Source organism: Photobacterium pectinilyticum (assembly GCF_024357955.1).
GTDB lineage: Bacteria > Pseudomonadota > Gammaproteobacteria > Enterobacterales > Vibrionaceae > Photobacterium > Photobacterium pectinilyticum.
Genome location: NZ_JANEYT010000039.1, coordinates 1 through 46,920, shown reverse-complemented (window position 1 = coordinate 46,920; position 46,920 = coordinate 1). Strand labels below are relative to the sequence as shown.

General features: G+C 45.8%; 34 protein-coding genes, 1 tRNA gene and 2 pseudogenes. 15 read left to right on the top strand and 22 right to left on the bottom strand.

Annotated elements, in window-relative coordinates; genetic code table 11:
• Positions 1-429, bottom strand: a pseudogene (locus NHN17_RS16100) (IS30 family transposase); the annotation flags it as partial.
• 63 nt (positions 430-492) lie between these two features.
• On the opposite strand from NHN17_RS16100, the gene NHN17_RS16095 reads away from it, so the two are divergent.
• Positions 493-1,137 carry a hypothetical protein gene (locus NHN17_RS16095; RefSeq protein WP_255043629.1) on the top strand — a complete coding sequence of 215 codons (645 nt, stop codon included), beginning with the start codon at positions 493-495 and terminating at the stop codon, positions 1,135-1,137.
• 166 nt (positions 1,138-1,303) lie between these two features.
• Here NHN17_RS16095 and NHN17_RS16090 read toward each other — a convergent pair.
• The 3 genes and pseudogenes from NHN17_RS16090 to NHN17_RS16080 form a co-directional block, all read right to left on the bottom strand.
• A pseudogene (locus NHN17_RS16090) lies at positions 1,304-2,036 on the bottom strand (glutathione peroxidase).
• Between the two features lie 430 nt (positions 2,037-2,466).
• On the bottom strand, positions 2,467-2,589 hold the full coding sequence (locus NHN17_RS16085) for a hypothetical protein (protein WP_255043628.1): 123 nt from the start codon (positions 2,587-2,589) through the stop codon (positions 2,467-2,469).
• 61 nt (positions 2,590-2,650) lie between these two features.
• The gene (locus NHN17_RS16080) at positions 2,651-2,854 is read right to left on the bottom strand and encodes an MbcA/ParS/Xre antitoxin family protein (protein ID WP_255043627.1); all 204 of its coding nucleotides are present in this window, start codon (positions 2,852-2,854) and stop codon (positions 2,651-2,653) included.
• An 847-nt stretch (positions 2,855-3,701) separates the two neighbouring features.
• Between NHN17_RS16080 and NHN17_RS16075 the strand changes: the two genes are divergently transcribed.
• Positions 3,702-5,375: a DUF262 domain-containing protein gene (locus NHN17_RS16075; protein ID WP_255043626.1), complete on the top strand. Its 1,674-nt coding sequence runs from the start codon at positions 3,702-3,704 to the stop codon at positions 5,373-5,375.
• A 48-nt stretch (positions 5,376-5,423) separates the two neighbouring features.
• On the opposite strand, the gene mauJ is transcribed toward NHN17_RS16075, so the two are convergent.
• From mauJ to NHN17_RS16030, 9 genes are all read right to left on the bottom strand, one after another.
• Positions 5,424-6,122, bottom strand: a complete 699-nt coding sequence (mauJ, locus tag NHN17_RS16070; RefSeq protein ID WP_255043625.1) for a methylamine utilization protein MauJ — start codon at positions 6,120-6,122, stop codon at positions 5,424-5,426.
• Positions 6,123-6,540: 418 nt separating this feature from the next.
• On the bottom strand, positions 6,541-8,097 hold the full coding sequence (locus tag NHN17_RS16065; protein WP_255043624.1) for a hypothetical protein: 1,557 nt from the start codon (positions 8,095-8,097) through the stop codon (positions 6,541-6,543).
• Between the two features lie 231 nt (positions 8,098-8,328).
• Complete coding sequence (locus NHN17_RS16060) at positions 8,329-9,120, bottom strand: hypothetical protein (protein WP_255043623.1); 792 nt, start codon at positions 9,118-9,120, stop codon at positions 8,329-8,331.
• Complete coding sequence (locus NHN17_RS16055) at positions 9,113-10,297, bottom strand: tyrosine-type recombinase/integrase (protein ID WP_255043622.1); 1,185 nt, start codon at positions 10,295-10,297, stop codon at positions 9,113-9,115. Before NHN17_RS16055 ends, NHN17_RS16060 begins: the two co-directional genes overlap by 8 nt.
• Before the next feature lie 278 nt (positions 10,298-10,575).
• Positions 10,576-11,322, bottom strand: a complete 747-nt coding sequence (locus tag NHN17_RS16050) for a hypothetical protein (protein ID WP_255043621.1) — start codon at positions 11,320-11,322, stop codon at positions 10,576-10,578.
• Entirely contained in the window at positions 11,322-12,641 is a 1,320-nt protein-coding gene (locus NHN17_RS16045) for a site-specific integrase (RefSeq protein ID WP_255043620.1), read from the bottom strand. Before NHN17_RS16045 ends, NHN17_RS16050 begins: the two co-directional genes overlap by 1 nt.
• Positions 12,642-12,729: 88 nt before the next feature.
• Positions 12,730-12,820: transfer RNA gene (locus NHN17_RS16040), tRNA-Ser, on the bottom strand.
• A 106-nt stretch (positions 12,821-12,926) separates the two neighbouring features.
• Positions 12,927-14,120 (bottom strand): mannose-6-phosphate isomerase, class I, encoded by a 1,194-nt coding sequence (gene manA, locus NHN17_RS16035; protein ID WP_255043619.1) that lies wholly within the window; start codon positions 14,118-14,120, stop codon positions 12,927-12,929.
• 279 nt (positions 14,121-14,399) lie between these two features.
• On the bottom strand, positions 14,400-16,304 hold the full coding sequence (locus tag NHN17_RS16030) for a PTS fructose transporter subunit IIABC (RefSeq protein ID WP_255043618.1): 1,905 nt from the start codon (positions 16,302-16,304) through the stop codon (positions 14,400-14,402).
• A gap of 410 nt (positions 16,305-16,714) precedes the next feature.
• Here NHN17_RS16030 and NHN17_RS16025 point away from each other — a divergent pair, with 410 nt between their 5' ends.
• The gene (locus NHN17_RS16025; RefSeq protein ID WP_255043617.1) at positions 16,715-17,560 is read left to right on the top strand and encodes an AraC family transcriptional regulator; all 846 of its coding nucleotides are present in this window, start codon (positions 16,715-16,717) and stop codon (positions 17,558-17,560) included.
• Positions 17,561-17,612: 52 nt separating this feature from the next.
• Here the strand turns inward: NHN17_RS16025 and NHN17_RS16020 are convergent, their stop codons facing one another.
• Together NHN17_RS16020 and NHN17_RS16015 are read right to left on the bottom strand one after the other, a co-directional pair.
• Positions 17,613-18,404, bottom strand: coding sequence for a PTS sugar transporter subunit IIA (locus NHN17_RS16020; protein WP_255043616.1), 792 nt, complete (start codon positions 18,402-18,404; stop codon positions 17,613-17,615).
• A gap of 33 nt (positions 18,405-18,437) precedes the next feature.
• On the bottom strand, positions 18,438-18,740 hold the full coding sequence (locus NHN17_RS16015) for a PTS fructose transporter subunit IIB (protein ID WP_255043615.1): 303 nt from the start codon (positions 18,738-18,740) through the stop codon (positions 18,438-18,440).
• 219 nt (positions 18,741-18,959) lie between these two features.
• Here NHN17_RS16015 and NHN17_RS16010 point away from each other — a divergent pair, with 219 nt between their 5' ends.
• Entirely contained in the window at positions 18,960-19,682 is a 723-nt protein-coding gene (locus NHN17_RS16010; RefSeq protein WP_255043614.1) for a YebC/PmpR family DNA-binding transcriptional regulator, read from the top strand.
• A gap of 353 nt (positions 19,683-20,035) precedes the next feature.
• Positions 20,036-24,013, top strand: coding sequence for an AsmA family protein (locus NHN17_RS16005; RefSeq protein ID WP_255043613.1), 3,978 nt, complete (start codon positions 20,036-20,038; stop codon positions 24,011-24,013).
• A gap of 109 nt (positions 24,014-24,122) precedes the next feature.
• On the opposite strand, the gene NHN17_RS16000 is transcribed toward NHN17_RS16005, so the two are convergent.
• From NHN17_RS16000 to NHN17_RS15990, 3 genes are read right to left on the bottom strand one after another with little or no spacing between them, the layout of a single operon-like run.
• Positions 24,123-26,786 (bottom strand): M14 family zinc carboxypeptidase, encoded by a 2,664-nt coding sequence (locus tag NHN17_RS16000; RefSeq protein ID WP_255043612.1) that lies wholly within the window; start codon positions 26,784-26,786, stop codon positions 24,123-24,125.
• Positions 26,783-28,249, bottom strand: a complete 1,467-nt coding sequence (locus NHN17_RS15995; RefSeq protein WP_255043611.1) for an ATP-grasp domain-containing protein — start codon at positions 28,247-28,249, stop codon at positions 26,783-26,785. The genes NHN17_RS16000 and NHN17_RS15995 overlap by 4 nt, the downstream gene beginning before the upstream one ends.
• Entirely contained in the window at positions 28,246-29,238 is a 993-nt protein-coding gene (locus NHN17_RS15990) for an ATP-grasp domain-containing protein (RefSeq protein WP_255043610.1), read from the bottom strand. Before NHN17_RS15990 ends, NHN17_RS15995 begins: the two co-directional genes overlap by 4 nt.
• Before the next feature lie 179 nt (positions 29,239-29,417).
• Here NHN17_RS15990 and NHN17_RS15985 point away from each other — a divergent pair, with 179 nt between their 5' ends.
• Complete coding sequence (locus NHN17_RS15985) at positions 29,418-30,518, top strand: M20 family metallopeptidase (RefSeq protein ID WP_255043609.1); 1,101 nt, start codon at positions 29,418-29,420, stop codon at positions 30,516-30,518.
• Positions 30,519-31,043: 525 nt separating this feature from the next.
• Entirely contained in the window at positions 31,044-32,264 is a 1,221-nt protein-coding gene (locus tag NHN17_RS15980) for a response regulator (protein ID WP_255043608.1), read from the top strand.
• A gap of 54 nt (positions 32,265-32,318) precedes the next feature.
• Here the strand turns inward: NHN17_RS15980 and NHN17_RS15975 are convergent, their stop codons facing one another.
• Both NHN17_RS15975 and NHN17_RS15970 read right to left on the bottom strand, forming a co-directional pair.
• The gene (locus NHN17_RS15975) at positions 32,319-33,182 is read right to left on the bottom strand and encodes an SMP-30/gluconolactonase/LRE family protein (RefSeq protein ID WP_255043606.1); all 864 of its coding nucleotides are present in this window, start codon (positions 33,180-33,182) and stop codon (positions 32,319-32,321) included.
• A 111-nt stretch (positions 33,183-33,293) separates the two neighbouring features.
• On the bottom strand, positions 33,294-33,701 hold the full coding sequence (locus tag NHN17_RS15970) for a GNAT family N-acetyltransferase (RefSeq protein WP_255043604.1): 408 nt from the start codon (positions 33,699-33,701) through the stop codon (positions 33,294-33,296).
• A 276-nt stretch (positions 33,702-33,977) separates the two neighbouring features.
• Here NHN17_RS15970 and NHN17_RS15965 point away from each other — a divergent pair, with 276 nt between their 5' ends.
• The 6 genes from NHN17_RS15965 (at position 33,978) to NHN17_RS15940 (ending at position 45,266) form a co-directional block, all read left to right on the top strand.
• On the top strand, positions 33,978-35,825 hold the full coding sequence (locus tag NHN17_RS15965) for an ABC transporter ATP-binding protein (RefSeq protein ID WP_255043603.1): 1,848 nt from the start codon (positions 33,978-33,980) through the stop codon (positions 35,823-35,825).
• A 247-nt stretch (positions 35,826-36,072) separates the two neighbouring features.
• Entirely contained in the window at positions 36,073-38,274 is a 2,202-nt protein-coding gene (gene katG, locus NHN17_RS15960) for a catalase/peroxidase HPI (RefSeq protein ID WP_255043602.1), read from the top strand.
• 497 nt (positions 38,275-38,771) lie between these two features.
• Positions 38,772-41,675 (top strand): AMP-binding protein, encoded by a 2,904-nt coding sequence (locus NHN17_RS15955; protein WP_255043601.1) that lies wholly within the window; start codon positions 38,772-38,774, stop codon positions 41,673-41,675.
• A 618-nt stretch (positions 41,676-42,293) separates the two neighbouring features.
• Positions 42,294-42,524, top strand: a complete 231-nt coding sequence (locus NHN17_RS15950) for a hypothetical protein (RefSeq protein WP_255043600.1) — start codon at positions 42,294-42,296, stop codon at positions 42,522-42,524.
• Between the two features lie 157 nt (positions 42,525-42,681).
• Positions 42,682-43,653 carry a LysR substrate-binding domain-containing protein gene (locus NHN17_RS15945; protein WP_255043599.1) on the top strand — a complete coding sequence of 324 codons (972 nt, stop codon included), beginning with the start codon at positions 42,682-42,684 and terminating at the stop codon, positions 43,651-43,653.
• 341 nt (positions 43,654-43,994) lie between these two features.
• Entirely contained in the window at positions 43,995-45,266 is a 1,272-nt protein-coding gene (locus tag NHN17_RS15940; protein ID WP_255043598.1) for a dicarboxylate/amino acid:cation symporter, read from the top strand.
• A gap of 211 nt (positions 45,267-45,477) precedes the next feature.
• Here NHN17_RS15940 and NHN17_RS15935 read toward each other — a convergent pair whose 3' ends face one another.
• The gene (locus NHN17_RS15935) at positions 45,478-45,660 is read right to left on the bottom strand and encodes a hypothetical protein (protein ID WP_255043597.1); all 183 of its coding nucleotides are present in this window, start codon (positions 45,658-45,660) and stop codon (positions 45,478-45,480) included.
• Complete coding sequence (locus tag NHN17_RS15930) at positions 45,657-46,052, bottom strand: amidohydrolase family protein (RefSeq protein ID WP_255043596.1); 396 nt, start codon at positions 46,050-46,052, stop codon at positions 45,657-45,659. The genes NHN17_RS15935 and NHN17_RS15930 overlap by 4 nt, the downstream gene beginning before the upstream one ends.
• Positions 46,053-46,253: 201 nt before the next feature.
• On the opposite strand from NHN17_RS15930, the gene tnpA reads away from it, so the two are divergent.
• Together tnpA and tnpB are read left to right on the top strand one after the other, a co-directional pair.
• A complete protein-coding gene (tnpA, locus tag NHN17_RS15925) occupies positions 46,254-46,580 on the top strand; it encodes an IS66 family insertion sequence element accessory protein TnpA (RefSeq protein WP_039459411.1) in 327 nt (108 codons plus the stop codon).
• A partial coding sequence (gene tnpB / locus NHN17_RS15920) for an IS66 family insertion sequence element accessory protein TnpB (RefSeq protein WP_255043594.1) occupies positions 46,577-46,920 on the top strand: 344 nt, incomplete at its 3' end. The genes tnpA and tnpB, both read left to right, overlap by 4 nt.

Below are 46,920 nucleotides of genomic sequence, written 5' to 3'. Positions count from 1 at the left end.
AGCCAATGCCATTTCTTTAAAGACAATCGCTGGCTGCTTGAAGCCTAAACACTTTTTCGGTCGATAATTTATCCGCGATAAAGCGAATTCAATATCGCTGTCCATTACCGTTGTTAGGTCGGTTCCTTTCTTCACATATTGCCTTAAAAGACCGTTCGCATTCTCATTAGCCCCTCGCTCCCAAGAACTATAAGGGTGGGCAAAGTACACATCAGCCTCCAGCTCCTTTGCGATGGTTTCATGACCTGCAAACTCTCTCCCGTTATCTGCCGTGATGGTATGGACATGCTCCTTGTATGGCATGAGTAACTCTATGGTTGCTTTGGTGACATCATCCGCTGATTTGGATGGCACTTTCTTCACCACGTAAAATCGTGTTTTACGCTCTAAAATAGTCACCATAGCCCCTGTACCGTGCTTGCCTAATACTTCATTGTGGTAAATAACATCTACCTTTCCCTTATCAACCCAAAAGGAACGGACCGGCAACAAATGCTACTGGGCAAATGGGCAACGTTGTTAACTGGCGTTATGGCTTGTGCCGTGGCACTTTTCTTTTCCCGGCTAGAAGGTTACAGCCTGTTCGATATCATGATGCTATTCACTGCCATGATACAAATGCCGTTGTCGATGCCATCATTTCTAGCCTTGCTTAACCTTCGCACTCCGGGTTGGTCTGGTTGGGCAACAGTATTGGTTGGCCTTATTGTTTCCGTTATTGTCCATTTTAGCTTTAACGTTGAATGGTTTGCCGGTCTATTCGACTATACATTGACGGGTCGTGAACAGGTTGATTTGAAGATTGCAGCGACCTTTATCTCCCACGTTTTCTTTACTGGTGGATTCTTTATGCTGACGCCTTGGCTATCAAGAACGAAGCAAGACACACAAGAAATTCGCCAACGCCTAGCTACTCCAATGAGCAAAGAGGAGCAAAGCCCTATTGATCACACCAACGGGATCTTCATGGGCCGTGCCTTAACATTGCTTGGCGTACTAGTTAGCTTGATTGCTATTTCTACCGATACATGGCGTGATGCCGCGATTTTTATAGGGATCGGAGGAATGATCCTGGCATGTGGCTTTACACTGGCTTATAAATCAAGCCGGCTACATAGGCTCGCTACGTCGCTGTAGGAAAAGACGGTCAGTCATCAAAATACTCAGGCTGGAATGACCCACCGACAATTATCACCACTTATATTTGCGCTTTACAAGGTACGTCAACCTTTTCAGTGATTTGAATAAAAAGCCAAGTATGGTTATCCATACTTGGCTTTTAATTTAATTCAATACTTCTCGATTACTTCGCGAGGAAAATGTCTAGCTCTTCGCTGCCACCAATGTGCTTGCCGCCAATAAATACCTGAGGCACCGTACTGCGGCCAGAGATAGCACGTAAGCTTACCGTGGTTGCATCTTTGCCTAGAACCACTTCTTCATAGCCCAGCCCCTGATCGATAAGGCTCTGTTTCGCTTTGGCGCAAAATGGACAGCCTGGCTTGGTAAATACCGTGATTGATTCTTGCAGTTTGTGCTCAGGGGCAATGTAACCCAGCATGGTATCGGCATCAGACACTTTGAACGGGTCGCCCGGCTCGTCGTTTTCGATAAACATTTTCACTACAACGCCATCTTTTACCAACATGCTGTAACGCCATGAACGGTCACCAAAGCCGAGGTCATTTTTCGCAACCAGCATACCCATTCCTTTCGAGAACTCACCGTTACCGTCTGGGATGAAAGTAATGCTTTCAGCTTCTTGGTTATCTTTCCATGCGTTCATTACAAAGGTATCGTTAACAGAGACACACAGAATGTCGTCAACACCGCGCTCAGCGAATACTGAGGCTAACTCATTGTAACGTGGTAGGTGGCTAGAAGAACAAGTGGGGGGTGAATGCACCCGGTAATGAAAAGACGATAACTGTTTTATTTGCAAATAGTTCTTCCGTGGTTACGTCTACCCACTGATCACCTTGGCGAGTGTGGAATGTTACCTCTGGTACTGCCTGACCTTCTTTAGATTCGAACATAATCATTTCCCTTAAACTTTAATAAGTAACTATTGCAACTGGAGACTCATCATCATTATTGCTCCCTGTTGATGAGTTCATTATGCCACTTTAAAAAATAAGGTCACGCTGATTACATTGATTGATTCAATAGAAAAAATCTATTACGGAGAAAAACTGTCCTCAGTCTAGGTTTCTTCACCCTATCCCTTTCATTGCCAAGCGACAGATGCAAAAAAGCCAGCAATTAAGCTGGCTTCTTCTAATTTGGCGGAGAGATAGGGATTTGAACCCTATCTAGCCTGAACTCTTTTAAAAACATCCTCTAATTTTTCAGGATGTTACCCGACATTGAGAAAAATTCGGATTGAACAAATGTGATTCACATACATCAAATCACAAGCCAGATTGTTAGTCAAATACTATTTTTCTAACTGTGCGATGAGGGTGTTTATTTTTGTCGTTCTGATTTTACTTTTTTCAGTACATACAATAATGCTAAAATCATCCCGATAAAAAAACCTGTTCCTAGGCCAATAAAAATAGCAATGTTGCTTTGGATAAAGTCGATCATATATTCACTCCTGAATTAATTGTACTTAAGCTGAATTTTCCGTACTCAGTGCCTGCTATTACTAAGAGAAGTCACCGCGTTTAATTCGTTGTATCGCTTCAACGACTCTATTAGCTCCACCAGACGTAGTAAGAGCATCTAGAGGTGTCTCATTGTTGAGGAAGCATTTAGGGGTGCAGAGCCATTCCTCCGCCATATCCATATCGCCATCAAATAAATCGAGTATCATTTCACTAATATGATGATTGATGTGTTTAATATTCATAGGTAGCACCTAATTAATTGTGTTACATGCAGAGACAAAAAGTACATATAGCTTAAACTGCTAACTTTGATGAGCTTTGAAGATGACTATTAATATCTTGATTTTCGGTTTAATTCTCCCTAAGGATTGAGTACCTTCAGTCTAGACAGAAAACTCATCACCGACAAGTGCCAAGATCACCTCAAGTCATTGATTTAAATTAAATAGATACAAGTTATAATTTATTCTTGTTGCTGTAATTATTGGTTTTAAGTTAATTAAAATCTCTGTTTTTTTGCTAAACAACTAATTTAAGAGAGGAGGCAATCTCAAGGGGCATGTCACTTTTTCATTGGCTCTATATATAGCCAAAAGCAAAAAATTATTTTCTACAAGTTAAAATAAAAAACAATGATTATTTAATCATTAAGGAGTAATTTTTACTCGTGATAATAACGAGAACTAAGCATTTTATTTTTCTAAATTTGAGAAGTCAATCACAAAAATAATGACAAACTCTAATGTGTGATGGACAAGTGTGCGTTACAACTGAGATTCATGAGTCGGAGTTAGTTTTGGGTGGAGCAGCTCTACGTTGCAATGATCACATTGCAACGATCTACACCGCTAACACGAAGCTGGACATTTCTGAGTTACGAATGCCATCAATGTCTGCCTTGTTCTCATAAAAAAACATGGGAAAACTCTATATCAGTGGCCAGTTTTAGTGAACCACTACAAGCCCCAATATGGGTTCTAATGTAATGAATTAAAAAACACTGCATTATTCACTGTTTCCTTTTACTGCATCTGATATGATTAACCTATTGATATTAAACGCTTTGTAATATTTAGTGATGGGAGTGAAATGAACTTTAATCAAACCACAGTATTGGCTTTCTTTGAGCCCTCCAAGGTTAGTTACGAGATCCCTGTATACCAGCGGGCTTATGCTTGGGGAGAGAACAACTGGAATGAATTCTTGTCAGATCTTTATGAACAAGTAGATGGGGAAAACAACTATTTTTTCGGGAATATTCTTCTTGAATGCGTTGAAAAGAACAAGTTATACGAAATCATTGACGGCCAGCAAAGGGTCACTACCATTACTATATTTGTTCGCTCTCTACTCAACGTATTAAAGACACGAAATGACCTGTCAGAGCATGATTTTGACATTAATGACACTGAAGAAGCTTTCATCAGAGATAAAAATATTAAACTCCGCCCAGTTGAATATGATCGAAGTTGTTATGACTGCCTAATTGTCGAAAATCACGATCAGTTTGATGCCTATTCTCCATCACAAAAGAAACTACTTGAAGCGAAAGCATACTTCACTAAACAACTCTCTAAACTTGATACCGCACGCCTTGTCAGTATCCAAGAGAAGCTTGAAAATACCGACCTTACCATCATCGAGTTGGAGGGTAAGAAGGATGCGGCTCTGATGTTTGAACTGGAAAATAATAGAGGCAAAGAATTGACCAATATGGAAAAGGTCAAATCGTATTTCATGTATCAGATGTACGTGAATAGCCCTGCTGACGATGTTGATAACAATATCGAATTTGTATCGAACATATTTAAACGCATTTATCAGGTAATCAACAACATAGAGCGGATTAATGAAGATAGTGTGCTGATTTACCACAACAATGCGTATATCAAGGGGTATGCCTACCGCACTTTGGATGACTTGAAGGAAGCTTTCCGTAACAAAGATGACAAAGTTACCTGGATAAAAGAGTTCGTTCGAAGTTTAAACGATTCATTCGTGGCCATAGATAAGTTACAACATGAAGAGAGTCTGTATGCAAAAAGGCTGTTTAAACTTGGGATCCCCGCGTACATTTACCCATTCATTATTAAGGGCTACCGTTATAACTCTTCAGATCTCCCAACTCTTTTCCGCATTCTTGAAGTGATAACCTTTAGGGCTAAGCTCATAAACAGTCGGGCAAATATCCAAGAGCGTCTCAATGAAATTCTGCTCTCCTACGATGGCAACAATGCTGTCTTATCAGAAAAAATAACAAGTAAGCTCAACGATACATGGTATTGGAGTGATACAAATACGAAGAACTATCTACATGGCGGGATGTACGGAAATAATGTACTAACCTACCTGCTTTGGAGCTACGAGAGTTATCTTCAGAGAGCAGGATATTCAGTCGAAGGGTTCAAGATTACTAACCAACAAATTGAACATATAGCACCGCGCACGCCTACTGATGGAAGTCCTCTCGAAACAGGATATGAACTCAATGAGCAGGGCGAATATTCCGAAGAATTTAGCTCTGAATACCTCAATTGTCTTGGTAACCTCATGCTCATATCAGGGTCGCACAATGCGTCCATCGGAAACAAACCATTTGCCGATAAGTTAATGTCTTACAGAAAGACCCCCATTCTCAACCAACAGGCTGAGATTGCTTCTTTCGTTAAAGATAGCGAGAACCCAGTGTGGGATTGTGAAGCAATAGATGAACGGCATAACAAAATCGTAGACTTTGCGATCACTGAGTGGTCATTTCGGTAAAGGGTAACCAGCCACTATCCAAATTCTATTGAGACTGGATAGTGGCACCTATTCAATACCGATTAACTTGATAGCCCGTACAGCCAACTCATGCATCACCGCATTGCCCCACTTGATTTCATTCCAGTCTGAGTAACTGTTTGGATCTCTCACTGTCTGACTGCCTTGTATGGTTGCATGAGAAAGTGCATGCCTGCCATCTTCCCGCAACCAGTCCTCAAGCTTTTTTCCATTCAAGAAGTGGGGCTTTCTATCTCTCAATGTTCTAGCCTGCTCACCTTCTAAAGTTGGAATCTGCTGCTCAATCCAAGCCCCCTTACACTTCCCATTTTTAAACGGAATTTCGAGAATCTTGGCATAACATAGAAATTCGTAATAGGCACTTCCACTAGATACCCCTTCTCGGAAAAAACCCAAAGCAAGGTGCTGAGCATCACTAAACACTCTCTGCTTGAAGCAATCCATATGCAGCGCATAACTATCATCATTTGGAATAAAGTTCATAGTGGCACAATAAGAACTATTCAAACCATTGATTTCACGAACTTTAACTCTGTAATACCAAACAATTTCATTTAGAACTCTAAAAAAAATGTTCCATGGATCTTTTCGACCAAAGCCATTTTTGTTCGATATTGTAAAAGAATGAGGGTGAAGTGAGTTCTTTACACCTAATATTACTTCTTCTCCATCATATGGAAGAATCCACTTTTCATTTACTATTCCATCTTGTATTGATATTGGCATTGGCGTTCTAAATTGCTGAGTGTCCTGAAGATAAAATGAGGAAAAACACTATTTAAGTCAAACAAACTTATAAGAAATGAGTCCTGCAAGACTTCTTCTCTCAGTAGTACCAACAAGTGGTAAGCCCTCACCTTACTAAACATTGCACAGATTAGAAAAAGTAGGTCAAACCACCTCACTGTGATTTGTGAGGTTGAGCGTCGCTGGCACGGAAAGGGGCACTTCTGAGTTACGAAGTGCCAACAATGATGGTTCTGGACAGGAATGAGTTTGAACTAGGAAGGGTTCCCTCCTAGTTGCCAGTAGGCAAAGTGCAATCCGTCAGTTTAGTACCAAACATCTAATTGAACGTATGAGAAGAAAGTATTCGCCATTATCGTAAACAACAATAATTGAGAATACTTTGTGAAAACCACCGTCAAGGCTCAATAGCTAACTCATCACGAGTTAGTGCTATTCCTGCGTCTAGGATCGGCTCCAAAGGGTCAGGAAGCTTTGTGTTGACTTGCGAGGTCAGTTGCTGCGTAAATTTCTTAACAAGCCCAGAGTTGTTCTTAGCCTTCGCTAGCAGCAACATGAAGACAGACTCAATGATGCTCTCAAGTTGCTGCTTAGATTCTCGGTTGATGGCTTTCAGGTTGTGCTCTGCATTTGCTAACGCATCTTCAACACTGTTTAGCTCATCATGCTTGTTAGCAAAAGTATGCTGCAATGCGAGATAACGCATACCCATCGCATCAATCTCATTCTGTGCGTCGACTTTCTTTGCATGCAACTGCTCTAGTTGGCTTTGCTGGTTCTTTAGGTAGATATCAGCATTTTTTATTTCTTGCATCGCGGTAGCGAGCAACGGAACAATAGCTTTTTTTTGTTCATTTAGCAGAGCAGTATCGTCCTTAAGTGATTCCAGTCGCTGTTTGCATTGTGCTAGTTGCCGATTGTAAAAATTAAACTCTCGTGCCGATTTTGGCAGTTTGGCTTGGGCAACCATATGCTGGTATTGTTTGCTGGCTTTCTCCGTTTCATCCGCAAATTCAGCAACAAAACCCTTTGGTTTCAGCAGGTGTTCATTTGTGTATTCTTGAACCATACGCTGGTAATGATGACCAAAAGCCTTGCTTTGCCGATGACTTAATTTACCGCTAGCGGGGAAGGGTTCATGTGCGGAATCTTCCTTAGCGAGAAACTCATTAACAATCTCAATCTGCCTTTTACGTAAATCGTACTCACCCGTTTGGTGGTTCTTACCGCTAAGATAATAATGAGTGTGAAGCCCCGTAGACTCAGATTCATCACGCTCGTCATCATGACCGATGATGACCTCTATAGCGTGATTAGGATAGTGGAAATCTAAAAACTGCCTGGTGAATTCAACGTACTCGTGTAGGGAAATAACGTCAGAACCAACTCCCCACTGGTGAGGGATTTTGAAAATACCTTCTTGTACCGCAATGGCATTCTCAGTTTTCGGGCGCGTACAGATTTGATTATGCGCATTGAGGTAGACTTCCAACATATGTCGTCTTTGTCTCGGGCGAGTCATAGACAACTGCGCAAACCCGTCAATTTGTGAATAGCTAATACGTTCTTTCTGTTTGAGTATGTTCGAAAGAAAGTCACTCGCTTGTATGTTTCCTGCCTTGCGTTCAGAAGCTATCGTCTTTTTAATTTTTGCGCGGTATTGTCGTTGTTGCGTTTGCAGTTTTTTGTGGTCGCGCAGCCTAGGCTCTGGTGCTATATCAAATAGAATTTCTTGTCGTTCATCTTGCTCTAGTTCATCAAGAGCCTGCACACGACCACGGTAATAAATAATATTGTTGTTGGTCAGTGCAGGATTCCATTCAAGCTGTTTTACAGAGTCATGACCTGGGCTGATTCGAAGAGAATGCTGTAGTGATGATTCACATTTTTTACGCCCAGTTGGCGTCGATTTGTAGTTAAAATGACGATGAAATAATCGGATTCTATTGAGCATGATAACCTCCCACGGAGGTTATCCTTAGAGAGTCAAGAGATACATCTCTTGCCAGCAGCTTCCGTTTCATCTTTTGCGAAGCAAAAGTGTGACGGAAGCGCAGCTGGTTACTCATGCATTTCACTTTCGAGTGACGCATAATTTTGAGCGCGCGCGGTTGGCTCTTTGCTACGAACATGCAAGGGCAAATGCCCTTGACCTTCAATGTGGGAATGGCTGGTAGCTGCACCATTATTCCTCCCCATTTTGAATGCTTTCAATGAATAAATCACCAGCCGTTTTCGCTAGAGGGTTTCGTGTTGGTAGCGATGTTTTCGAAGTCGTGTTGAGCGTTTCCCTCAGCCACTGAACCTCATTTTTTAGTTCATCTATCTGCTCATTGCGCATGATTAGCTCAGTGTTAATCTCAGCGTGTTCTACCTGCAACTGATTCAGTTGCTCTCGCTGTTTTTCGTACTTTTCTAAGATAACATTCGTCTCACTTAGCTTATCCTCAAGAGCACTTATTCGCAGGCACTTCGATTCAAGAGAGCGTGACAGTTGTTCATTTTCATCACGATAGCCAATAAGAGAATTAATCGACTCTTCGAGATGTTTTTTTTCACCGCAGACTTCATCTAAGTATTTTCCTAACTCTAAATGCTCATGTTCGGCTTTACGCATTGCAGCTTCCGCACATTCAACCCTACGAGCTATCTCAATCGACATTTGCTCGTCAATTTGATGCCAAAGCGCTTCCGCATTAGAGGTGATATTTGTTACAACTTGCTGAAACCAAATCGGCTTGGGATGTTCAACACCATGATGCGGCATGCTATTCCGCTTCAATAGATTCAAAGCAGCTTTAGCAACATGATACTGACCGCCAAGTCGGTTGTAATATTCAGTGGCTTTTACTTCTTTTTCGCCATTCTGACTCATCTCTAGATAAACGGATTGATAAGCAGCCCAGTCGTTATCCAACTTGTTGACGTTGATGACGCCGAGCTTAGTGCATTCATCTCTAAACTGTTGCTCAAGCATTGTGAGCCTCCAGTTCTTGCATCATGCTCGCAATCTTGTCATTGATGATTGCTTTTAACTCATGGTCTTCAGAGTGCTTCAACGTAGTTTTAATCTGCAATAACTGCTCTAACTCCACCTTTTTTCTTATTCCAGGTACTATAATCGGGTCTACAGTGTTGCTGACTAGCTTGCTAAAATGTTGGTTGATTTTTTGAGTCTGGTCACTAGCGTCTTCAGTCATCCATCTAGCATAGACTTTATCAATCATGCCAGTGTCGGTATGCCCCATCTGACCTGCTAGCCAGTTTTTATTGACACCTGCTGTTAGTGCCTGGCTTGCAAAAGTATGACGCAACTGAGATACGCCCCGACTTTGGATGCTTTCGCCAGTACACTCTATATGTAGCTCATTCGCTTTCGTTAAAAGCTTGTACCAATAACGTTGGCTGAAATCTTTGGCGTCTTTGTAGTGGCATCCACGAACAGTATCAATGAATAAATAACGGGCTGTTTCATGAGTGACTTGTTTTCCGTTTCGGCCTATTTTCTTTATATCAACGGCATCGAACTGTTTTGCAATATCGAGCTGTTTTTCCAAGATAGGATAAAGAATGTCATTGATTTCGATGACTCGAGTGCCTGACTTGGTTTTTGTACATTTCGAAACGCCAAGGACTTGTGCTGAATTAATGTGCAGTTGACGATTTTTTAAATCGACATCAGACACTTTTAAAGCAATCATTTCACTAATCCTCGCCCCGCATGCCGTCATCGCTTCGATAAGATTTTTAGTGCAATAGCACTCACTATCAACGAGTTTAAATGTCTCTAATTCTGCGAGCGTAAACGGGTTGGGCGATGGAGCTTCATCAGCGATGGAGCGATTAGAAATTTTAGCCATTGGTGTTTCTACAATCAGCTTATCGCCTTGTGCGAGGGCAAAGACCGCTCGTAGGAGTCTAAAGTACTCATTGATCGTTTTATTTTTATAATGCTCATCAACAGAATCAACCCAGTAGAGAACGTCTGATGCTAATAGGTCTTGAACGTTCATCTCTCCAAAGCTCTCACAAAGAATGTTTAGCTTTGAACAATCAGCAACTCGAGTTGATTTTTGATGAACATTTTTTTTACTGATTTTGAATAGCTCAGCAAAATAGGCGAATGTTGTATTGCGTTTGTTTTTATGCGGCATGATTTATTTCCTTTTCGTGCTCTTTTTTTTCTAAAGTACACACAATAAAAAGGTGATGCAAATCACAAAAATGAACAAATCGGTTAACTAAGTCGTTGTAATACATATAAAAAATGCGCAGTCAACCCGCCAAATGTAGAGCTGGCAAGGCTTTAGACAAAACAGAGCAAAAAAGGAAATTATTTTCATTTTTTGAAAAATAATTGAGTCACAACACTAAATCAGCGTGGTGACTCAATAAGTTGGCTAAATAAATTAATTGAGCTGAATTAATTTATTTAGCAGTGAAGCATCAATTCAGAGAAACTGATGACTCTTCGTTTGATCAAAGTCGACTTGATGGGGCTAACGTCATCGACAACACAAACAGCATGCGGTGTTCGACGATTGAACGTTGAAGACAAGCATCGAACTTCAATTGAAAAGTCCCTGCGGGTTTTAAGACTCCTTAGTGTTAATTCGGAGGTCTCCTCGTCATAAGACAAAAACTGATGCCTGTCAGCCATCATCATTGCTGCGATCTGTGCCGCTTCACTATCGTCACTCGGAATAATAGCTTTATACCGTTCGAAGAGTGAAATATAGCCAATCTTCACCTTCGCATCTAACTCAACGTTCAGGGAGGGATGTAATATTAAATCCCTCATAAAATCCCGACGAATGTCATCTGAAAATCGCTGATAAACCCAGTACGGTATCGTTATTTGGTTCGATGAACTGTCACTGTTTTGTGCCAGCCAATCTTGGAAACAATAGTCGCAGACGCCTAATAGCTGCTTAAAGTTATCCAGCCCACCGAGAGTAAATTCAATTTGACGAGAAGAAAAACCATGGTGAATAAAATCTGACTCTTCAAGGAATGGCGCTTCTCGTAGCAAAGTCATTGCATGTGTGATGATACCGATGTCGCTAACGGTAACACCTGTTGAAAATAGCGGCGAGAAATCAGAAGAGGCAAACACTGATTCGTGGCACTTTAATGTTTCTATCACATGCTTACGCTGAGTATCATTAAGTCGAGTCATTATGCCTCCTCCGACATCAAATCAAATGCGGAGACTACCGACAAGCTTTTGGTAAGTTTTAGCTTTTTACCATACCGACCAAACGTCATATTTGGGTTTGAGTGTCCTACAATTTCGGCAACGTTATGCTCTTTGATGTCACGTAGTTTAAGTTCATCAATGAAAGTATGACGGAGGCCATAAGGCGTTGGACGGTTTTTAGGCTTCATACCGATACGCGTTTGTAGTTTTCCAAACTGTATGCGATATGTTTTCGACCAATCGTTATCCTTGCCTAGTGGTTTGAAATTGAAAATCGGAGTATTCGATGTTTGAATGCGGCTTTCTACGAATTCGATAAAGCCTTTATTAATCAGAGCAGGGTGAATCGGTACAGCTCGTAGAGCGTGTTCATTCTTGAGGTGTTGGAGTGGAGAGCTATCAGAGATTTGCAGATAGTGGATGCCAGCGTAACATTGACTATCAATCGTATACAACTGACAAGCCTCACTGGTTCTTAATCCCATATAGAGTTGAAGCCGAGTTATCCACTTGAAGTCATCACTCATATCTTGCAAAGCGTGACTTTTGAATAGTCTGTTGAGTTCAGATAGCTCCCATCTATCTCGTTGTTCACTAGCATGCTTAACAACTTTGAATTTAGCATTCACCTTGTCTGTTGGGTTTGTCTCGATATATTCCATCGCATGAAGCCACTTAAAGAATTGCTTAACCGCAGCAAAGTACTCTTTGTTCGTTTTTGCTGAACGTCCTTGCTGACGCAGGAGGTCAATGTAACGCATTAAATCTGCTGGTCTTGGGGTTGTGACTGATTTGCTATCGAAGAAATTAAGACAGTGTCCAACCCGCTGCTCAAGCTGATGAATAGTTAGATGAATGACGTTTTCGTTTTTCTTACTGCCGATGAACTTCGCTAACCATGTTCGATAATTGGCGGTGTTAGCAGTAGTCAGAGATGGGGCATCGCAACTCACTTGCTGTAAGTCAACGTCACCCATATCGATAAAGTCATTCTCATGCGCATCGACGGGAAGGTAGTGATTGATTTGCTGTACTGACGGGTAAGTTTTGCGGATAGAGGCGATATCTCGCAAGAGCGCGACTTGAAAATCAGTAAAGGAAGTCGCTGGCGCTGACTTCAGTTTCAATAGATGCTTTTTGACACAAGCCGATACATGCAAGTTACGCTCAATTGCTAAATCACGATTTTTAGTAAACAGTGAGTAACGGAGTTCATTTGGAAAGCCTGCTTGACGCAGTTTGACTGGAGTGACGATTCGCGTGTAATACACACTAGATGGCAGTTTTAACAGATACATATGTATCACCTCTTTGGAGTAGGTGATTTTTCTATGCGTCAGATATGAAAAAAGCCCTGAAAAATCAGAGCTTTATTCATTTTAAAAGTGGCGGAGGGATAGGGATTTGAACCCTAGATACGCTACAAACGTATGCCGGTTTTCAAGACCGGTGCTTTCAACCACTCAGCCATCTCTCCTTTGTGCGGCGAATAATACGGGGTCATCCGATTCGTGTAAAGGGCTTTTCTAACCCTAACTCACCAACCGAACAACAAGCCACCACCCTGCTCAAATCAACAACAACTAGTTGTATGCGCGGGCAAATTTACCTTCAGAATTCGCTAGGTAAGCGCCGGCATTCGCTGGTATGAAGACCGACTCACCTTTCGCAATGGTCAAAGTTTCACCGTCAGTGTGAGCGACGGTCAATGATGCATCTACCGCTAATAAGATTTCAGCACTGTTAGTGTGTAGCTCAACATTATTCGCCTGCTGATACACGCTAAACTTGAAGTCTGGAACCGGAATTGGGTAATGCTCTATGCCATTTTCAGTCTGCGGTGTCATCAACAAACTATCGAATGGGATTGGCACACATTGGGTACATGAAACCAGCTCAGGCACATCCATATACTTTGGCGTCAAACCTGCACGCAACACATTGTCAGAGTTGGCCATGATCTCCAAACCCGTACCTTTGAGGTAAGCATGAGGCGTACACGCATACAAGAACATCGACTCACCAGGCTGCAAGGTCAGGGTGTTCAACATTAGCGGAGCAAATAGACCGATATCGCCAGGATATTGCTCTGCCAAGTCTAGAATCAACCCAAACAATTCCTCGTCTTTATGCGCTTCAGCAAATACCAATAGCTTGGCTACACTGCTGTCTTTTACTTCACCATCCAGAGACAACATTGCTTCAAAGAAACACTCAAGGCCCAGCTCGTTCTGGTTCGCTTCCAGCGCTTCTACCAGTGAGTGGATCTCTTCGATGTCTAGCGCTCGGAAAAACGAGACAATGTCTGCAAACTCACGGAAACCATTCATTGCTTGGTAAGGCGTTAAAGCGTAAACCAGTTCTGGCTTGTGGTTCGGATCTTTATAGTTGCGGTTACCGGCGTTACGAGGTATGCCCTGCTCTTCTTCTCTGGCAAAACCGTCTTCAGCCTGTGCTTTACTCGGGTGAACTTGAATAGACAGCGCTTTTTCAGCCGCTAGCACTTTAAACAAGTAGGGCAATTCACCGAATGTCGCAGCTGTTTCCGTGCCAATAAAGGTTGCTTTATCAGCGTCAATAAACTCTGATAGCAGGATTGGCTTGCCATCGACTTCAATTTGCGAGCAACCATTCTGATGGGCACCCATCCAGATTTCCGCTTGAGGTTTACCTTCTGGGTTTTCAATGCCAAACAATTGGCCAATCGATGTTGTGCTGCCCCATGCATAATCTTGAATCACATTATGCATACGATAAAAACGAGGGGAAGAAGTCATAGCTTTCCTTATTTCTAATGCAGATTTCATTAAGGTCCCAAACTCATTTAAGGGGCGTTAATGAAATACGATTAAACGTTTATGTCATCCGACGAAGCACCTGTGCCATCAAGCGATGGCATCAACTTGTGTTATCCGTTTACCAATCACGCATACTACCAAAAACGGTCAGTAAAAAGAGATTATTCATCACTTCTCCAGCAAAAAGCTCCCTCATCAAGAGGGAGCTTTCTGGGCACGGCAATTCAGGTCTTACCGCGCTCAACCGTTGCTAGGGGGTTAAGCAACAGCAGTTTTTGGTTGCGATTTACCCTGACGCATTTTCTTCAGCGATACCGCCACCAGCGCAGTAACTACCGCACCTGCCGCCATACACGCTAGTGCAAGAATCGGCTTGTTCATCGCACCGAGTAGAGCAACAACTGGGCCACCGTGAGCAACACTGTTAGTGATACCAAATGAGAAGGCCATTACTGCAGCGACCATCGAACCCAGTACGTTCGCAGGGATAACTGACATTGGGTCTTGTGCCGCAAAAGGTATGGCACCTTCAGAGATACCGACCAAACCCATTGCACCAGATGCTTTACCTGCTTCAATTTCCGACTCTTCGAAGATGTCAAACTTACGACCAATGACTGTCGCCAGCGCCATACCCAGAGGAGCGACAGGGATAGCACACGCCATCGCACCCATAAACTGGGTTTGACCGCTAGCAATCATGCCGACTGAGAACAGGAATGCCACCTTATTGAATGGACCACCCATATCGAAGCCTGCCATACCACCCAATACGATACCCAGCAGTACAACGTTACCGGTACTCATGCTGGTAAGCATTGCATTCAAGCCATCCATCAAGCTCGCAATTGGCGCGCCGATAACAAAGATGAACAAGCTTGAGATAAACAAGCTACCGGTAATAGGTGCAATCATAATTGGCACCAGCGGCTGGATAAACTTGTGGTAGTTGCGGGTGACAATGAACTTAACGAAGTAACCAACCAATAGACCGGCAACAATCGCACCGATGAAACCCGTACCGGCCTCCGCGCCGTAGAACGAGCCGTTGTTGGCAATCCAGCCACCGATCAAACCCGGAGCCAGTGCAGGACGGTCAGCAATCGCATAAGCAATGTAGCCCGCCAGAATTGGGATCATCAGGGTGAAGGCAACGACACCGACATCCAATACCTTATTCCACATGCTGCCATCTGGAATAGCCATACCGGCTTCTGTTGGTTGACCACCAATCGCTAATGCTAGTGCAATCAACAAACCACCCGTTACAACGAACGGGATCATGTGCGACACACCGTTCATCAGATAACAATACAGATCAGAACGCGCTTGGTTCACTTTGCTTTCTTTCTCTGTTGGTGCATCGTCTGCAGAGGTTTGGTACTGAGGTGCAGCCAGTGCTTGATCAATCAGGCCCTTGGCATCTTTGATCGGCGCTTTAACGCCAGTTTTAATTAAACGCTTACCGGCAAAGCGAGCCATGTCGACTTGCTTGTCACAGCTGACAATAATGGCTTCTGCGCGTTCGATTTCTTCGGCTGTCGGACTGTTCTTCACCCCGATAGAACCATTGGTTTCTACCTTGATTTCATAGCCAAGCTCTTTTGCCCCCTTCTCAAGCGCTTCCGCTGCTAGGTAGGTGTGCGCAACACCCGCTGGACAGCCAGTAACGCCAATAAGGAAGCCATTTTCTGCCGCCGGTGCATCTTCTGTTTCTGTTTTTTCCAGCAGCAGGGCGAGAGCATCTTTTTCAGATTTAGCCGCAAGGAATGCCTCAATGAAACCATCTTCAATCAACTTGGAAGAAAGTTCAGCCAACACTTCAATATGGTGGTTCGCACCGCCGTCTGGCGAAGCAATCATGAAAAAGAGTTTAGAAGGAAGGCCGTCCTCTGCGCCGTATTCAATACCGCTACGGCTAACACCGATAGCGACGGCAGGCTCACTGACCGCAGCACTCTTGGCATGCGGTAGCGCAACGCCATCTTCAAAGCCGGTATTACCCAGCTCTTCACGGGCATGAATATCAACCAAAAACTGTTGCTTGTCGCTGACTCGACCCTGCTTGTGCAGAATGTCGATCATCTCAACAAACACCTCTTCTTTCGTCATTGCCTTAAGGTTAAGGCAAATCAACTGCTCATTAATCAAGTTCGTGATCATGAGTGTTCCCCCTTTGATTATGTATATCGGCATACTGTTTGCCGTTGGGGATATTTTCGGCTTTTTAGCACACCTCTCATAGTGTACCAGAGGAGCATTTACTGGATATTTGTAACATCCGAACTTTTATGTGATCAGGTTCTCACAATATAAACGTATGAAAACGACAAACAAAAACCATAATTTTAACATTAAAATCATACAGATAATAAAAACAAAATAACCATAAATATTGCTTATATAAAGAGGCAAATGAATAATGGCTAGACTTAAGTAACACGATTTTTAGTCTAAGAGACCGTTTTTAAGTGATCAGGTTCACGATATCTGCCCGAGAACAAGGACAATAGAGGCAATGACAAAAGATAATAGCGGCTCAATGTAGCCAGCAACCAAAGCCGATTTGTAACATGAGCCAAGTCTTCCACCAGTTACTCGAAACCCTGCTTGCCGAGCGAGAGCACTTCAACCGCATTTGGTTTGCCGGTGATCATGTCACTCCCCCCCCGTTTAGCTACCAGGTTAACTTTCCACGGCTCGAAATGGTGCTAAGTGGTGAGTACCTCAATGAACTGGAAGATCCCGATCATGGTATTACCGAGGTCAAGATCATGCCCGGCGACGCCTTATACATTCCGCCCAACAGCTGGAACAAACCTAACTGGGACACCAACTGTTCGGTACTAAGCCTGCTATTTGGTAAACGCCAACTCGGATTCAGCTTGGTCAGTAAGGCTAAAGGACAAGCCCATTTTTTTGATATTCAAAAGCACAGTATCCAAACCCGAACGGGATTTGCTATTGACCATATTCTCGCTGGGCTCAACGCCTTGGCGAAAGAGCCTTTGCAAAAGCCAATGGACGAGCACCTGTTGCAAGCCTTGATGAGTTACTGCCAACAAATGCTGGCAACACCTAGCGAAACCAACAAAAATCGCAGTGAAGATCTTTACCAGGGGATCTGTATCTATATTCAAGAAAACTTCCACCGCCCGATCACACGCGACTCGATTGCCAAGCGGTTTAACATCACCCCAAACCACCTTTCTCGCCTGTTCCGCCAACAAGGGCATATGCGAATGGCCGACTACATCACTTGGGTGAGGATTGAACGAGCCAAGTTCATGCTCAAGAAATACACCTTCCGCCTGAACGAAGTCGCTACCCGTTGCGGCTTTCAGGATGTGAATTACTTCTACCGAGTATTCAAAAATAAAACCGGGATGACCCCGTCGGACTATCGTGGGAGAAATTGAAGCGAAAGAGAAGAGTACAGAAAGGACTAACGAGGTAGTGGCATTACATTAATCATCGAAATGGCTGTAAAAGACTATCAAGCACAACCGCTTTTAACACCTCTGGTCGTGTATTTTCAGTTAGTAGCTGACAAAAACCGGGGTCTAGCAGCCGCCTAGAAAATGACGAGAAAGCCAGTAGATATTCACGCTGGGGAGGCGCAGGCAGTACCAAACCGATAACAAAGCTCACAGGTCCACGTTTGGGCCCCCACTCTAACGGCTGCTCTAAAGGTGCCAGTACGAGAGTAGGAGCCTCAATATCAGGCGTTAGTATATGAGGCAAGGCAATGCCGTTACCCATTGTCGTTGACGATACAGCCTCCCTTGCCTGCATTTGCTCTAACAGGCGATTCGCTATATCTGGTTGGTTAGGGGCACATTGGCGACTAATTTGCGTCAATACATCCGCTTTAACCAGCGAGCTTACTGTAAATTGGGACAGTGACGATAAAAAACTCAGCTCATAGTCAAAGGGTAAGACAATGCTCCCCTTCTCTTCCCGCTGGCTGATCAACCGATGATCAGTACTGATCAAATAACAATTCTCAGAGACAAAGTCTGTCAATACCATACAAGCTAATTCAGCATCCAAACCTTCAATCATTAACTGACAAAGATCGCCGGGCATCGACCCCAAGCTCATCATTCGCATCGCCTGTTCAGCATTCGCTGTTCTAAGCTGCGAAATGTTGTTGATTACCACGATCGAGCGGAAATACCCCGCCAAGGTTTTTAACCGGTTGAGTTTCCAGGCCGGTAGCCCTTCATCATCCAGGGTAAAGGTGATACGTCGTTCAATCATCGCTCGCGTCTGCCGTTCAATATCTTACTGGAATCAAAGCTCTTTACAGCGATTAATCACGCCAGCAGGATCGATAAGAACCTCTTCAACCGTCACACAATGGATCTTACTGCCGGTAAAGCGTGCACGGTGCTCAATTTCAATATCAGAAGCAATCAGCACTACATCAGCCCGGCCGATATCCTGAAAACTCAGCTGATTTTCAATTCCCATTGCGCCTTGAGTCTCAACCATCATTTGAACACCAAGCTGTTGGGCAGCTTTGGTTAACTCTGATGCCGCCATATAGGTATGGGCAATCCCTGTCGGGCAAGCGGTAACCGCAACAATTTTCATGAGTCTTTGGCCTCTTTATATTACTTGTTTGCTTTGTACCGTTTTCAACGCTATTAATCTACCGAGTTTGAGAATATTGGTTCAAATTTCAAAACAGAAATTGATCTACTCCAGCAATCCCTGCCTGAATAACACTATAAACCCTAGCCAGACCGCCTCGGTTGCTGATAAAATCCGCCTCCAACAGAAATCCCAAATATCTAAAAGAGAGTGATTCCTATGGGACGCAGTTTCGAAGTCCGTAAAGCCTCGATGGCGAAAACTCAGGGCGCTAAAATCAAAGTTTATTCAAAGTACGGTAAAGAAATTTACGTTATTGCGAAAAACGGTGGTATTGACCCTGACACTAACCTTTCCCTAAAACGCATGATCGAGAAAGCCAAAAAAGATCAGGTGCCTAGCCATGTTATCGACAAAGCGATCGACAAGGCAAAAGGCGGCGGCGGTGAAGATTTCGCAACTGCTCGCTATGAAGGTTTTGGTCCTGGTAACACTATGGTGATCGTTGACTGTCTAACCGACAACAACAACCGTACTTTCATGGACGTTCGTCAGGCATTCGTTAAGAACAACGCTAAAATTGGCTCTCCAGGTACCGCGGCTCACATGTTCGAGCACCAGGCTGTATTCCAGTTCAACGGTGACGACGAGGAAGCAGTACTTGAGAACCTGATGATGGAAGATGCTGACGTATCTGACATCGAGTGTGAGGACGGCGTAATCACTGTATTCGCTCCGCACACTGAGTTCTTCAAGATCAAAAGTGCACTCGCTGCAACCATGCCTGAAGTAACGCTAGACGTTGAAGAAATTTCTTTCGTACCTCAAACCATGACTGAAATTTCAGGTGAAGACGTGGCGAAATTCGAGAAATTCCTTGATGCGCTAAACGATTGTGACGACGTGCAGAACGTTTACCACAACGCAGAAATCGCAGAGTAAGTCGTTATTCTCGGAAAAACAGCCGGCATTGCCGGCTGTTTTTTTATCTGCGTTTTTTACGCCCTCCCCCACAGATGACTAATCCCAATCTGGATAAGTAGTTGATCAAATATTTATGTAGGTTGGTATAAAACCGTTGGAAACCGTTGTTCTCATTAATGTAATTAATGGATATTTACAGCGTGTAAATAGCCAGACACAACCGTCAATGGTGTGTAAATTCCCTTCTCCCTGATGCCTACCAAACCCATTTCATGATATGGTTGATGCTACTAATAAAACAACATCCAAAATAGCGCACAGGCTACCTTCGCCGTGCTTTTTCTTTTGTCTTTCGCCTTCTTGCAATCATTATGCGCCCAGAAAATAACAACCATGCTGCTAATGCGCAGCCAAAGTCGCCAGCGGCCCTAACGAGCACAGCGACACCGACAAAAACGGTAAAGTCACCCTTAAAGAAAATCAGTAAGTGGGTAGGGCTTGGTTTACTCACTCCCACAGCGATTATCACCGCAGCCCTTGCCGTGGGAATCCAAGTTGACTTAACGCCATACCGTGACGATATTAATCAGTGGCTAACCACCAACCTCGACCGAGAAACCCATATCGACGGGAAGATGGGGCTGGTACTGTCATTCCGTCCTGAGGTTCACCTTGAAGGTGTACACATCGACAATATTGATGCCTTTGAAAGGCAACCGATGTTAGCCTCAGGCAAGATCAACGCCAAAGTGGCCGTGCTACCACTGCTTAAAAGGACATTAGCGGTTGATTACCTTGAACTTGAAAACATCAACCTCCACCTTGCCAAAGCCCATAACGGCCAAACAAACTGGTTGCTTGGTGCGCCAACCTCAGCGTCAAGCACAGACGACTCTGCCGATGGTAACTCTGCAAATAGTCATCCTGCAGATGAAGGCTCTGCTTTCAAGTTAGCACTCACTGACCGTATCAGTGCCAGCAATTTATCCGTGGTTTTCGAAGACCAAAGCCAAAGTCAGTATTTCGACTGGTATCTCGATTCTCTCAATCTCAGCCAGCCCGGCAATGAATGGGAGTTTACGGCCAAAGGGGCGATGCTCGGCCAGCCTTATGATATTCAGCTAACTGGTGATCTGGAGCAGCTCATCAACCAGCAGACCGGCAAAGTGAAAGCCAGAGGTTCGTTTGCCGGTGCCGAGCTCAATATTGATGCCGACACGTCTGATAGCCTCAATGCCGATATCAGCCTGCAATGGCAAGATACCGGGCCCATTGAAGCCATGTTCGGATTAGATGTTAAGCACGCAGCACCGCTGACGGTGACTACCCACGTCAATGCCAACACCAGCACTATCACGATCAGTGATCTTATTATCGATAGCCCAATCACCCACGGCGCTGGCTACTTGGATATCGAGCTGGGCGAACATAACGTCATTGATGGTGAGCTGAATATCCCATTAATTGACCTACGCCCTTGGCTCCAGCCAGCACCGCAACCGATGATGCGTGCATTTGCAGCCCCTCCCCAGCAATCACCTCTGCAACGAGCCCTTGAACAATGGCTGGAAAAAACCACGACCCGGGTCGATCTTTCAATTGATGAGATCAAAGGCCTGGGTACGCCCGTTGAACGTCTATCCCTGTCGGTAAACGGCAAAGCCGGAGTATTATCAGCTCCGATGACCGCTGATATTGCCGAGGTGCCTTTTCGCGGTAAGGCATCACTCGATGCGACAGGTTGGGTGTCCAATTTGGATATCAGGCTTGGCGCCGAACAATCACCGTTGGGCGAAATGGCCCACTGGATCACAGGTATCCCATATTCACGCGGTCATTTGGATCGTGCAGAACTTGCCGTTACGACCAACGGCACCAAGCTCAGTGAGTGGTTAGAGCGCGCCGAGTTGTCCCTAGCCGTCGACAAAGCATTGGTCGAATGGGGTAGCGAAGCCAGCTTCAGCATTGACCAAGCCAGACTCAATGCCGGTATTAATCGTCAGTTCACATCCGATATCCAAGGCCAATTGATGGGCATACCCGCCCATATCCAAGCCCAAGCGGGTACTTTACAAGATATTATGATGGGCAGGGACTGGCCAACGACTCTGACCTTTGACTCTCCGGCGATTTCTGTCGAAGCCAAGGGGCTCCTAAAGCATACCCGCTGGGAGGAAGGCAGCTGGTTTGATCTTAAGGTCAACAGTGATAATGCCAGCCTGCTCAATCCTTGGCTGGGTACCCAAACCAATATCTCCGGCACCATCAACATTGACGGTAAGCTTAATTACCAAAATGGCTGGATCGATCTCGCCATGCCAAATCTCGCCTTGCTAGAGAGCTACGGCGATGTCACTTTGCGCTGGCAACCGGATCAACAGCGTCCTTTCCTGGTGATGGACGCTCAATTCTCGCAGTTGGATTTCACCCAGTTTGGCCAGTTCATCAATGATGACGAACTGCCGCAGGTCGAACAAACCGTGCCGACCCAAGGGGTGAACTTGGATGTGCCGTTGCTGGGTAGCGAACTGGTGATTGCCGATGCCGATCTAACCTTCCGTGCCGACAAACTAAAATGGGCTGATCAGCAGCTAGACAACTTATCCTTCAGCGGCCAGGTCCGTGATGGCAAGATGAATAAAGCACCGATCAGCGCCAGCTTTGCGGGCAGTACCTACAAAGGAGACCTGACTTTAGGCGTCGATGCTGCCAATATTGATGCAGAGCTCAACCTTGCGGTCAACCAACCGGATATCGGGGCGATTCTGAGCCGATTCGATGTTACTGATGACTTCGATATGCGCTTGGATCGTGCCGAGCTGGCTGTCTCTCTGTCAGGGCGATCCATTCTAGAATTGATGGAACATACCGAGGTTGATGCGGCATTGGTTGGTGGCCATGCCAATATCGCCGATAGCTACACCGGCAAAGCGCTAACCGTTAAGTTGGATCAAGGCCGGTTTGTGACCGGACCAGACACTGCGACTCGCCTGACGATTAACGGAATGGCCGCAGGCAAAGCAGCATCATTCAAGCTATCATCGATTTCCCTCAAGGAAGCCAATGATGGCCGCTCGACACTGCCGGTATCACTGGCTGCCAACTTAGGTGACATGCGATTTGACGCCAGCTCCAATCTCAGCCTGCCGATTGATCCGCGAGCGCTCAACCTGACCTTTGAAGTGTTTACACCCAACCTCGATAGACTCGAACCCTTCAGCGATATTGACCTACCACCTTATGGGCCGATCACTCTGGCTGCCAGCCTATCGATGGATAACAAGGGCTACCACCTCAACGACATGAAGGTACAGGTCAACGACAGTCAACTAACCGGTAAAGGCGCTTGGCTACCGCCACTCAAGGCAGAGCAACGCCCTCGCCTAGAGCTGGCTTTCCGCGCACCCTATATCCAACTCGACGACTTCAAAGTAGGCGACTGGCAGGCATGGGAAAAAGAAAGCACATCGGACACCAACCAACCCCTTGATGACAACCAGAATACGGCGTTGATCAGTACCGATGGCCTCGACATACTCAATACCAACTTCTCGCTGGATGTCGATGAAGTACGTTCCGGTGAAGACTGGCTAGGTGCAGGTCAATTGCACTGGGCGCTTGAAAACGGCGTGTTCAACCTCAAACCGATGACTATCCAGCTGCCGGGCGGTAATGTCGAGATGACAAGCCAAATTAAAGCCCAGGGTGATATGTTTGATATCCAGCTAAACGGCCATGTCGAGAATTTCGACTATGGGGTTCTTGCCCGCCGTCTGGCACCGGAAAGCGGCATGTATGGCAATATTTCCACCCAGTTCAACCTAACCAGTTTGGCTAATTCGCCAGATAGCCTGATGAACAACGCCAACGGTTTTATCGGCTTTGCCGCATGGCCGCAGGAATTTGAGTCAGACTTGATCGATCTTTGGGCGGTAAGCTTGACCGATGCCATTATTCCGAACTTTACCAACAACGATCCATCGGTACTTAATTGTGTTGCCGCGGGGTTAGATATTAAGCAAGGCACCATGAGCCAACGCGACTTGCTGCTTGATACGACGCGTATTCAGGTCAATGGTAAGTTCGATGCCAGCTATGCCAACCGTGACTTTGCCCTGTACCTGCGCCCCCAGTCGAAACGCGCGCAGATTTTCAGTCTGCAAACACCAGTCGAAGTCTTTGGCAAGTTTGAAGATTTCGACTTCTCGGTGCCGCTATCAGCGATTATGGAGACCTCGGTTCGTTTCACCACCAGCCCTGTCGTCTCGCCACTGCGCTGGTTGGTTGAAAAGCCGATTGCTCAAGATGGTAGCCATCAATGTGAGTTGATCTGGCAGGGGCAGAGTTAAAACGGGCTAGTGTGATATGACCCCCGTAAAGTAATAGTCTAATAAAACAAGCCGCCAGAGTGTATTTCACGCTGGCGGCTTTTTCATATCAACAAATCACTAACGGTGGCTAGTCACCTTGACGATAGCGCTGTTCAACTTCGTCCTGAGCTTCAAATTCATCAAACTCAATCGTGGTCACTTCATCCGAGCTGAACTTAAGCACCGCTGGGGCGGAATAATTCGGTACATTATCGTAGTTGAACACCGAGTAGTACTTGGCCAAGTTGGCATTACCAAACTTGTCGAAGGTATACCCGTCTTTACCAGCATACAGCTTCACCCCATCGAACGGGGATCGCGGCGGATGGAAGCTATTGCGCACCACATACGTCCCGACCCAATCGCTGTCCTGCGGGTTATCCCACGTCAGCTTGACCATGCCGCCCTCAAGGTTGGCTTGGAAGTTGTCCGGCGTATCCAATGGCTGCTTGCGGCGCTCGATATACTCGACCACCAATTGGGTAGACATGGTGCCGTCATTAGATTCAGTTTTCCACTCAACCCAAGCGTCATGCTGTTTGGAGGCAGAGGTCGCCTTGATAACCAACTTCACCGCGCGGTTTTGATCGTAGCAATCCTCAAGGTACTGACGGGCAGAACTATCGAACATGAAAGTCTGCCGCGCTGTTTTGGCCAAACCTTCACTGCTGACTTCATAACCGATAAATTCAATCGGCTCACCTGTACTCAGCTGCTCAAAGTCAGGCTCATCGAGATCAACCATTTCAACCATAAAGCGCATCGGTTGGTTAATTCCCGTGAGCGAGGCACTTTCCAACACAAAATAGGCGTCGGTAAATACCACATCACTCTGCTCAGACATCCGGGGTAAAGTGAAGTCCACCACCCCGAAAATACGCTCACCGTTGGCATCATAACCACTTTGCAGCTTGCCATCTTCAACCTCTTTCGCCTTTACCGTGTGGAAAGCACTGGCACCGACAGAGAGCTGATAGGGCTTACGGTGATAAACTAAATCCAAGTTGGGGCGATAATGGATCCCGCCACCAAAGCGTCCGTATCCGATATCAAACTGCATCATCTGGGAATCATTACCCATAGGCAAATCAACGGGACCTTGCAGCCTCAACAGCAAACGCCCTTTCTCCAGCTGTTGTTCGATCAATCCTTTTTCCATCGCACTGAAATGCCAACTCTTCCAGATACCCTGCGTCAGCTGATCCGAGTCGATCGCATTCCCCAACGTCTGTATTGGCGTTGCATGATGGATTTGCTCAAAGTCGGAAATATCACTGATCTCATCCGGATTGAGAATAGATACCGACCATTCACCGTAGTTCTCAATTTTCGCCCCGACCCGGTTCATAGGATAAAGCGAAAACAAAGCATCCTTGATCTTGGCATCGGCCGGCAACCGGCTCATGTCATAGTCAATAACGCCATAGCAAATCCCCTTGGTTTTATTTACACCGATGAACAGGGAATTATTGCCAAAGTGTTCAGCATTGTTAGCACGGGTTAATTCGCCCACATAACCGATTTTTTCAGGACTCGGAAACAAGGTAAACGAAAACTCATCACGCTCAAGCATGGTTTTGATTTTCAACTCAGGGGCGAATGGCGACTTGATTCTGGTCACCCGGTTCACTTTACGCAAGTTGTAGAAATAGCGGCGACCGGATTTAAGCTGCTTATCGGTATAGCGTAATTGCGAGGTTATCGCGATCAGGTTTTCCCGAGTACAAGAAGCCTTTGGCGTCTCACTGCGGTAAATTTGGTAATAGCAGCCATCGTCTTCTCTACCTGGCTCCCAAACCAACTCGACCGAATTTGCGGTAATGTCTTTGGTTGAGAAGTTCTCCGGTCGGCTGGGGGCCAACTTTGAGTAGTCAATGTTTGTTCTGAGGGCATAAAGCAAAGCCGGGATATTTTCATCGACACTTTGCGACATGTTGATCAGGTAATCCGGAATGTTCCGGCTCCCCACCTCCACCACCGTAGAGAGGATCCCCCTGTCATAGTAATACTCACGGCCACTACCATGGATAAGGTTGGCGGGCGGCTTACCACGGTGGATACCGTACTGGCGCTTGGTCACCTTGTGGATTTCCCGTGCCATGTTTGCACAAAGAATGTTCAGATCCGTGCCTTCAATTTCCGCCTCATGGTTAAACTTATGAGCGGGGAAAAACACATTACCCTGAGAATGATAATCCAACGCCACACAGATGTTGTCACGGCTTTCAACAAACTGCTTAATCGCCTGTGTCTCCGGTTCAGAAAACGGTCCAGGGCCACCGTAGATATTAGAACTGGTCTGTGTCGAGTGATGGAAGTTAATACCAAAATTTCGGTTGAGATCGACCCCAAAGGTCCCGTCACCATTATCGCGGCGATTTTTGCGCCAAAACGAAAAGTGCTTGCGAGAATACTCAAAGCCATCAGGGTTCAGGCAAGGTACCATGTACAAAGTATTTCGGGTGAGTGCCTCCACCACATCCGGGTTAGACGGGTAATTAGCCAATAAATATTGGATAAAACTCACCGCCAGCTCAATACCGATCCACTCGCGAGCATGGATGGTACCGGTATAAAGCAGCGCTGGTTTTAAATCCGCATAGGCCACATCTTGCGACATAGTCACCATCATGATTGGCCGCCCTTCATGGGTCTCACCTATGCTCTGCAAGCGGATCAAATCCGGATACTTAGCCATAGCCTCTTCCAGAAGATCCATCATGCCCTGATAAGAGATGTATTGTTTCTTCATTCAACACCCTCTTCATAGCGACACTGCTCTTTCGCACAATATTCACGCCATCCATCCATGATAATAGCCAGCTTTTTGTGCTTGAGATTTCTGAAATTCATCAGTATTTCAGGTTGATGGTTAAGCACACGCAGTGTCTCACTCGCACCTAGGGTGGTAACAATGTCAGTGGCCAAGGTTTTCCCTACACTCTTTACCTGAAGGAAAAACGCAAGCAACTCTTCTTCACTTAGCACCTTGGTCTCAACAGTAACATCAACAGTTTTAAATACAGCAGAAATATCCACCTCACCCTGTTGTTCAATCCCGGTATCAGCCTCTTCCATAATCTCTTTCAAGGAGACACCAGAGTGCACAGCCACTGGCTTATCGACAGCAATCACCTTGGCAGGGATATTGCCTTGGAAGTTCCACGCTTCACTCGGCCACTCTTCTTCCTGTTTATAGCGGGTTTCCAATAAGCGGTACTGCTCATCGGCAGGGGCATATTCGCCAGTATCGGTTGAATAGTCAGGCTGTCCAAAGCCGATATAACGCATAGTACGCAATAGGGAGGAATCAATCTTGCCCAACTCTTCCCAATTGCGATGGGCGAAATACGGTTTACGGAAGTCTTGCGGTGCCAATAGCCACATCAAGTATTGGCCAATCCAGTCGCGAATGTAAGGGAAGGCGGCAAAGGCCGTGGCGCATTCCAAAATGGTGTAGTCATCGTCCATGCTGACAGCGATATCACAGGCCCAGTACTCCGCGTTGGCAGCTTTCGATGCCTTAACGGCCAATTCAAGCACCAGCTCCGGTACCGCCTGATAATCCATACTTCCACCTTGGCTGGTATTGGTTAGCCATTCACCTTCCGGTGGACGGCGCCAGAAGGCACAGACCGGCTGATGACCAACCAGCATCACCCGAATATCCGCTTTCATCGGCACGAAATCTTGGATGTAGGCGGGGTAATAACGTTTTTCAGAAAACAGTCGCAATGCTTCTTCGGCGCTATCCACTTTATGGACAAAATAACCGCCGTAGTTAGACGGGCCATAAGAGCGTTTGACGATTTTCGGGTACTCAGTATGGGTCAGAAAATTCAGCGCTTGCTCCACTTCATAGAAAATACGGGTACGCGGAATAGGCAGATCGTATTTTTCACAAAAGTAGGTCACATTCTCTTTTGATTTATTGCTGAACTGACTATCGAGTGACGGTAAGAAGCGCACCCCAGGCAGTTCACGGGCAATATCCCGGAACGTCTCGTAGGCTGTCGCCGGAATATTGCCAATCAATACTTCGATTTTCTTTGCTTTCACTTCGGCAACAAAACGGTCTTTATCATTGCCCCAGTGGTAAGTAACCTGTTCGATTTTATCTGGCCACCCTTTGAAGTTCGAACGATTAAAAAAGCGCAGTACATGATCAAGGTACAACAAGCCAATTTTTGGACGAGTGTGATTAAGGGTGTTCATACTGCAGCTTCCTCGGTAAGCAGGTTAGGTTTGATAAGTGCTTCTGCTAAAGAAGGAATAAAGTCTTTAGCGGGTGCCTTGCTGTCTTTGGTGACGGTACGTTCAATAAGGTCGACCAAGTAGTCAATCTTGGTGTCATTGAAATCAAGCCCAAAAGCTTCTTGATCTGGAGTGGCAAACGCAGGGATTCCGTTAACTTCAATCACCACATAACGCTGATGCTCAACGTCATAAATAATGTCTACGCCAGCCACTTCCAAGCCGGTGACTTTCGCGGCTTTTAGCGCTAATTCGATGACTTCAGGCACCGGCTCGCGCTTAATCACACTACCGCCACTGGTCACATTGGTTTTCCAACTTCCTGGCGCGGCTTTACGGCCATAACAAGCGACATATTTGTTATCAACAATATCGATACGATAGTCTGAGTAATCATTTTCGATCACTCGTTCAATATAAAACTGCGGCGCTTGCTGCTGATTAATAAACGGCTTCAATAGGTCCAGATCACGAACACTTTCCAGCTTGATAATACCGTTACCACCCCAGCCATCGACCGGCTTGCATATCGCCTTGCCGCCCCAGAACTGCATGTGCGCCCTGACCTGCTCCAAATTGTACTTATTGCAAACAAGGTAATCCGTAGCTGTAATGCCATGCGATTTCAGCACATGGGCGGTGCGGAATTTATCTTCGGTAAGTGCAAATGACGCATAGTTATTGATCATCGGCATCATCGAATTGAGCACCTGATAAAGGTACACCTGATAGGCCGTCTGCTGACCCGCGTTATAAGAAAAGAACAGGTCGAGTTCGTTGAGTTGTTGCCCGTTACAGACAATATTACCGTCAAATGCCGTCGCTTGAGCCAAATCAAGCCCGGTTAAGGCATCAATTTCACGATCTCGTAGCTTGGCGACGATTTTTTGCTCTATCTCCTTGCCTCCGCAGTTTTCATACATCCATAAACCGACCCGATGCCTTGCCATGTGTCACTCCTTTCGTGAGCCGTTCAAAAATATGCCTATATGAGATTGTTATAAACAGTAGCAACCTATCAGTATAGTTTTACATCATAATGTTGCATATATATGGTAACAGTGAGCTATGTGGAACTTTCATTCAAGAAGCGCGGAAAAAACACGAAACCTGTGCAAGGAATCAAATTATGGAACAACTCGACTTCACTGATTTAAAAACAATTATCGAAATAAACTCCTGGACAGGGAACAAGAAAGGCGTAGATAAAAGTGGTCAGACCATGACAAAGTGGTTAAAACCACTAGGGTTTAATGTGGAGATCTTTCATCGGGAAAAAGTGGGAAATCATCTATTGTTCAGCACACCATCGCAGAATAACGCCCCTAAACTGTTACTGCTTGGCCACTTGGACACCGTATTCCCACCGGGGATTTTTGAAAGCTTCCACGAGGATGATGAGTGGGTATATGGTCCAGGAACCTGTGACATGAAGGGCGGCAATTTTGTTGCATTGTGTGCCTTACGAAACTTGCACCAAACTCATGGGCAAATTCGCAATATAGATGTACTCCTCGTCAGTGATGAAGAGACTGGCAGCGATGACAGCAAATTTGTGACCCGCCAAATCGCCCATCATTATGATGCCTGTATCGACTTTGAAGCTGCTGGTCCAAACCATGAAGTCGTGGTTGGCCGCAAAGGCGTGGCAACGTACCAAATAGAACTCACTGGAGTAGCCGCGCACGCAGGAAATAACTATCACCTAGGTAAAAATGCAAACCTTGCCGCCGCCAAGTTACTCATTGCTTTAGATGGATTAACACATGTTGAACACGGCACGACCGTCAATGTGGGTAAAATTAAAGGCGGGATCAGCACCAATACCATCTCTCCCGGTGCAGAATTAATGGTTGAAGCACGCTTTACTCAACCAGGAGAACAAGAACGTGTCCTCAGCGCTATTCCAGAACTGATCCACCAGCATGGTGTTGAAGGGGTAACGGCCAAAATAGAAGGTGGATTACAGCGTGATGTTATGACCCCTACAGCTGAACAGCAGATCCTGCTTGATACTTTTGCCAACATTCTGGGTTACCCACTCGAAACAGAACAACGCGGCGGAGTCAGTGACGCCAATATTATTGCAGGAGCAGGCGTCCCAACACTCGATGGATTTGGTCCATTTGGCGATGGTGATCATACTGAGCACGAGCGTGCCTCCAAAGCCAGCTTTCAACGCCGCATAAAGGAAGTCACCGCAATTTTGCAGTACTATAGTCAGGTCTGAATACCGTAAAAAGACGAAAATCGGGTAATACTCTATCTTCAGAAAATTACCCGAACTATATCTCCATAAAATATTTCACCTTTAATTTCACCCTAGGTATAAAAGCTGAAATGAAAAATAAGTTCCAGTTTATGCACTGGCAATGAATAAAATAACAAAGAGTAATCGGCTATTTTCGGCTATATTTTTTGTAATAGGTAGAATTTGAAAACGCTGTGAATATTATAAAAGTGCAATTGGATTTTCATCCACCCTCATAGTATGGCCAAGTAAATCCCCCCCTTCGCTGTAGGTTAGGTTCTAGGCCTTTGAGTCATTTACATCAAAGGGATACCGACGAGTTTCAACAGCGCTACCGTGGCCATAACCTCATTCAATGCCAAGCTAAATTTACAGTTTTGTCCTGCTCAAGAAAATATATTTCTTACAACAAGAGATTGTGTTAATTGTATCTAAAAATAAAATAGATCATAATACTGCGCCTTATAAACAATGATAATAATAGACAGCTGCAGGATTAGAGTGATGGAACAAAAGATATTGGTCGTCGAAGATAGTCGTCCATTCCGTCGAGTCATTGATAGTGAACTAAGGCAAACAGGTTACACTCCGGTTATTGCCAACTCTATTGCTGAAGCCGAAGCTGTTTTAGACAATAGTACAGACTTTCTCTGCGCCATTCTCGATTACTGTCTGCCAGATGGACAAGATGGCGAGATCATCGATGTGTGTTTATCTGTTGGTATAAAAGTCATTGTTTTGACGGCGCTGATGGATGAGATGACTCGTGAAAAAGTATTAGCAAAAACGGTCATTGACTATATTCCCAAAGACAGCCCGACCTGTATTACCAGTATCATCCCTATCCTACAGCGCCTAGAGCGCAATCATGATCATACTGCCTTGGTGGTTGATGACTCAATAACGGCACGAAAATACATCCGCAGCTTGCTGGAGAGACAGTATCTGACCGTTCTTGAGGCCAACAATGGCGAGCAAGCACTGGAAATGGTCAACAGACATAAATCAATATCTTTGGTTATTACTGACTATTCGATGCCAGAGCGGGACGGCGTCAGCTTGATTAAAGAGCTAAGAAAACGCTTTCGTCCCGGACAGCTTGCAATCATCGGCCTTTCAGCCAGTGAAGAGCCAGCATTAACAGCTAAGTTCCTCAAGGCCGGTGCCAACGACTTCCTCAAAAAGCCTTTTAACCAAGAAGAGTTCTATTGCCGGTTACACAGCACCCTGAACATCCTCGACTCCGAGCGAAACCTCTACCTGCTAGCCAACCGTGATTATCTTACCCAAGCATGGAACCGACGTTATTTTTTCAACCACCAATTGGTGAAGAAAAATACTGGGCCACGTTGCCTCGCCCTGCTCGATGTCGACAACTTCAAACGGCTTAATGACAACTATGGTCACCATATCGGAGACATGGTACTGATTGAACTGGCCAACACCTTATCAACCTATTTCCCGGACGCTTTGGTTGCCCGTTTCGGCGGAGAAGAATTCTGTATTCTTTATGGCAACTCACCAGAGATATTTGTCCAGAGACTAAGCCGATTAGTCAAAGAAATCGCTGAATCCGAACTGACGATCCTCGGCAACACCATCAAGTACACCATCAGTCTGGGTGTCACCCATGCCGAAAGCGACATTCACAGCTTGATCCGACGTGCCGATAACTGCTTGTACAAAGCAAAAGAAGAAGGGCGCAACTGCCTTATCGTGGAATAAAGCTGAGTACGGATTAAGCCAAGTAAGCGCCCATAAGATGTGGTTACGGTACCTTTACAGTACGGTCACTAACGGCTCTTCGATACCCTGCCAATTAACTTCAGCAGTCAAAACACGACCCGGACCATTGGCACTTTCGGCGCTGGTGACCACAAGCTGGTTACCCTTTTCGCCGCCCAACGCGACCATGGTTGGATTATCAGCCGGTACCGGGATCACGTGAGTGACCACCCCGTCAGTACCGATACGCACAACCGACTTGCCGCTGTACATCGCCACCCAGTAAGCGCCTTCACTATCGACACAAGCACCATCAGGTCGCCCATCGAAATCAGCCAAATCACAGAAGACACGGTTTTCGCCATACTCACCTGTTTCAAGGTTGTAATCCGCACTGTAAACCAAACTTGAACCGGTATCGGCCCAGTACAGCGTCTTGCCACATGGTGAAAACGCCAAGCCATTACAGGTCCAGGCAAACATCGGCATTTTATCTAACCGGCCACCCGCCATTAGTTGATAAAACTGACCCTGATCGCCTTCTTTGGCACCGTTACGCGTACCGGCCATAAAGCGTCCACCCGGAGCAGCACGGCCATCGTTAAAACGCATTCTCGGATGCGTTTTTTCAAGAGGCGTAATTAACTGACGCTCGGCATCCCAGTCTTCCAGCAGATACACGCCAGATTTGGTGGCCAATACAAAACCGCTTTCACCCCACATTGCCGCACAGCCCAGCATATCATCCCAGCGTCGAGCTTCTGCTTTACCTTCTTTCAGGCGCCACAGTTCACCAGCAGGGATATTAACCCAACACCAAGCCTGCTGACGCCAGTCCCATCGTGGACACTCGGCAAGGTCGAAGCCTTGCTCCACTAACGGGCAAAATTCGAGATTCAGTTGCTGACTTTCTTTCATTGTTCTTCCTGTATTTCTTTATTATCCATTTGATTCCCGCGAGCCAAACCGCAGCTGAGGAAATCATGCAATTTAGCTACTTGTTACCGGTAACAACAGTCTAAGCCGATTTTATTTCAGTGTCATGGACATTTTAAAGTAGGGGACATCCCCTTTGTAAAAACGCTCCCCTTCAGGTGCCATGCCAAAACGATGATAAAATCCGCCTGCCGACTCCCTAGCGTCACACCAAAAACAACGGACACTTTTAAGCTTGAGATCAGCAAGAATATGTTCGATCACCGCGCTCCCGATCCCCTTGCTCTGATATGCTGGCAAGGTAGCAAATTTCCTCAGCCTCGCTTGATCATCCGAGATAAATATCGACGCCACACATACCAATACGTTGTCTTCATAGACCCCGTAATGCTGGCCATCTTCATCATCTGGAACGCGGCAAAATTCTAGGCTTTGTTCTGGCCACAGCACCTGATGTCGAATCGGCAAGGCCAGCTCTGCCGGTATTTCAATAATTTTCACAGTATTTCCTATCCATAAAGCAGAATCAGGCAAGATTGAAAGAGAATTAAGCCTTAACCTCTAAGTTGCATAAATGTACAATTGCCAACCATAATGTGTAAATTCAACGTTGAGTATTGCTCCTACACATTCCTTTTCCTGTAGGGATATCGTTCCGGTTTCACCTCTCTCTATGCCTCCATGCCATTGCGCACCGAGTCATAGCGTTACCCCGAGCCATATCCTTCGATAGAGCTATTTTGCCAAACATATCTGCCAGACTGGAACCATCAATTTATGTACAAACGTTTCGAAAAGCTCGCTCAGGCCTTTCCGCCTCATGAGCCTAAGCAACCACCAACGGGGTTGCTCGCCTTCTGCCGCCACTATACCCGAGGTTTTGAACTGCCACTGCTTGCCATGTCGGTGCTCAGTGCACTGATTGCCATCGTTGAAGTCTCCTTGTTTGGCTTTATGGGACAACTGGTAGATTGGCTAACCGTACATAATCCAGACACGTTCTGGGCCGAGGAAGGTGGCAAGTTATTGGGCATGGGTCTGCTGGTCGTCATTATCGTCCCTATCCTTATTACTCTGCACTCTCTGATTGTCCATCAAACCTTGCTAGGCAACTATCCCATGTCGATTCGATGGTTGGCACACCGCTACCTGCTTCGCCAAAGTGTGTCCTTCTACCAAGATGAGTTTGCGGGACGGATTGCCACCAAGGTAATGCAAACCTCGCTAGCAGTTCGCGAAACGGTGATGAAACTACTTGATGTGCTGGTGTATATCACTGTCTACTTCACCTCAATGGTGGTGATGATTGGTCAGTCCGATGCCAGGTTGATGATCCCTATGTTGCTTTGGCTACTCGCATATATCGGCATTCAACTTTACTTTGTGCCGAAGCTCAAAGCGGTTGCCACTGAACAGGCGGATGCCCGATCAATGATGACCGGACGCATTGTCGACAGCTATACCAACATTTCCACCGTTAAGCTGTTTTCCCACACAAACCGTGAAACCGAATATGCCGAGCAAGGCATGAGCGGCTTCATGGATACCGTGTACCGCCAGATGCGCTTTGTCACCGGCTTTAATATTTCTGTCGAAGCCATCAACTACCTGCTGGTCTTCATCATTGCCGGTATGTCTATCTGGCTATGGTCGAGCGCGGCAATTTCCATCGGTGCGATTGCCATCGCGGTCAGCTTGGCATTGCGCATTAACGGTATGTCCAAATGGATCATGTGGGAGGTTGGCAGCCTATTTGAAAACCTCGGTACTGTGGTTGATGGCATGAAAACCCTATCCAAACCGGTCGACATCCAAGATAAGCCAAACGCACCAGACTTGAACGTTTCCAAAGGCGAGATTGAATTTAGCGATGTCAGCTTCCACTACGGTGAAGGGAAAGGGGTAATTGAAAAGCTTAACCTCAACATTAAGCCGGGTGAGAAAATCGGCTTGATAGGCCGCTCTGGTGCCGGTAAATCAACCTTGGTCAACCTGTTGATGCGTTTCCATGATGTGGAATCGGGAGCTATCAAAATTGACGGCCAGACGATTTCTGATGTGACCCAAGATTCACTGCGTGGTCAAATCGGCATGGTGACTCAAGATACTTCGCTACTGCATCGTTCTATCCGTGAGAATATCCTTTACGGTCGTCCGGATGCGACGGAAGAAGAGTTACTCAGTGCAACCAAACAGGCTCATGCTCACGAGTTTATCAAAACCCTGAGCGATCCTCATGGCAATGTCGGTTACGACGCGCAAGTGGGTGAACGTGGAGTGAAACTCTCCGGAGGCCAGCGCCAACGCGTTGCGATCTCAAGGGTATTACTGAAAGATGCCCCGGTATTGATCCTCGATGAAGCGACCTCAGCACTCGACTCGGAAGTTGAAGCAGCCATTCAGGAAAGTCTATATGAGTTGATGGAAGGTAAAACGGTTATCGCGATTGCCCACCGCCTATCCACTATCGCTGCTATGGATCGCCTGATTGTTCTAGATAAAGGTGAAGTTGTCGAACAAGGTACCCATCAGGAGCTACTGGATCACCAGGGTATCTATGCCCAGCTGTGGGAACACCAGACAGGTGGATTTATCGCCGATGAGGTTGAGTTGAAGCAAGCATAATTATCAACTTCTCGTAACAAAAAGCCTGCCTCTGTTAACAGCGAGGCAGGCCCGCTGCATCCACCCAACACCACCTTAACATCTTGATATAAATCAATTAACTATCAATTACCAAGATAGATAGGTCGGCTCTATCACAACTATCGATACAACCATCTGTAAACATTTCTCATTCTCGCTATATTCATACTGAGTTTTTCAAACAAATCGACTGCCGCAGTGATTACTGGCAGAGAAGGAGTTCACGATGAGTAATGGTCAAGAAAATTCAGCAGGTAAATGCCCTGTCATGCATGGTGGGAATACAACCCTTGGCGGGAAAGCAACGAAGAACGTAGATTGGTGGCCAAACCAATTGAACCTCAAAATACTGCATCAGAATGACAAGAAATCAAACCCTTTAGGTGATGACTTTAACTATGCAGAAGCCTTTGAAGCGCTGAACCTAAAAGCAGTGAAAGCAGATCTTGAAGCACTCATGACCGAGTCTCAAGATTGGTGGCCGGCAGACTATGGTCATTACGGTCCATTTATGATCCGTATGGCATGGCACGCAGCAGGTACATACCGTACTTCAGATGGTCGCGGTGGCGCAAACACAGGTAACCAGCGCTTTGCTCCACTGAATAGCTGGCCAGATAATGGCAACCTAGACAAAGCTCGTCGCCTACTTTGGCCGGTAAAACAGAAATACGGCAATAACCTATCTTGGGCTGACCTATTCATCCTTGCTGGTAACGTTGCCATCGAATCTATGGGGCTGAAGACCTTTGGTTTTGCAGGTGGCCGCGCTGATATCTGGGAACCAGAAGAAGACATCTACTGGGGTGCTGAAAGCGAATGGCTTGGTGATGAGCGTTACTCTGGTGAGCGAGACTTAGAAAAACCATTAGCCGCGGTGCAAATGGGCTTGATCTATGTAAACCCAGAAGGTCCAAATGGTGATCCTAGCGTACTGGCTTCAGGCCGCGATATCCGCGATACCTTTGCCCGTATGGGTATGAACGATGAAGAAACCGTTGCACTCGTTGCTGGTGGTCACACGTTTGGTAAGACGCACGGCGCAGGTTCTGAAGCAGACATGGGACCAGAGCCAGAAGCGGCACAACTGGAAGAAATGGGCTTTGGCTGGAAGAACAGCTTTGGCACTGGTAAAGGTGATGATACGACGACCTCTGGTATTGAAGGCGCTTGGACACCAAACCCTATCGTTTGGGATAACGGTTACTTCGATATGCTGTTTGGCTACGACTGGGATCTCGTGAAGAGTCCAGCGGGCGCTTGGCAGTGGGAACCGGTTGGCGTCGATGAAGACCATATGGCCCCGAAAGCACATGATGCATCTCAGAAAGTGAAAACCATCATGACGACCGCTGACATGGCAATGCGTATGGACCCAATCTACGGTCCAATTTCAAAACGCTTCCATGAAAACCCAGATCAATTTGCCGATGCGTTTGCGCGTGCTTGGTTTAAATTGACACACCGCGACATGGGTCCGAAGAGCCGCTATATCGGTGAAGAGTCACCATCAGAAGAACTGATTTGGCAAGACCCACTGCCACAGGCAAGCTTTGCTGCTCTTTCAAGTGGTGATGTTGCTGAGCTAAAACAGGCGGTTCTAGACTCAGAACTCAGCGTATCTGAACTGGTCTTTACAGCTTGGTCTAGTGCTTCAACTTACCGTGGTTCAGACTACCGTGGCGGGGCAAACGGTGCGCGCATTCGTTTATCACCACAAAGAAACTGGGAAGCAAACCAACCAGAGCAACTAGATAAAGTACTGACTGTTTTAGAAGGTATTCAAGCAAACTTTAATACGGGTGAGCGTGGCGTATCCATCGCAGACCTCATTGTACTTGCAGGTAACGTCGCTATTGAGAAAGCAGCGAAAGACGGTGGTTTTGATGTAGACGTACCATTCTCTGCAGGCCGTGTTGACGCAACAGCAGAGCAAACGGATGAAGAGTCGTTTGCGGTATTGGAACCTGAAGCGGACGGTTTCCGTAACTTTGCTAAGAAACTGTTCTCTGTTCCAGCCGAAGAGATGCTGCTTGATAAAGCACAACTGCTTGGCCTAACCGCTCCAGAAATGACAGTACTCATTGGTGGTCTACGCGTACTAGGCGCAAACCACAACAATACAGCACATGGTGTATTGACCGATAAAGTTGGCGTGCTAAACAACGACTTCTTTATCAACCTTGTGGACATGGCGACAGAGTGGAAGCCAGTGTGCCCTAACAACAGCGCTTACCTAGGGACAGACCGAGCGACTGGCGAGAAGAAATGGACAGCGACCCGTGTGGATTTGGTGTTTGGCTCGAACTCTCAACTTCGCGCTATTGCAGAAGTCTACGCCCAGGATGATGCCAAAGAGAAGTTTGTAAGTGACTTCATCGCCGCGTGGACCAAGGTAATGAATGCAGACCGCTTTGACCTAAAATAAGCGCTCTAACTTACTAAGTTACAATTAACCCTCGGGCCCAGTATCGTTCCCACTAGCACCCGCTAGGTCGATGCTGGGCCTGTTTTTCATTACAAGCAGTGAAGTGCCAGGCCTGACTAATGGTGTCATTATCGATATAGGTAAATTCTATCTGCTGAAATCTTATATCCTGTTTCAACCGCCTGATTGCCGTCAGAAAGCGCAACGAGTCCTAACTGAATTAGATGACAAAACGAAATGTACTCACTTTATATGCCGATAACACTATCATTTTACGACTTGTTACTGAGTGCACCTCGTTAGCGTGATCTTTATCACAGTAACACCCAAGTGACTTCAAGTTGCAGGGTTTAGAGCCTCACCAATAGGTTCCGTTCAAGGAAAATAGCCGAATGGAATAGCGAGTGTGCACATCACCACACTTTTCATACATTTAACGGCATTAATGCCGATTTTGGCTACACTTTAGGCATCATAACAACAAAAAAGGGTAGCCCATGGAAAGCCAGAATCCCCTTCCCTACTCCGATCCCAAACAGGCTGCCCATTCATTACTTGGCATAGTGAAAGAGCTTGCTAACGAAATCACCCCAGACAATTTCGATAGCAATTCCGTCCATCTTGACAGCAAGCTCGACCAAGATCTGGGCCTCGACAGCTTAGCCAGAGCCGAACTGCTCCAACGCACCGAACAACAGTTTACCCTTACGCTTCCCACGCAAACACTGGCAGAAATCGAAACTCCCCGCGACTTGCTCAATGCAATCTTCAATGCCGAGCAACACCCAACGTCGTTAAAAGCCTCGGCGGAAAGAATTGAGTTGCCTTCAGCCTCCAATTACCCCGATCACGTAACGACACTGCAAGATCTGCTGCGATGGCATGTCGATCAACACGGTGATCGTCCACATTTGTATGTATATCAAGACGCGGACAATGTCGAATCCATTAGTTACCACACTCTCTATCAGCAGGCGAAGATCATCGCCTGTCGGCTGCAAGATCTCGGTATCGGCCCTGGTGATACCGTAGCGATCATGCTGCCCACCTGTAACGCCTATTTTTATTGTTTCTTTGGGATTTTATTATCGAGAGCAATCCCGGTACCGATCTACCCACCAGCAAGGCCATCGCAAATTGAGGATCACCTGATCAGGCACAGCAAAATTTTACAGAATGCCGAAACCAAGTTACTGATCACCGTTGAACAAGCCAAAGGGCTATCAACTCTGCTCAAGCTTCATGTTCCGGCATTGCAACATATTGTCACCACAGAAGAAATTAAAACCCTATCGGCTGAATCCGTCACATCCGAGCAACAACACATAGGCCAAGCGCAACCTGATGACATTGCCTTTTTGCAATACACGTCCGGCAGTACCGGTATTCCCAAGGGGGTGAAACTCACTCATGCCAACCTACTTGCCAATATTCGGGCGATGGGCAAAGCCGTCGGCGCGACCTCTGATGATGTATTCGTCAGTTGGTTGCCGGTCTACCATGACATGGGATTAATTGGCGCCTGGTTCGGCAGCCTTTATCATGCGATCCCCTTGGTGATCATGTCTCCGCTTAACTTCCTGACCCAACCCAAGCGTTGGTTATGGGCACTGCACCACCACCGGGGAACCATAACTGCAGCCCCCAACTTTGCCTACGAGCTGTGTGTTAACAAGATTGCAGACGCTGACTTGGAAGGCTTGGATCTCTCCTCAGTCAGGCATTGCTGGAATGGTGCAGAGCCCATTAGTCCGGCAACAATGAAAGCATTCACCCAGCGCTACCAAGACCATGGTTTTGCCCCTGAAGCGATGACCCCCGTTTATGGACTTGCGGAATCGTCGGTCGGATTAACGTTCCCACTCAAAACCCGCACGCCGAGGGTTGAATGGGTTGACCGTCAAACGATGATGAACTCTGGTAGAGCTGTGGTGAACTCGGGTAAAGCCGTCAACGTTGATGGAAGCGAAACGAAAGTAGATCAAAATATCAACTCTTTGCTGGATCATAGCATTCCGCTTATCGGATTGGGGCACCCGTTACCGGGCCACCAGATACGCATTGTCGATAGCCAAGGGAGAGAAGTGCCCGAACGACAAGAAGGTGAATTGGAATTCAAAGGCCCTTCATCAACATTGGGTTATTATCGCACCCCAGACAAAACCGCCGAGCTCTACCACGATGAATGGCTCAGGACCGGTGACCGCGGCCTAACGATGGAAGGGGAGCTGTTTCTCACTGGCCGAGTCAAGGACATCATCATCAAGGCAGGCCGTAACATCTATCCACAAGAGCTAGAGTCAGCCGTCAGCCAGCTTGACGGGAGCCGCAAAGGCTGTATTGCGGTATTTGCCAGTGCTAATCCCAAAACAGGCACCGAGCAACTGGTGGTGTTGGCCGAAACCAAACTTGAAGATGAACAAAAAAAGCAGCAGCTAAGAGATGAGATACAAAACCTGTCATTCAACCTATTAGGGATCCCCACTGATGTAGTCGAGCTCTGCCCTCCCCATACCGTACCCAAAACCTCCAGTGGCAAAATCCGTCGCTCGGCATGTAAAACCCTGTTTGAGGAAAACAAACTCAATGCCCCGCAACGCGCCGTATGGTGGCAAGCGACCCGCTTATTCATGTCCAGCGCCAAGCCTGCATTCGTCCGCTTCCGGCGATTGGCTGCAGACTGGGGCTTTGCCTGCTATATGTGGCTTATCATGGCATTATTAGCACCACCCGTTTGGGTACTGGTCGCGCTGTTACCGACACAATCAGCTTGCTGGTCAGTTGCCCGCTGGGGTGCCCGCTCACTCATCAAGCTAACCGGCACCAATCTGACAATAGACGGCATTGAGCATATCCCTACCGATGGATCGCCATATCTGGTTATCGTCAACCATGCCAGTTATCTCGACGGCCTAGTGCTGTTGGCTGCGACAGGTAAAGAGCACCAGTTTGTCGCCAAATCTGAGCTCAAAGGCAATGTTTTTGCCCGTACTTTCCTTGAGAAATTGGGCACCCATTTTGTCGAGCGTTTCGACACCCAAAAAAGCCTCACCGATAGCCGACAGTTAACCGCGTTTGCCGATAGCCCAAGGCCGCTGACGATTTTTCCCGAAGGAACATTATATCGAATGGCTGGCCTGCATGACTTTCATCTTGGCGCATTTCAAATCGCGGTCGAAAAGCAGATCCCAATACTGCCCATCACGCTCAAAGGTACCCGCTCCATTTTAAGGGATAAATCACTCTTTCCCCGCAAAGGAGATATCGACGTTATTATCAGCCCACTGATTAAACCTAACGGCAGTGATTGGCAGGCCACACTGGCACTACGTAATACCGCACGGAAAGTCATGTTAGAAAACAGTGGCGAACCTGATTTGACAAGAGAGAATACGCGGTAACTTGAACCGACTTATCCAGTAATGGTATAGCAAATAAAAGCAACCGCGTCGAAGCCACTATGACCCGTAGTATTAGCAACAGACTTCACGTTATATAGGGTAAAAGACAGAATAATTCAATTAGTTGACGCCATAGTGACAGAAATACTGAAAATGAATTACAAATTTGAATAATAGTTCGCAAAATTATTCACTGTTTTTGTCTATTCATGATAACGATCAACAAACCGCCAACAATTCAGCCGACAGGCTGGTCACACCCTCACAACGGTGATATTACAGTGCATGTCTTTTATTTCTGCCACATTGGCACAAATTTTGTGCCACACGACATAGGGAAATAAAACGCATAATAGCAAAGCTGACAAGAAGTCAGTTCAAAATATAAGGAGTGTTATTCATGTTGTGCCCAGATTGCAAACAACCAATGGTGAAGGCTAAGGAAAATCAGAATCATTGTGTTGAACTTAATTGCCCGCCAACCCGAACTCATTGCCCAGAGTGTGACTCTGAAAACACCCAGATCATTAACAAGAGCATCAGCGATGCCAAGGTCTGCTGCGGTGATTGCCAGGCAACTTGGGTGATATCAAGAAGCCACTAAAGATGAAATAAGAAATGGCTGTACGCAGACAGCCATTTCCTTGCTCACATTACAATGAGCTTAAAGATGAGGGCGGCAACGAACTCCTTCAATGCCGCCTGTTCTGCTTTATTCAACCGCGTATAAATCCGTACTTCAGTCTCACCATCAAATATCAAGCCATCGGTAACCTCAGCATACTAGCTGAAAACAGAGTCATGGTAGGGCTACGCCGCTTCGAAATGATCCGTGCGCTGGAGAACTAAGCCCCATAAGCATCGTTGAAGCGAAAAGGATTCTTTATGCGCCCCCGCCCATTACAAAAAGGAAATAGAATATATTATTACCACTTGTTATATAAAAGTTATGTAATTTAAGGCACAATCAAGGGTATGAAAATATTGCGAATATAATGAGAGAGTAATGAAATTACAGCAACTGCGTTACCTCAAGGCGGTAATAGACAACAACCTAAATATCTCGGTTGCTGCCAATTCCCTCTTTACCACCCAACCGGGCGTCAGCAAGCAGATCAGATTGCTTGAATCAGAGTTGGGCGTCAAAATTTTTGAGCGCAAAGGCAAATCTATCAGTACGGTCACGCCTATCGGTAAGCAAATCATCGATGAAGCGATCGACATGCTAGAAAAAGAGAGCCGCATCAAGACTATTGTTCGCGATCACATCAAGCCGGAAGAAGGCTTTTTGAACATTTACACCACCAATACCATTGCCCGCTACCTCATTCCTGAAGCGGTAGAACGGTTTGTTAAGCGCTACCCAAAAATCAAATTCCACATTGGCACTTCGCAACTCGACAAATATGGCCATATTTTGAAACGTGGCCAATCTGACTTCTCGATACTGGCGCAAAACGTCGAGCGGGAAAAAGACATCATTGTACTGCCGGCTTATAAATGGAACCTGAGCCTGATCGTACCCAAAGATCACCCACTGGCTAATGACAGCGATATCTCAATCGAGAAAATTGGGGCTTACCCGCTGATCAGCTACGAGCCGGGGTCAACTGGGCGATCGTCACAAGATAAAGCCTTCAAGGAAAAAGGGATCACACCGTATTACTTCATGACGGTGATGGACGTCGAGGTCATCAAGAAGTACGTAAACCTGGGTTACGGTATCGGCATTATTGCCCAAGTTGCCGCCCAAGATGTGGTCGATGAAAACTTGGTCAGTATCCCGCTTAACGATATTATCCCTGCATGTGATGCATGGCTATGCTATAGCCGTAACTTGTTTTTGCAAAAATACATGTTAGATTTCATTGAGTTATTCTGTCCTCACCTCACCCGTGAAGTAATGGAAGATATTGCCCATTGTTCGGACAATGAGATTGTCAAGATTGCTGAAAACTTTAATTTGCCAGAGTATTAATGAACCATAGAAGCTGATATCATTCTTCCGTCTTTTTGATATTCTCACCAACAAAAAGATGGAAGAAAAAAACCACCACCCATTAATAACATTTAAACATTTCTAACGATCCCCCACCTTTTAATAAAACAATTTAACATTTCACCTTTATCGAATCACCATCAAATAAAAGCTATCCGTTTTTCCCTATTCTGTATCACAACCAGATACGTAATAGAAATAAGTTGTATGAGTCGATATAGAAGAGGTCAGATACAGTTGTAATGCTTTTCACTATTATTGTGATCTAAAGCATTTGTAGGCCTTAATATCAGGAATGAAACTGAAATGAGGGAACGAGTATGTCAATTAGTATGGCTGAGAATAACCCCAAGCCCAAGCTATCAATATCACTAACCAATCAGATACTTATTGCGACAGCAGGCGGGATAGCCTTTGGAGCATTTGTTGGCCCATGGGCTGAAAATATTAAATTCATCGGTGACATCTTCATCCGATTGATCCAGATGTCCGTTGTATTGCTGGTAATGACAGCAGTATCCGCAGCAATAGGAAACGTTGACAGCAAAGGTGCAGGAAAAATGAGCCTGCACACTTTCAAATGGATAATATCCATGACTATTGTTTCGGCTTTTGTCGGGTTATTCCTCGCCCTAACGATTAAGCCCGGCGAAGGCATAATTATTGATGGCGCAGCGGCTGCAGTAGCAACTCCCGACGCATCCATAAAAGATACAATACTCGGTTTCTTTTCGACCAATATAGTTAGCTCCATGTCCAGTGGCGCCATGATACCTTGTATTGTCTTTGCCGTCATTTTTGGGCTTGCAATGGGTTCATATTCCCGCACGACAGGAAATACAATTATTACTGAATTTATCGTCAGTTTTAATGCCGTCATTATGAATATCATCAAGATGGTAATGAAGTTGGCTCCGATTGGTATTTTCTGCTTATTGGCCAATGTTTCTGGCGCTATCGGCTTTAAAGTCATTATCCCTATGCTTAAGTTCTTGGGCGCTCTGGCAATCGGCGACATTATTCTTCTACTCATGTATGGTCCGTTGACGGCAATGCTGACAAAAGTAAACCCTTTTAAAATGCCGAAGAAATTTGCCAAGCTGTCCATTATGTCAATGACAACGACCTCTTCAGCAATTTGCCTCCCGACCAAAATGGAAGATTCCGTCACGAAATTTGGTGTGAGCCGTAAAGTTGCTGACTTTACAGGGCCAATTACCATGTCGATGAATGCCAATGGTGCTGTAATGTGCTACGTCTTGGCTATCTTCTTCATGAGCCAGGCCACCGGTATTGTGCTAGAGCCCTTCCAGATGGGTATGGCTATCCTGCTGTCTGTATTGATGTGCATGGGCACCATTGTCGTACCTGGTGGTATGATTATCGTTTATACTTTCCTCGCTAGCTCAATGGGCCTACCATTGGAAAGTGTTGCGATTCTTATCGGTATTGACTGGTTCTCTGGTATGTTCAGGACACTACTTAACAATGTTGTTGATGTCATGATTGGCATGCTTGTTTCTGACAAACTTGGTGAGTTTGACCGCGATGTCTATAACGATGAGAAAAAAGCAGAATATGTACAAGTATAAGTCGTTTTAAGACAATATATTAAAATCGCTAAGCCAGTAAGTTATCCTTACTGGCTTTTTTATATCCATAACCATATTATTAACCCTTTCCAGTCTAATTAACACCTACCATTTAATCTTATATTTAATCTCTTATAGATCGAAGTTCCTAGATATAAAAACAAGCAAGTTAATTAACTAAAATAGTATATTCTCGTATATTTTTAAATTCTTATATCATGATCATTCCACTATTACTGCATTCCAAATCGCCTGCGGTTAGCACATAGGATAAATCCGATTTAATCATAACGAGGTTGGTATATTGACCCATCGCAATTCGCCCATTATTCTCTAAGCCAAATAAATCTTCTGGGTTGGTAGCCATCAGCTTAGCGAATTGAGTCAACGTCATGCCACGCTTTTGAACCCCTTCGTCAAACATAATATCAACACTGTTCTGCAGTGAAGATTCCCGCCCCAGGCGTCGAAAATGCCGCCTTCTTTTAAATCGGGTGTGCATGGTGAGTGATCTGACGTAATACCATCAATTTCACCATTCAGAAGCTTAGCCCACATACGATTCTGATTGTCCTTGTTACGGGTCGGCGGTGAACACTTCGCCTTGGTACCGATTTCTTCGAACTGGTCATCATCTAGGGCAAAGTAATGGCCGCACGACTCACACGTCACATCCTGACCGTCATTGCGTGCCTTGGTGACTTCCTCAATTGCTTCAGGGCTGCTCAGGTGGCAAAGGTGAAGCTTACAACCAGTTTCCTTCGCAAGGTAAATCGCCCGGCGCACAGCCTCGACCTCTGTGAAGATCGGACGAGAGACAATGTAGTCCTTGGCAGTAAGGCAGCTAACTCATCCAAACAATCAATATTATGCGGAACGTGACCATATCAAGCACCGCGATTAAACGTATCCGCCCCATAAACCTCACATTCAATTAAGCTGACACCAAACTTATGATGTTGCTTTCATTCAAATAGAGACAGCATCATGGCCCAGCAACGACGTAGCGACCAGGAATGGTTGGCGATCTTTCGGCAATTTGAAAATAGCTCCCTGACCCAGAGGGAATTTTGTCGCCGGCATGACATCAGCACTTCAACGTTCTTTGCAAAACGACGCCTGCTGGAATGCGGCGGTGGTAGCCAGCAAAGCGGCTTTATCCGCGCAGAAGTGGTTGAACAGACCACCCATTACCAAGTCGCCAAGCCTATTGCATCCAACATGACACTCAGCATCAATGATATTGAACTGAGTATTCCCCAGGGAACACCGGCTTCGTATGTCGCCGAGCTTATTGGTGCACTGTCATCATGAAAGGGCTAGTACATCCTCCGGCTATTTACCTCTACCGCGAGTTCGTCGACTTCAGAAAATCTATCAACGGCCTGGCGGCACTGGTTGAGTCCGAGACTGACTTACCCCTCAACTCTGGCGCACTGTTCCTGTTCACTAACAAGCAGCGTGACAAGATAAAGGTGCTTTATTGGGATACCACAGGCTTCGCCCTGTGGTATAAGCGCCTGGAAAAAGCCAAGTTCAAATGGCCTGTCAGAGAGAAAAAACAGGTGTTTACCCTTAGCCAATTTGAACTGGATAGGCTGCTTGCTGGCTTCACTATTATTGGCCATAAACCCGTTGAAATACGCGATTTTAC

What these genes read in the sequence shown, in the direction of transcription:
- NHN17_RS15950 (WP_255043600.1), top strand. Translation starts at nt 42,294, where the DNA reads ATGGCTGTACGCAGACAGCCATTTCCTTGCTCACATTACAATGAGCTT.
- NHN17_RS16080 (WP_255043627.1), bottom strand. Translation starts at nt 2,854, where the DNA reads ATGAATATTAAACACATCAATCATCATATTAGTGAAATGATACTCGAT.
- mauJ (WP_255043625.1), bottom strand. Translation starts at nt 6,122, where the DNA reads ATGCCAATATCAATACAAGATGGAATAGTAAATGAAAAGTGGATTCTT.
- NHN17_RS15935 (WP_255043597.1), bottom strand. Translation starts at nt 45,660, where the DNA reads ATGACGTTGACTCAATTCGCTAAGCTGATGGCTACCAACCCAGAAGAT.
- NHN17_RS16025 (WP_255043617.1), top strand. Translation starts at nt 16,715, where the DNA reads ATGAGCCAAGTCTTCCACCAGTTACTCGAAACCCTGCTTGCCGAGCGA.
- NHN17_RS15990 (WP_255043610.1), bottom strand. Translation starts at nt 29,238, where the DNA reads ATGGCAAGGCATCGGGTCGGTTTATGGATGTATGAAAACTGCGGAGGC.
- NHN17_RS15985 (WP_255043609.1), top strand. Translation starts at nt 29,418, where the DNA reads ATGGAACAACTCGACTTCACTGATTTAAAAACAATTATCGAAATAAAC.
- NHN17_RS16085 (WP_255043628.1), bottom strand. Translation starts at nt 2,589, where the DNA reads ATGATCGACTTTATCCAAAGCAACATTGCTATTTTTATTGGCCTAGGA.
- NHN17_RS15995 (WP_255043611.1), bottom strand. Translation starts at nt 28,249, where the DNA reads ATGAACACCCTTAATCACACTCGTCCAAAAATTGGCTTGTTGTACCTT.
- NHN17_RS16075 (WP_255043626.1), top strand. Translation starts at nt 3,702, where the DNA reads ATGAACTTTAATCAAACCACAGTATTGGCTTTCTTTGAGCCCTCCAAG.
- NHN17_RS15940 (WP_255043598.1), top strand. Translation starts at nt 43,995, where the DNA reads ATGTCAATTAGTATGGCTGAGAATAACCCCAAGCCCAAGCTATCAATA.
- NHN17_RS16055 (WP_255043622.1), bottom strand. Translation starts at nt 10,297, where the DNA reads ATGCCGCATAAAAACAAACGCAATACAACATTCGCCTATTTTGCTGAG.
- NHN17_RS15980 (WP_255043608.1), top strand. Translation starts at nt 31,044, where the DNA reads ATGGAACAAAAGATATTGGTCGTCGAAGATAGTCGTCCATTCCGTCGA.
- NHN17_RS16010 (WP_255043614.1), top strand. Translation starts at nt 18,960, where the DNA reads ATGGGACGCAGTTTCGAAGTCCGTAAAGCCTCGATGGCGAAAACTCAG.
- NHN17_RS15955 (WP_255043601.1), top strand. Translation starts at nt 38,772, where the DNA reads ATGGAAAGCCAGAATCCCCTTCCCTACTCCGATCCCAAACAGGCTGCC.
- NHN17_RS16065 (WP_255043624.1), bottom strand. Translation starts at nt 8,097, where the DNA reads ATGCTCAATAGAATCCGATTATTTCATCGTCATTTTAACTACAAATCG.
- NHN17_RS16030 (WP_255043618.1), bottom strand. Translation starts at nt 16,304, where the DNA reads ATGATCACGAACTTGATTAATGAGCAGTTGATTTGCCTTAACCTTAAG.
- tnpA (WP_039459411.1), top strand. Translation starts at nt 46,254, where the DNA reads ATGGCCCAGCAACGACGTAGCGACCAGGAATGGTTGGCGATCTTTCGG.
- NHN17_RS15975 (WP_255043606.1), bottom strand. Translation starts at nt 33,182, where the DNA reads ATGAAAGAAAGTCAGCAACTGAATCTCGAATTTTGCCCGTTAGTGGAG.
- NHN17_RS16095 (WP_255043629.1), top strand. Translation starts at nt 493, where the DNA reads ATGCTACTGGGCAAATGGGCAACGTTGTTAACTGGCGTTATGGCTTGT.
- NHN17_RS16020 (WP_255043616.1), bottom strand. Translation starts at nt 18,404, where the DNA reads ATGATTGAACGACGTATCACCTTTACCCTGGATGATGAAGGGCTACCG.
- NHN17_RS16060 (WP_255043623.1), bottom strand. Translation starts at nt 9,120, where the DNA reads ATGCTTGAGCAACAGTTTAGAGATGAATGCACTAAGCTCGGCGTCATC.
- katG (WP_255043602.1), top strand. Translation starts at nt 36,073, where the DNA reads ATGAGTAATGGTCAAGAAAATTCAGCAGGTAAATGCCCTGTCATGCAT.
- NHN17_RS16045 (WP_255043620.1), bottom strand. Translation starts at nt 12,641, where the DNA reads ATGTATCTGTTAAAACTGCCATCTAGTGTGTATTACACGCGAATCGTC.
- NHN17_RS16000 (WP_255043612.1), bottom strand. Translation starts at nt 26,786, where the DNA reads ATGAAGAAACAATACATCTCTTATCAGGGCATGATGGATCTTCTGGAA.
- manA (WP_255043619.1), bottom strand. Translation starts at nt 14,120, where the DNA reads ATGACTTCTTCCCCTCGTTTTTATCGTATGCATAATGTGATTCAAGAT.
- NHN17_RS16005 (WP_255043613.1), top strand. Translation starts at nt 20,036, where the DNA reads ATGCGCCCAGAAAATAACAACCATGCTGCTAATGCGCAGCCAAAGTCG.
- NHN17_RS16015 (WP_255043615.1), bottom strand. Translation starts at nt 18,740, where the DNA reads ATGAAAATTGTTGCGGTTACCGCTTGCCCGACAGGGATTGCCCATACC.
- NHN17_RS16050 (WP_255043621.1), bottom strand. Translation starts at nt 11,322, where the DNA reads ATGACTCGACTTAATGATACTCAGCGTAAGCATGTGATAGAAACATTA.
- NHN17_RS15965 (WP_255043603.1), top strand. Translation starts at nt 33,978, where the DNA reads ATGTACAAACGTTTCGAAAAGCTCGCTCAGGCCTTTCCGCCTCATGAG.
- NHN17_RS15945 (WP_255043599.1), top strand. Translation starts at nt 42,682, where the DNA reads ATGAAATTACAGCAACTGCGTTACCTCAAGGCGGTAATAGACAACAAC.